Source organism: Rhizobium rosettiformans (assembly GCF_016806065.1).
Taxonomy (GTDB): Bacteria; Pseudomonadota; Alphaproteobacteria; order Rhizobiales; family Rhizobiaceae; genus Allorhizobium.
The window spans coordinates 57,672-115,342 of the sequence record NZ_CP032406.1; the positions used below are offsets into that span (position 1 = coordinate 57,672).

General features: G+C 58.6%; 50 protein-coding genes and 2 pseudogenes (2 of these 52 cut by a window edge). 21 read left to right on the forward strand and 31 right to left on the reverse strand.

The features are described 5' to 3' along the window. On the forward strand, positions 1 to 24 hold the 3' portion of the coding sequence (locus tag D4A92_RS21855; protein WP_246754148.1) for a MipA/OmpV family protein. Its footprint begins 837 nt before the window's first position; the window shows 24 of its 861 coding nt (coding positions 838–861); its start codon lies beyond the left edge, outside the window; it ends in the stop codon at positions 22 to 24. Positions 25 to 227: 203 nt separating this feature from the next. Here the strand turns inward: D4A92_RS21855 and D4A92_RS21860 are convergent, their stop codons facing one another. After that, positions 228 to 1,115: a LysR family transcriptional regulator gene (locus D4A92_RS21860; RefSeq protein WP_203020584.1), complete on the reverse strand. Its 888-nt coding sequence runs from the start codon at positions 1,113 to 1,115 to the stop codon at positions 228 to 230. 156 nt (positions 1,116 to 1,271) lie between these two features. On the opposite strand from D4A92_RS21860, the gene D4A92_RS21865 reads away from it, so the two are divergent. Beyond that, positions 1,272 to 2,168, forward strand: coding sequence for a DMT family transporter (locus tag D4A92_RS21865; protein ID WP_203020586.1), 897 nt, complete (start codon positions 1,272 to 1,274; stop codon positions 2,166 to 2,168). 154 nt (positions 2,169 to 2,322) lie between these two features. Here the strand turns inward: D4A92_RS21865 and D4A92_RS21870 are convergent, their stop codons facing one another. After that, a complete protein-coding gene (locus D4A92_RS21870; RefSeq protein WP_203020588.1) occupies positions 2,323 to 2,940 on the reverse strand; it encodes a methyltransferase family protein in 618 nt (205 codons plus the stop codon). Between the two features lie 430 nt (positions 2,941 to 3,370). Between D4A92_RS21870 and D4A92_RS21875 the strand changes: the two genes are divergently transcribed. After that, positions 3,371 to 4,294 (forward strand): hypothetical protein, encoded by a 924-nt coding sequence (locus tag D4A92_RS21875; RefSeq protein WP_203020589.1) that lies wholly within the window; start codon positions 3,371 to 3,373, stop codon positions 4,292 to 4,294. A gap of 152 nt (positions 4,295 to 4,446) precedes the next feature. Beyond that, positions 4,447 to 5,409 (forward strand): NAD(P)/FAD-dependent oxidoreductase, encoded by a 963-nt coding sequence (locus D4A92_RS21880; RefSeq protein WP_203020591.1) that lies wholly within the window; start codon positions 4,447 to 4,449, stop codon positions 5,407 to 5,409. Positions 5,410 to 5,494: 85 nt separating this feature from the next. Here D4A92_RS21880 and D4A92_RS21885 read toward each other — a convergent pair whose 3' ends face one another. From D4A92_RS21885 to D4A92_RS21925, 9 genes and pseudogenes are all read right to left on the reverse strand, one after another. Beyond that, positions 5,495 to 6,820 carry an ATP-binding protein gene (locus tag D4A92_RS21885; protein ID WP_203020593.1) on the reverse strand — a complete coding sequence of 442 codons (1,326 nt, stop codon included), beginning with the start codon at positions 6,818 to 6,820 and terminating at the stop codon, positions 5,495 to 5,497. Between the two features lie 64 nt (positions 6,821 to 6,884). Continuing rightward, a complete protein-coding gene (locus tag D4A92_RS21890; RefSeq protein ID WP_203020595.1) occupies positions 6,885 to 7,607 on the reverse strand; it encodes a response regulator transcription factor in 723 nt (240 codons plus the stop codon). Between the two features lie 162 nt (positions 7,608 to 7,769). After that, positions 7,770 to 10,832, reverse strand: coding sequence for an efflux RND transporter permease subunit (locus tag D4A92_RS21895; RefSeq protein WP_203020597.1), 3,063 nt, complete (start codon positions 10,830 to 10,832; stop codon positions 7,770 to 7,772). Then, on the reverse strand, positions 10,829 to 12,082 hold the full coding sequence (locus D4A92_RS21900) for an efflux RND transporter periplasmic adaptor subunit (RefSeq protein ID WP_203020599.1): 1,254 nt from the start codon (positions 12,080 to 12,082) through the stop codon (positions 10,829 to 10,831). The genes D4A92_RS21895 and D4A92_RS21900 overlap by 4 nt, the downstream gene beginning before the upstream one ends. Positions 12,083 to 12,801: 719 nt before the next feature. Further along, on the reverse strand, positions 12,802 to 13,029 hold the full coding sequence (locus D4A92_RS21905) for a hypothetical protein (RefSeq protein WP_203020601.1): 228 nt from the start codon (positions 13,027 to 13,029) through the stop codon (positions 12,802 to 12,804). Positions 13,030 to 13,065: 36 nt separating this feature from the next. Further along, positions 13,066 to 13,593 (reverse strand): annotated as a pseudogene (locus tag D4A92_RS21910) (RES family NAD+ phosphorylase). Continuing rightward, positions 13,590 to 13,979, reverse strand: a complete 390-nt coding sequence (locus D4A92_RS21915) for a hypothetical protein (RefSeq protein ID WP_203020603.1) — start codon at positions 13,977 to 13,979, stop codon at positions 13,590 to 13,592. Before D4A92_RS21915 ends, D4A92_RS21910 begins: the two are co-directional and overlap by 4 nt. Before the next feature lie 160 nt (positions 13,980 to 14,139). Continuing rightward, positions 14,140 to 14,559: a hypothetical protein gene (locus D4A92_RS21920; protein WP_203020606.1), complete on the reverse strand. Its 420-nt coding sequence runs from the start codon at positions 14,557 to 14,559 to the stop codon at positions 14,140 to 14,142. A gap of 207 nt (positions 14,560 to 14,766) precedes the next feature. Continuing rightward, positions 14,767 to 15,634: pseudogene (locus D4A92_RS21925) on the reverse strand (LysR family transcriptional regulator). Positions 15,635 to 15,712: 78 nt separating this feature from the next. Here D4A92_RS21925 and D4A92_RS21930 point away from each other — a divergent pair. Beyond that, entirely contained in the window at positions 15,713 to 16,051 is a 339-nt protein-coding gene (locus D4A92_RS21930) for a helix-turn-helix domain-containing protein (protein ID WP_203020608.1), read from the forward strand. Positions 16,052 to 16,226: 175 nt separating this feature from the next. Here D4A92_RS21930 and D4A92_RS21935 read toward each other — a convergent pair whose 3' ends face one another. After that, positions 16,227 to 17,111: a LysR family transcriptional regulator gene (locus D4A92_RS21935; RefSeq protein WP_203020610.1), complete on the reverse strand. Its 885-nt coding sequence runs from the start codon at positions 17,109 to 17,111 to the stop codon at positions 16,227 to 16,229. An 85-nt stretch (positions 17,112 to 17,196) separates the two neighbouring features. Between D4A92_RS21935 and D4A92_RS21940 the strand changes: the two genes are divergently transcribed. Next, a complete protein-coding gene (locus D4A92_RS21940; RefSeq protein ID WP_203020612.1) occupies positions 17,197 to 17,907 on the forward strand; it encodes a CoA transferase subunit A in 711 nt (236 codons plus the stop codon). Continuing rightward, complete coding sequence (locus tag D4A92_RS21945) at positions 17,907 to 18,542, forward strand: 3-oxoacid CoA-transferase subunit B (RefSeq protein WP_203020613.1); 636 nt, start codon at positions 17,907 to 17,909, stop codon at positions 18,540 to 18,542. Before D4A92_RS21940 ends, D4A92_RS21945 begins: the two co-directional genes overlap by 1 nt. Positions 18,543 to 18,795: 253 nt before the next feature. Here D4A92_RS21945 and D4A92_RS21950 read toward each other — a convergent pair whose 3' ends face one another. The 14 genes from D4A92_RS21950 to D4A92_RS22015 form a co-directional block, all read right to left on the reverse strand. Beyond that, positions 18,796 to 20,067 carry an MFS transporter gene (locus D4A92_RS21950; protein ID WP_203020615.1) on the reverse strand — a complete coding sequence of 424 codons (1,272 nt, stop codon included), beginning with the start codon at positions 20,065 to 20,067 and terminating at the stop codon, positions 18,796 to 18,798. A gap of 68 nt (positions 20,068 to 20,135) precedes the next feature. Further along, positions 20,136 to 20,936 carry an FAD binding domain-containing protein gene (locus D4A92_RS21955; protein WP_203020617.1) on the reverse strand — a complete coding sequence of 267 codons (801 nt, stop codon included), beginning with the start codon at positions 20,934 to 20,936 and terminating at the stop codon, positions 20,136 to 20,138. A 16-nt stretch (positions 20,937 to 20,952) separates the two neighbouring features. Continuing rightward, a complete protein-coding gene (locus tag D4A92_RS21960; RefSeq protein ID WP_203020618.1) occupies positions 20,953 to 21,441 on the reverse strand; it encodes a (2Fe-2S)-binding protein in 489 nt (162 codons plus the stop codon). Positions 21,442 to 21,466: 25 nt separating this feature from the next. Beyond that, on the reverse strand, positions 21,467 to 21,907 hold the full coding sequence (locus tag D4A92_RS21965) for a CoxG family protein (protein ID WP_203020620.1): 441 nt from the start codon (positions 21,905 to 21,907) through the stop codon (positions 21,467 to 21,469). Beyond that, positions 21,904 to 24,255: a xanthine dehydrogenase family protein molybdopterin-binding subunit gene (locus D4A92_RS21970; protein WP_203020622.1), complete on the reverse strand. Its 2,352-nt coding sequence runs from the start codon at positions 24,253 to 24,255 to the stop codon at positions 21,904 to 21,906. Before D4A92_RS21970 ends, D4A92_RS21965 begins: the two co-directional genes overlap by 4 nt. Positions 24,256 to 24,299: 44 nt before the next feature. Next, positions 24,300 to 25,076, reverse strand: coding sequence for an alpha/beta fold hydrolase (locus D4A92_RS21975; protein WP_203020624.1), 777 nt, complete (start codon positions 25,074 to 25,076; stop codon positions 24,300 to 24,302). 4 nt (positions 25,077 to 25,080) lie between these two features. Continuing rightward, on the reverse strand, positions 25,081 to 26,205 hold the full coding sequence (locus D4A92_RS21980; protein WP_203020626.1) for an FAD-dependent monooxygenase: 1,125 nt from the start codon (positions 26,203 to 26,205) through the stop codon (positions 25,081 to 25,083). Further along, positions 26,198 to 27,052 (reverse strand): 2,3-dihydroxyphenylpropionate 1,2-dioxygenase, encoded by an 855-nt coding sequence (locus tag D4A92_RS21985; RefSeq protein WP_203020628.1) that lies wholly within the window; start codon positions 27,050 to 27,052, stop codon positions 26,198 to 26,200. Before D4A92_RS21985 ends, D4A92_RS21980 begins: the two co-directional genes overlap by 8 nt. Next, positions 27,040 to 27,351, reverse strand: coding sequence for a subunit of meta cleavage enzyme (locus D4A92_RS21990; RefSeq protein ID WP_064694962.1), 312 nt, complete (start codon positions 27,349 to 27,351; stop codon positions 27,040 to 27,042). The genes D4A92_RS21985 and D4A92_RS21990 overlap by 13 nt, the downstream gene beginning before the upstream one ends. A gap of 16 nt (positions 27,352 to 27,367) precedes the next feature. Further along, a complete protein-coding gene (locus D4A92_RS21995) occupies positions 27,368 to 28,501 on the reverse strand; it encodes an alpha/beta hydrolase family protein (protein WP_246754149.1) in 1,134 nt (377 codons plus the stop codon). Between the two features lie 31 nt (positions 28,502 to 28,532). After that, positions 28,533 to 29,381, reverse strand: a complete 849-nt coding sequence (locus tag D4A92_RS22000; protein ID WP_203020632.1) for a 3-keto-5-aminohexanoate cleavage protein — start codon at positions 29,379 to 29,381, stop codon at positions 28,533 to 28,535. A 180-nt stretch (positions 29,382 to 29,561) separates the two neighbouring features. Then, positions 29,562 to 30,200 carry a TetR/AcrR family transcriptional regulator gene (locus tag D4A92_RS22005; RefSeq protein WP_246754150.1) on the reverse strand — a complete coding sequence of 213 codons (639 nt, stop codon included), beginning with the start codon at positions 30,198 to 30,200 and terminating at the stop codon, positions 29,562 to 29,564. Positions 30,201 to 30,451: 251 nt separating this feature from the next. Beyond that, a complete protein-coding gene (locus D4A92_RS22010) occupies positions 30,452 to 31,912 on the reverse strand; it encodes an amidohydrolase family protein (protein ID WP_203020635.1) in 1,461 nt (486 codons plus the stop codon). Between the two features lie 78 nt (positions 31,913 to 31,990). Beyond that, complete coding sequence (locus D4A92_RS22015) at positions 31,991 to 32,932, reverse strand: LysR family transcriptional regulator (RefSeq protein ID WP_246754151.1); 942 nt, start codon at positions 32,930 to 32,932, stop codon at positions 31,991 to 31,993. Between the two features lie 799 nt (positions 32,933 to 33,731). Here D4A92_RS22015 and D4A92_RS22020 point away from each other — a divergent pair. Genes D4A92_RS22020 through D4A92_RS22030 form a run of 3 tightly spaced genes read left to right on the forward strand, consistent with a single transcriptional unit; the run spans position 33,732 to position 37,696 of the window. After that, complete coding sequence (locus D4A92_RS22020; protein WP_203020638.1) at positions 33,732 to 35,678, forward strand: tripartite tricarboxylate transporter permease; 1,947 nt, start codon at positions 33,732 to 33,734, stop codon at positions 35,676 to 35,678. A gap of 13 nt (positions 35,679 to 35,691) precedes the next feature. Then, positions 35,692 to 36,765 (forward strand): hypothetical protein, encoded by a 1,074-nt coding sequence (locus D4A92_RS22025; protein WP_203020640.1) that lies wholly within the window; start codon positions 35,692 to 35,694, stop codon positions 36,763 to 36,765. Positions 36,766 to 36,820: 55 nt separating this feature from the next. Beyond that, positions 36,821 to 37,696 (forward strand): alpha/beta hydrolase, encoded by an 876-nt coding sequence (locus D4A92_RS22030; RefSeq protein ID WP_203020642.1) that lies wholly within the window; start codon positions 36,821 to 36,823, stop codon positions 37,694 to 37,696. On the opposite strand, the gene D4A92_RS22035 is transcribed toward D4A92_RS22030, so the two are convergent. Then, complete coding sequence (locus tag D4A92_RS22035) at positions 37,675 to 38,715, reverse strand: LysR substrate-binding domain-containing protein (protein ID WP_203020644.1); 1,041 nt, start codon at positions 38,713 to 38,715, stop codon at positions 37,675 to 37,677. The genes D4A92_RS22030 and D4A92_RS22035 overlap by 22 nt on opposite strands. Before the next feature lie 270 nt (positions 38,716 to 38,985). Here D4A92_RS22035 and D4A92_RS25345 point away from each other — a divergent pair, with 270 nt between their 5' ends. Then, positions 38,986 to 39,111: a hypothetical protein gene (locus tag D4A92_RS25345; protein ID WP_432445039.1), complete on the forward strand. Its 126-nt coding sequence runs from the start codon at positions 38,986 to 38,988 to the stop codon at positions 39,109 to 39,111. Between the two features lie 702 nt (positions 39,112 to 39,813). On the opposite strand, the gene D4A92_RS22045 is transcribed toward D4A92_RS25345, so the two are convergent. Together D4A92_RS22045 and D4A92_RS22050 are read right to left on the reverse strand one after the other, a co-directional pair. Beyond that, positions 39,814 to 41,187 (reverse strand): sensor histidine kinase, encoded by a 1,374-nt coding sequence (locus tag D4A92_RS22045; RefSeq protein ID WP_203020646.1) that lies wholly within the window; start codon positions 41,185 to 41,187, stop codon positions 39,814 to 39,816. After that, complete coding sequence (locus D4A92_RS22050; RefSeq protein WP_203020648.1) at positions 41,184 to 41,855, reverse strand: response regulator transcription factor; 672 nt, start codon at positions 41,853 to 41,855, stop codon at positions 41,184 to 41,186. Before D4A92_RS22050 ends, D4A92_RS22045 begins: the two co-directional genes overlap by 4 nt. Positions 41,856 to 41,998: 143 nt before the next feature. On the opposite strand from D4A92_RS22050, the gene D4A92_RS22055 reads away from it, so the two are divergent. From D4A92_RS22055 to D4A92_RS22100, 10 genes are all read left to right on the forward strand, one after another. Further along, positions 41,999 to 43,102, forward strand: coding sequence for a tripartite tricarboxylate transporter substrate-binding protein (locus D4A92_RS22055; protein ID WP_203020650.1), 1,104 nt, complete (start codon positions 41,999 to 42,001; stop codon positions 43,100 to 43,102). Positions 43,103 to 43,201: 99 nt separating this feature from the next. Continuing rightward, complete coding sequence (locus D4A92_RS22060; RefSeq protein WP_425959054.1) at positions 43,202 to 45,196, forward strand: tripartite tricarboxylate transporter permease; 1,995 nt, start codon at positions 43,202 to 43,204, stop codon at positions 45,194 to 45,196. Positions 45,197 to 45,272: 76 nt separating this feature from the next. Beyond that, entirely contained in the window at positions 45,273 to 46,346 is a 1,074-nt protein-coding gene (locus D4A92_RS22065; protein WP_203020652.1) for a 4-oxalomesaconate tautomerase, read from the forward strand. Positions 46,347 to 46,982: 636 nt separating this feature from the next. Continuing rightward, positions 46,983 to 47,441: a sigma-70 family RNA polymerase sigma factor gene (locus D4A92_RS22070; protein ID WP_246754152.1), complete on the forward strand. Its 459-nt coding sequence runs from the start codon at positions 46,983 to 46,985 to the stop codon at positions 47,439 to 47,441. 91 nt (positions 47,442 to 47,532) lie between these two features. Then, entirely contained in the window at positions 47,533 to 48,495 is a 963-nt protein-coding gene (locus tag D4A92_RS22075) for a FecR family protein (protein WP_203020656.1), read from the forward strand. A 138-nt stretch (positions 48,496 to 48,633) separates the two neighbouring features. Next, a complete protein-coding gene (locus D4A92_RS22080; protein WP_203020658.1) occupies positions 48,634 to 51,120 on the forward strand; it encodes a TonB-dependent siderophore receptor in 2,487 nt (828 codons plus the stop codon). Positions 51,121 to 51,128: 8 nt separating this feature from the next. Beyond that, entirely contained in the window at positions 51,129 to 52,007 is an 879-nt protein-coding gene (locus D4A92_RS22085) for an ABC transporter substrate-binding protein (protein WP_246754153.1), read from the forward strand. Then, the gene (gene fhuB, locus D4A92_RS22090; protein ID WP_203020662.1) at positions 52,004 to 53,956 is read left to right on the forward strand and encodes a Fe(3+)-hydroxamate ABC transporter permease FhuB; all 1,953 of its coding nucleotides are present in this window, start codon (positions 52,004 to 52,006) and stop codon (positions 53,954 to 53,956) included. Before D4A92_RS22085 ends, fhuB begins: the two co-directional genes overlap by 4 nt. Further along, positions 53,953 to 54,633, forward strand: coding sequence for a siderophore-iron reductase FhuF (gene fhuF / locus D4A92_RS22095; protein WP_203020664.1), 681 nt, complete (start codon positions 53,953 to 53,955; stop codon positions 54,631 to 54,633). The genes fhuB and fhuF overlap by 4 nt, the downstream gene beginning before the upstream one ends. Then, positions 54,630 to 55,418 carry an ATP-binding cassette domain-containing protein gene (locus tag D4A92_RS22100; RefSeq protein ID WP_203020666.1) on the forward strand — a complete coding sequence of 263 codons (789 nt, stop codon included), beginning with the start codon at positions 54,630 to 54,632 and terminating at the stop codon, positions 55,416 to 55,418. The genes fhuF and D4A92_RS22100 overlap by 4 nt, the downstream gene beginning before the upstream one ends. Positions 55,419 to 55,514: 96 nt before the next feature. Here the strand turns inward: D4A92_RS22100 and D4A92_RS22105 are convergent, their stop codons facing one another. Beyond that, positions 55,515 to 56,696: a Fic family protein gene (locus tag D4A92_RS22105; protein ID WP_203020668.1), complete on the reverse strand. Its 1,182-nt coding sequence runs from the start codon at positions 56,694 to 56,696 to the stop codon at positions 55,515 to 55,517. A gap of 486 nt (positions 56,697 to 57,182) precedes the next feature. Then, positions 57,183 to 57,671, reverse strand: partial view of an ATP-binding protein gene (locus D4A92_RS22110; RefSeq protein WP_203020670.1) — the 3' end only. The gene runs 735 nt beyond the window's last position; only the last 489 of its 1,224 coding nucleotides appear in the window; the start codon falls outside the window, past its right edge — the gene reads right to left on this strand; it ends in the stop codon at positions 57,183 to 57,185.

Below are 57,671 nucleotides of genomic sequence, written 5' to 3' on the forward strand. Positions count from 1 at the left end.
CTCTTTGTGGGCTACAAGTTCTAAGTCTGCCCAACTCTAAACAGGAGCCGGGTTGCCTGCCCGGCTTCAATTCCTTGCGACAGCCGTCGCCTTCATTGGCGGGACGGCCGTCTGTGGCAAACCGATACTGCGGTCAGCATTTGCCTCGTATCCGGATCGAACGGCGCATCTCACGGCACGGTCTCAGGTCGCAGGCGGCACGGCTCCACCTTCGGAGCCTGCTCAGGTCAGCCAGTTAGGGCCAAGCCACCCTGCCGATCGATTTCCCTCCTGATCTCGACGATAAGACTATCGAGAGCCGGATTTCGCGACCTGCGTGCCCGGCGGATAACATAGGCCAGCGACGGCGGCGCGGGTAGTCGATCGGCGACAAGCTGCATGTAGCCATGGACGTGACGGGCGCTCAGCAATGCCACCCCCATTCCAGCGTTGACGGCCGACACGATGCCTGCAGCGCTCGAACATTCAAATACCGTTTCGAGAAGCGCCTCATCCCGGCCGATGTCAAATGCCCATTGTCGGTAGAAGCACTCGCCATCGAACGAAAGAAAGGGAACCGGTGCATCCGGCCGGATCGTCAGCTCCGGATGTTTCACCCAGTGAAGGGTCTCCCTGTAAAGGATGACGTCTGATGGTCGAACTTCATGGTCGAAGATCTGCACCATAGCGGCGTCCAACTCACCGCGTTCCAGCATGCCGCGAAGGTTCATGCTCATATCCACCTTTGTCCGGACGGAGACGTTCGGGTGGAGGCGCCCGAAACGGCCAAGGATACGCGCAAGGTCGCTACAGGCCGTGTCTTCGGTCAGACCCAGCAGAAGTCTTCCGGCGAGCGGCGTCTTTGACAGGCTCAGCAACGCCTCATCGTGAAGTGCAAGGATTCGGCCTGCATAGTCCAGGAGTTCCTGGCCAGCGGGGGTGAACATGGAAGCGCCCGCCTTGCGGCCCAGCAACACACAGTCAAGGCTCAGCTCCAGGCGCCGGATCTTATGACTGACCGCGGATTGCGAAAGGCCCAAGGCAGACGCTGCCTTGGTGACACCCCCATGGTGCTTGATCGCGCACAAGGCCCTTAGCGCATCAATTTCGAGGCGGCGACTGTTCAACGCGATCATTGTCCCATCCATATTGGCTGTGGTCCGTCTCAATACCACAGGCGATAGCGATCATGACAGTGGTCGAGATATTGTCATGCAGCCATCGATATTTGTCATGAGCTTCCGTGCCGTCTTGCCGCTAGCGATGATGGCGGTTCACCTGATCGAGGCCCCATGACAGATCCTGCCAGAAGCGCCACGACCGCGCGACACCACCCAATGCTATGGCCAGTGCTTGCCACGCTTTTGATCATCGGATGGAGCTCTGGCTTCGTCGGCATCCGCTATGCCAGTCAGGAGGCGAGCGTGATGCTTTTACTCTTCTGGCGCACTTTGATTTCAGGAATCATCCTTCTGCCTTTCGCCCTGGCTATCGGGCCGAGGATCCAGCTCGATGCGCTGAAAGGTCAGGCGCTTTTCGGCATCATGTCGGTCTTCCTTTACCTTGGAGGCTTCGCGCTTGCCATCGAGCAGAAGGTGCCAACCGGGTTGGTGGCCCTGATTGCCGACCTTCTTCCGCTCGCCATTGCTGCCCTTTCACACCCGGTACTCGGCGAACGGTTGAGCGCGCGGCAATGGCAGGGCACGGCGATTGCAGTTGCCGGCGTATTGATCGTGTCCTTGGACAGTCTGAGCTTCGGAACCGCCCCGGCTTGGGCTTATGGGCTGACGATCGCGTCCATGATCATCTTCGCAGGCGCCTCCGTTGTCTACAGAAGACGCAAGACACCGCATATGCCCGTCCACCAGAGCCTTTGCATACACATGCTGACGGGTTCCGTGCTCTTTGGCCTTTGCGCTTGGACGCAAGGCAGTCTTGTCCCTCCGATCAGCTCAAAATTCGCCATCGGAATGGCCTGGTTGGTGTTGATCGCGACCTACCTCGCCTACGCGGTCTACTATACCAGTCTGCGGCTCTTTCCCGCCGCCAAGGTCAGCGCCGCGATCTACCTCAGCCCGCCTGTCACCATGCTATGGGCCTGGATACTCTTTTCCGAGCCTTTGACTTTGACGATGCTCACCGGGCTGGCATTGACATTGATTGGCGTATGGATGACGTCCCAGGACTGAGGAATGACCGACGGACACTTCTTTAACGCTCAACCGCAAGACAAGGGTCGCGTGCCGCAGAATCCGGTCGTGTCAAAGGCCAAACTTCTCCAATGCCCTACGGCCAGCCGTAGAACCAGTTGCGCAGGTCCTTTTGCTGCAAGAATGCGGGCCCTCAAAACGGCAAGGTTACGACCACCGGCAATAGACCAGTTTCCTGTCCGACCTTCAGCAATTCAATCCCAATCCAAGCCAGGATGAAGACGCCCCCATCTCTCAAGCTTGCCAATGCCCGTCCAGAGCTTAGCGGCAGAGTATCGCTCTCACGCCAAAGAGAAAAATCTGGCCAGAATCGCGGGACGGCCTGCCTGTATGCATGGAAGCGGTGACCGTAACGGCTGGAGAGATGAGTTTCTTCGCCGCGTATTGCCATCTCAAAGGCGAGATACGCACAAAGGACGAAGGCTGTCATCGAGATCAGGCTGCCGGTTAGGAGGCCAACACCGGTGATACCTGTAAGGCTGAAGACGTAAAGGGGATTGCGGGTGATCGAATACGGACCGTAGGTGACGAGCTCAGAGTTCTTTCGCCCTCCAATGTAAAGCAGCACCCAGGCCCTGCCCGCTATCGCGACGAAGATCGCGGTAATGCCCCAAATCTCGAAGAACGGGCTCAAAAGCGGCAACGGCGGAGGTGCGGCTGTAACTGCCATGACACCGAATCCGATGGCGGCTGCGACGCGGAGAGCATTGATGCGATAGTGCTGAAGGAAGGGAGGTTGAACATCGTTCATGGCGAGACCTAGAGAATGGGAAGGGAATGCTCACCTCCCATTTCCATCGGCAGTTCGGCGTGACGATATGTTGCCCCATGTTACGTCATGCTGAGAAAGATGACGGGCTTGCCGTGCTGAGCGAAATCGCCGCCGCGCGGGTTGAGCATATGTGTACCGCTCCTGGAAGACATAATCAGGAAAATGCGATGGCCAACCGGCCCGTACACTATCGACCTGACACAGTGGACGAACTTAGTCCCCACCCTCAAGCGCCTTCGCGCCGGCCCGTTGGAGAAGTCCTGGCAGATGAAATCGCACGCGGACTTCGGCTGCCTGGGACCTGCTGACTGAAGCCGGGACAACACGCCGCAACACTTCTTCACAAGTCACAACGCCGCTCCAGCCCTGACGAACCTATGAATGAAAGCAGTTCAACCGGAGCCGCGTCATGGTAGCGATCATCTGCATGAAATGGGGAAAGGCGTTCACCGCCCACCACGTCAACACGCTGTTTGCCAGCGTTCTAAGGAATATGGAGGAGCCCTTCACGTTTGTCTGCCTGACAGATGATGACCGCGACCTCGCGAAAGGCATCCTGGCATTGGCCATCCCGGATCTCGGGCTGCCAGAACAAGCATGGAAACGGGGATGCTGGCCCAAGCTCGCGGCGTTTGCGCCGCATCTTTTCCCGCATGAGGATGTCGTCTTATTTCTCGATCTCGACATCATGGTTCTGCGCCCCCTTGCGCCATTCATTGCCGTGGTACGTGCGCGTCAGCACCTTGTCTTGCAAAGAGAATGGAACCCCGCCCTCTGGAGCCTTCTCCCGCAATGGCTCCGACCCGATCGCGGTGGTCAATCTTCCGTCTTCGGCTTTTGCCCATACAATGTTGCCCGGATCTATGAGCAGGTTGTGGCGAATGCCGGGACCATGTCGAGCAACTTCAAGAATGACCAGACCTACTTGTCTGAAACCGTGGCCGATCAAAGCTACTGGCCGAGTGGTTTCTGTGTCAGTTTCAAGCGAAGCTGTGTCAGGCTTTTCCCATTCAATCTCCTGTTCACGAAAGTTCGACTTCCCGGCCAGGCCAAGATTGTTGTCTTTCACGGAACGCCTCGCCCTTGGGAGACGCTTGTCGAACCTGCTAAGCGCTGGGGAACAAAATGGCGCTTCGGGAGAGGTCCAGTTGCTTGGATCGTCAGCTATTTCGCCCAGGCAGACGTCATGTTGAAAGCTCTCGAAACCAGTGGCTCGCAGGTCGTGACTAGGCGTCGATGGAGCGCGGGCAGTCGCGCATCCAGCAGAAGCAATGCGATCATCTATTTGCCGGGACCAGAGGCGAACCCGTCTCCGTGTGACCCAGCTGCATAAGCACTCCTATGTCATAGGGCGCTTAAGCCCGATGGCAAATACCCATCTGCGACCGTGCAGCCCGATAGCTCAAGCAGGTATTGGGCGGCATATTCGCTCGCCCACCGCAGCTGTGGACGACAATCCCGTTGATTCGAGCAATGGAGCTTTCCATGCAGTATGATGCAATCATTGTCGGCGGCAGCTTCGCCGGGCTGACAGCGGCCAAATATCTGGCCCGTGCGCGCAGACACGTCTGCGTCCTGGATCTCGGCGATCCCCGCCATCGCTTTTCAGCACAGCCGACAGGTTCGTCGAGGCGGTACGATGACGATCCACACAGTGTCCTGCAATCCATGTGGGACGAAGTCGCGACCTATCCTACTGTCACGCTGCTTGCTGAAGCGGCCGTCAGCGTCCAGGCCCAACTGGGGGATTTTGTTGTCACGAACTGGTCTGGCGAGCACATTGCCGGAAGACGGTTGCTCCTTGCATTTGGCGTCTCCGACATCTTGCCAGACATACCGGGTCTCTCAGAACGTTGGGGTGTATCGGTTCTTCCATGCCCACACTTTCATGGTTTCGAATACGGTCGGAAACCAGTCGGCGTCTTGAACGCCTCTCCACAGTCTCCTCAACAAGCGATGCTCTTGTCGGAATGGTGCCCGACAACCTTCTACCTCGATGGCGGCGAATGCGACGTGTCGATGAGAGAGACCCTTGAAAGCCTCAAGGTGCGTATTGAAGCGGCGCCGGTAAAACGCTTGGCTGGAGTTGGATGCAACCTTGCGCGCATCTACCTTGCGGACAACCAGATTCAGCCCCTCGACACCCTGTTTCTCACTCCGTGCCACCAACTCAACAGCCCGATTGCCGAAGAACTGGGATGCGCGATCGACACCGGCCCACTCGGTCAGACCATCGCAGTCAACGCCCAGCAGATGACCAGCATTCGCCATGTCTATGCTGCGGGCGATATCTGCAGACAAACCGCAAACATCACCCTTGCCTGCGCAGACGGTATGAAAGCCGCGATGGCGATCCACCACTCGCTAGCATTCGATAGGGATAATATAGAGCAACGTGACCGATCGAACGGCGGGTTCCACGCGGGATACGTTAACCTCCTCCGATAGGAGGCCCCGTCTTTCCTGTGACGATGCACTGTCTGCCTTAAAATTCGGCTCCGGCGAAGGTACTATAACCACCGCCGGTCACGTCTCATTTAAAGGGCAGTTCCAGACGAACACGCAGGCCCTGGGGCAGGCAATCAAGTAGATCAAGACGACCACCATAGGCCTGAACGATCTCTGCCACGATCGACAAACCAAGCCCGAAACCGTTATTGGGTCCAGTTCGAGCCGCATCGGCCTTGAAGAAGGGCTCCAGTATCCTTTGCTTGTCTGTCGCCGAAACGCCCGGACCGTCGTCAGATATGTCGATAGTCACGCCATTGCTACTCTGGCGCAGCTCGACCAGAACCGACTGGCCAAATTTGGTGGCGTTGTCACAGAGGTTTGTGATTGCTCTTGCCATAGCAAGGGGCGGGCAATGGACAATGAGCCGGTTCGGCCCTCGATATTCGACATTGGAGCCGATATCGGCGAATTCGGTGCACACGGTTTTCACGAGGCTGGCCAGATCCGTGCGCTCGGTCGCCTCCCTGCGATGGTTATCACGCAGGTAGTCGAGACTTTCCGTCAATAGCCTATTGAGACGGTCTATATCAGAAAGCATCGCATCGCGGGAACTCCCATCGCTAAGCCTTTCAGCCCGCATCCGCAGCCGTGTGAGGGGAGTTCGCAGGTCATGGCTGATCCCTCTCAACATCCTGGTACGCGATTCAATCATCACGGATATCCGGTTGCGCATGCTATTCAGAGCTCTCGCCACAACGATGATCTCGCGGCTCCCCCGCTCCTCGAAAATCGGGGCCTCGTTGTTGAGGTCGGCGTTTATTGCCGCATGAGAGATACGCCGAAGCGGTAGCATGATGGACCAGATGGCGAACGAGCAGAAGAGGAAGACCAGCGTCAGAATTGCCACGACATAGTAAGTTCCCTGACCGATAAAATCGCTGATGAACAAAATGTCGTTTGTTGCGACGGTCGAGACCAGCATTGAGGCGTCATCAATCTGCGTGGCGACGATCCGCCTGTCTCCGAGAAAGGTGCGCCAACCGTCAAGAGGAACAATCCAATCGTCTGGAGGGAAAAGCCATTCGATGATCCTGTCGGAAAGGTGCTCCTTGGACGATGAAAATGCAAATTGGGCCCCTAAAGAGAGCGGCTCGATTGTAGCGTCCCAGCCTGAACGCTGAGTAGCGGCGATGATAGTCTCGCGCTCGTCTGGCGTGGCGCTTTTCAAGACGATAGCGAAGGCATGTAGCCGATCCGCGAGTTGCTCGATATCCGGCGTTTCGTAGTCGTCCCGGAGCCAGCGTTCAACGATCGGCCCAGCGGTCACGACTATCAGCAGTGCCAGCACCACGATTACAACAATCTGCGCAAAGATCGTCTTAGGCGTGACCAAGAAAGGCAGCTTCATGAGACCTCCATCGAGCGTTGTCGTCGCGCCGGGCCCAAAACACCGCTGCATCCCTTTTTGTGGCTCATACCTCTTCGACCGAGGCCGTGAACGTGTAGCCGCCCAACCGAACGGTCTGCAACAACAATGGCTCGCGGGGGTCGCTCTCGATCTTCTGGCGCAGGCGGCTGATATGGACATCGACGCTGCGCTCTATCGGTCCGGCGAGACCAGAATGGGTCAAGGACAACAACTCCTCGCGGGTGATCACTCGACCCGGATTCCGGCAGAAAGCCAGAAGCAAATCAAACTCCGTGGTAGTTAGTGCGACCCGGGCATTTGTGGGATCATGGAGTTGGCGACGCATTGGATCTATCTGCCAGCCATCAAAGCGCAACCTGCGATGTCCGGTTGTAGACACGAGACCATAAGAGGCGCGTCTGAGTAGGCTGCGCACACGAGCGACAACTTCTCTCGGACTGAACGGTTTGGTGACATAGTCGTCGGCGCCCACTTCGAGACCGACAATCCTGTCGACTTCTTCGCCCAGCGCCGTCAGCAGAATGATCGGTATCGTCTTCTCGGCACGGATTTTTCGGCAGAGCGTCAGGCCATCTTCGCCGGGTAGCATCACATCAAGAATGATGAGGTCAAATGTATTGCTTCGTAGAAGCGACTGCATGACATGACCGTCCTCCGCAATCGTCGGGGTCATGCCATTCTCCCGCATCGTCATTGCAAGGAGCTTGCCGATGTCGGGATCGTCTTCCACGATCAATACCTGAACATTTGCCGCTGATGGCTGCATGTTTTAGTCCCTCTTGCCCTTGCCTAGAGCATGCATTCGGGGCGCGTTCCTCATATTTCGATTTGTTACATTTTGTTGCGAACCTTGCCAGTGAAGAAGGTCGGACCACGCAGGCCCGACCCCTCTCAGCTTGCGTCGCCGGCCACCGGCGACTCTATGCCCTTAAGCTTCCGCCGACTGGAGGAACGGCCTGCAGCTACGGGCAATGCGATCGCCCAAGTTCGAGACGATGAGATGGAGGGAGGGAATGACAATCAGCGACAACAGTGTGGATACGAGCAAACCGCCAATGACCGCAATCGCCATCGGAGAGCGAAACTCTCCGCCATCGCCCACGCCGAAAGCCGACGGCACCATCCCGCCTGCCATTGCCAGCGTCGTCATGATGATAGGTCTCACTCTTTCACTGCAAGCTTCGATGATAGCCTCGAACCTTGGCAGGCCGTGAGCTTCACGCTCAATGGCAAAATCCAGGAGCATGATCGCATTCTTTGTCACGATCCCCATCAGCATCAAGATGCCGATGACAACGGGCAAGGACATGGCATTGCCGCTGACGAGCAGTCCGGCAGCCACGCCACCAATTGAAAGCGGAAGTGATGCAAGGATAGTCCAAGGCGCCAGCAAGCTGCCAAACAACAGGATCAGGACGACCAGGACGAGCATGATCCCCGAGCCCATGGCGACAGCAAAGCTCTCGAAGACACTGCCTTCCGTGTCAGAATCCCCAGTGGCCTGGATGCGCACGCCATCCGGTAGATCCGTCACGCTCCGAAGTTTCAGCAGCCGTTCCATCCCCTGCCCGGACGTCATGCCAGCGGCCATTTCCGCGCCGATTTCCACGAGGCGGCTGCGATCTGAACGTTCGATGGCGGAAACGGTCTCGTCAAAACTGACGTCCACGACCGCCGTCAGCGGTGTGCGCGTTCCATCAGACCGCGCGACTGTCAACAGTTCCAGTCTACGGAGATCATCCCGCGATTTGGCATCAAGTACAGTGCGGATAGGGATCTGTCGGGATCCGTCGAGCATGCTGGGCAAACGGCTGTCGCTATCTCCGACGGTCGACACTCTGATCAGATCGGCAATGTCCGCAGGCGAAAGCCCGAGCATGGCCGACTTGTCGGTCTGGACCTTGAAACGGAGTTCGGGTCGCATCGCTGCATTCTCTGCTGCGGGCGCAATGAAGGTTGGATCCGTTGCCATTTCGTTGACGATGCGGTTCGCTGCCTCCTGTACCTTGCTACCGTCGGTCCCGAGTACGGCAAAGGACATATCACGCCCGCCGCGGCTGTTCAGAAAGCGCAGCTTGGTATCCGCGATCGAGGCGAGACTATTTTCCATATCGGCTTCGATCTCAAAGGATGACCGGGAACGCGCCGACTTGTGCGTGAGATCAATCAGCACAGTGGCAAAGCGAACGTCCTGCTGACCCGACATGCTGGAACCGGCCTGAACGAATACGCCTTCGACCTCCTCAAATTTGCCTATCCGCCGAGAAACTTCATCGGCGACTTCGCGGGTTTCCTTAAGAGCTGAACCCGGAGGCAGCTCGATCGTCAACGTCAGCTGGCCCGTATCCTCTTCCGGCAGGAAGGCAGTTGGAACCGACATCAGCGCCATCATGGCAAGGGCAAAGGATGCTATTGCCGCTCCGACGGTGATCCATCGCCAGCGCAGGCTGAACCGCAACAGGCGTTCGTAGGCGGAGATAAAACGTCCTTTGGGTGCCTCTACCGGAGGACTGCCTGTCATGAAATAGGCCGCCAGGATAGGCGTAATCAGGCGGGCGACGAGCAGAGAGAAGAAGACGGCAATGGCGACGGTCAGGCCGAACTCACGGAAATACAGACCAACGACGCCGCTCATCATTCCGACCGGCGCGAAAACGGCGATGATCGTGGCCGAGATCGCGATGACGGCTAGCCCGATCTCGTCTGATGCGTCCAGAGCAGCTCGATAGGCTGACTTACCCATGTTGCGGTGACGAACGACGTTTTCGATCTCGACGATGGCGTCATCGACCAGAATTCCGGTCACCAACGTGATGGCAAGTAGGCTCAGGATGTTGAGAGAAAACCCGAGAAACTCGAGAGCGAAAAAGGTAGGAATAATGGAAAGTGGCAGCGCAACCGCAGCCACCACAGTCGCGCGCCAATCCCTTAAGAACAGGAAGACGACGATGATGGAAAGGATCGCCCCTTCCACAAGGGTATGCATCGCAGAGCTGTAGTTACCGGCAGTATAAGCGACATTGTCGCTTACGAGACGGAAGCTGACTTTCGCGTGGGCCGAGCCGAGTTCAAGCACTGCATCCGCTACGGTTGCCGCGACGGAAACGTCACTGGCTCCTTGAGTACGATAAACGGAAAAACCGACGACGTCCTTGCCATCCAGCGTCGCAAAGGATCTGGGCTCTGCAATGGTGTCCTGAACCCTGCCCAAGTCGATGAGACGGACAGAGGCGCTAGAGGACAGGGCAATGCGCTGATCTGCCAGGTCCGCGACGGTCCTGGCCGCAGCCATCGTGGTCAGCGCCTGCTCGCGCCCACTGATATCACTTCGACCGCCTGAAGCATCGACCTGCGTTCTGACAAGTGCGTCGTTCACGGTGTTTGCGGACAAGGAAAAGGCGTGAAGCCTGTCGGCATCGAGTTCAATACGGATTTCGCGATCGGCGCCTCCGACACGCTCGATGCGGCCGACCCCCGGTAAACCCTGCAGCTGTCTTGCGACGATGTCATCAACGAACCAAGAGAGTTCAGCGACTGTCATGTCATGGCTGGCGACTGCATAGGTCACCACAGACTGCCCCTCCTCCTCGACCCGTTCGATGACGGGTTCGTCGATTGACGGCGGCAGATCGGAACGAATCTTGGCTAGGGCGTCACGCACATCCACCATCGCCCTGTCGGGCGTCACCTTGCCGACCTCGAACTCGACCGAAGTCACCGAGCGACCTTGGCTGATTGTGGACTTGAGCTCTTTCAATTCCGGCAGGGACGCAACCGCATCCTCGACTAGCCGGGTAACTTCGGTTTCTAATTCAGTCGGTGTCGCCCCGGACTGTTCTATGGTGACCTTGACGAGGGGGGTAATGATGGTCGGGAAATAGGTGACCGGCAGGCGCGAGAAGCTGTAGAGCCCCACGATCGTCAGGATGAAAAACAAGAGGATTGATGGCAATGGCTTGCGGATTGCCCAGGCGGATAAGTTGGCGTTCATCGACGAATTCCCTCACCAGCATCGGCCGGCAGCAGAGCCTCGGATAGCTCGCGCTGCGTAGTGACCTCAGCAGAAGCAAGGTCGGGGATAGGGATGACGCGGTCCCGATCCCTGAGAAAACCGCCAGCCTTTAAGACGACGATCTCGCCATCTCCGACACCCTCGAGGATTTCCACCAGGTTGTCGCGCTGCGCGCCCACTTTGACATTTCTCACCGAAACAAGATCATTGTTGACCACGTAGACGCTGTTGACGCCTTCCGCGCTTTTGACCGCCGTTCCCGGCAACAGAATATTGGACCGTTCGGCCGTATCGACCTCGCCGCGGGCATATGCGCCTGGGATGAGTGGGACAGCACCATCAAGTTCGATCCGGATAGAACCGCTCCTCGTCTTCGGATCCAGCTGGGCAGCGCTCAATCGCACAGTTCCGGATACAGGGGTTTCAAAACCGGGCACTGCGATCTTGGCAGTCATGCCTTCCTTAAGGCGAACGAAACTGGCATCGGTCACCTCCGCGACGAACTCGATCACGCCATCGCGCGCGATAGTGAATAGGGGCTCGCCCGAACTGGACGTCAGGGCCCCGATTGTGGCGCTACGTTCGAGAAGAGAACCGGCAGCCGGCGCCCGTACGGTGCATCGCTCCAGCGTCAATTCGATTTCGCGGCGTTCGCTGGCAATCAACTGTTCGTCCGCTTCTGCCAGAGCCAGGGACGACCGCGCGAGTTCCAACTCCGCTATTGCGCGATCATAGGCGTTTTGATGCTCTTCCAGTGTTTGATCCGATACGGCCCCCTTGGGCCGAAGGGAACGGCTTCGCTCGAGCCTTTTCAAGGCTTCACGTTCGCTCACCACAGCGATATCGACCTTGCTCCTTTCTGCAGCGATTGCGACTTTCGCGCGCTGCATGCTTACTGTGTTCTTGTCCAGTGCTAACCGGGTCTCCTGGGAGTCAAGTAGCGCCAAGGGTTCTCCAGCCTCTACCCGTTCGCCGACCTCGATGAGGATTTCGGTAATCTCTCGTCCCTCGACAAACGGATGAACCTGGATCTCCTCACGGGCGGCCAGCGTACCGACTAAGGCAATTTGCTCCGTGACAAGCCCTTGGCGGGCAACGACGACCGTCACGGGCATCTGATCCGCCGCTCCCGCCGGAACAAGGCTGAGTATAAGGCCGACACAGCCCGCAAAAGCGGACCTGATGCTGCGCCAAGCTAAATGTCGACCCGGCGACGCTTTCTTCTGCATGGAAAAACCCTCTTCGTTAGCTGCGGAACGGTAGGAGCCGCAGACGATATTGAAGAGCCGATCCTAGATGTCAGGTCGTTCAATGGGGTTTCATCATGTTAATGTATGTTGCAAGACGCGGCTGCAGCCGGGATCGCCTTCCAAAAAAATACCCTCCAACGAGTAAAGCCTCCAGCACCAAGTCAATCGCGCCAAATCCGGCCGCAGCCTCCGCCTTGAAGGGATTCGAACCGGTGACACGTCACCTAGGCCTAGCTAACCCCTTCAATTATTGAAGAATGTGGTTTCGAAAGCTGCGATCCCGCAGTCATAGAATGCATATTTGGATTTGGACCGATTCTGTCCGCCAACCAAGCATGGAACCCGGCGCAACGCGTCCTCCTTACTACCGTCCAGCCCGATCGGCCATAGAGGGTTACGATTGCTCCAGAGCCAACGTCTTTCTTCCTCGGACACCGCTTCAGTCTCTATCGGAACCTCCACCAGGAGGGGACTACGTCGTAATTCCTCAGGTGAGCAATAGTCTGCGTCCGGGACAAAGATCGGTGCCTGCGTTTCTATAGACGCGGGCCACTAAACGAGAGCAATACTGACTCTTCGATCTCGGCTTTTGTACAGCGGCAACCATCGCATGCTTTCCGCCACAGAGTAGCGCGCACCGATCTCCGCCCGCGCGAAATCAATAACATTTGAAAGAACCTCGCGGGGGAGAGCTTCCTTTAGGCGAAGTGGAAAACCTGTTCGTCATCCTCGAACAACTCCCACTGCAGGTTGCGCGCCTGGACCCCGTCCGAGGTGGAATCGATAAACGAACCATGCTGAACGCAAATCATCGCGTGAGAAACGATGCCCCCAGTGCTGAACCGGATCGATTTGCTTATCTTTCTCGGTCGAGCTGTGAAGAGAATATCTCCAGGCTGAACATTGTTGATGCTAATGCGTTTCATTCCCCTCCCCCCAAAGCCGGCCGGCACCTATTGCTTCTAGTGCGGCCAGGACGATTGATCTCGCGGCAATCGATTGTCTGGATCGTGAACATGCACGTCATCATCTGCGATGAGATTGGCAGGAAAAATCACAAGATTGGTTCCGCCAGCGTGCCGTAGTGACGGAAAGAGCAGTCCCCGAAGGCCAGCCGAAATGACCTTGTCGGCGAGCTTTCAGGACGCTGGAACCTTTTTGTCGATTCGAGCGATTTTCCGCCATGCGCAGTCCCATTGAGCCCAGGCAACATGCCAATGAAGCGGATCGAAACCTTCCGACAGATCGGCCACTTCGCTCAGCGTGATCTTGTACGCTGCAAGCGTAGCCGGCGGCGTGATGCTCGCACCCTGTCGATATTCTTCCAGCGCGGTTTGGGGGGCCATGGATAGATAGAGAGCCTCGACGCCGGGTCGATTGAAGCGACCGCCATCAACAGCTGCCCCGGCGCCGCTCGTTGGAAGAAACGCCCATTTCGGGGTCAGGTACCGGTGAAAGACTGCATCCGGGCCAATGCGGGTTATCTTCACCCGCGCGCTCCATTCTCCAGGTCCCGAATATACGCAAGAACAGCCTCTATCTGTCCATCGGCTACAAGCTCGGCGGCCGTGCGATGGCCATAATCGGCAATCGGCTCGTTTCGATACCAGTAGATTGCCTTCGCAAGATCGCCAGTCAGCTCGGCGGCCGCAGAGATCGCCTTGATCATTTCCCGCATCCTGCCCTGCAGGCGTTCGGAGGAGGGATTGCGCAGGGTGTTGCGATGAACACCGGTCAATTCTGCAAGATTCGCGACCTTAACACCGAGCGCCTTCGACAGGCGAGACGGCGAGATATAAGGTGTCCGCGGTTCCTGAAGGCTATCAACAAAGCCAGAAACAACTGCGTAGGAATGTGCTGTCTGAGCATGTGCCATATCTAATCTCCGCTCAATCTCGTGCACAATATATGCACATTTTGGCGCACATCAATCATGACCCGTGAGAAATCGCGCCCTTCGCCTTCTCAAAAACGCTTTGAAAGCTCAAAACCCTGTCGTCTACGCGCAAGCCCCGATTCATTCGTCGATGAGCGTTTCAGTAATAGCCGGTATAGTCAGCACCAAGATCGAAAGCGCTGGCCAGTTCTTCGAGTACGACGAGAACGATGGAAAGCAGCATTTTCGTACGCTCCGGGCTATCGAAGCCGTCGCTGCTGCTTTTCCCGCCATGAAAGAGGTTGTTGCGGACAGTCTGGCAATAGCCGATGACCTGCCCAAGCTCAGAAGTGCCGGCGGGAAAACCGACCGATTTGAATGCCAGCGCGCCATCTGCGCCGATCATCTGCTTTTTCGGGTTAGCTGCGATCAAAGCCGCGGCGGCTTCGCTGCTTTTATAATCCCCGTCCCAACGCTCCCGATCCGTCTTGAGTGGCCGTTCCCGCACGTGTGGCAAACCATCGCCCAAGACCCCGCCCGGATCAAAGCCGCGCGCCCGCGCGAGATCCGGGGCAGACAATGAAGAACATCGGAGCTTTCAGCATCGCGGCGACCGCAGGGCGCGAAAGCGGCAATTCTCGTCACGTCAGGGCCGGGAAAAGCGAAGCCGCAGGAGCCTGAGCGGAGCGACCCGCAAGGGTCAGGCGGGGACGACTTCGCCCGGCCATGGCGTTCCGCATGACGGCGGCAATGAGCTCGCTGAGTCCCGTCGCGAATCTCGCCGCCCTCACCTGCCCGGCCGCCCCAGTGTCCTGGCGATGTCGATGATGTCGTCGCGAGCCGCCGTTGGATCATCCTTACTCCATGCGACACCCTGTCACTTTCTTCAACACGACGTCCCTGCCCGGCAGCTCCCCCGTCCACTCCGGGGCAAAGCCAACACCCAGGCCTGAGGATACGAGCGAGATCAGCGAGAAGGTGTCGTCACAGGTATAGGCAACATTGTCATTCAGCCCGTGCTCCGCGAAGGTCTCGGAGAAATAGCGCTCCGTATAGGAGAGGTTCTGCCGCTTGAAGGCGATGATCTTCTCAGCCTTGAGATCCTCGATCGTCACCTCTTGCTTCAGTGCGAGTGGATTATGCCGCGGCACCGCCAGCAGATAGCGCTCATGAGCAATTGAGAAGAAGCGCAGTGATCCGATATTCTCGACAGGCCGGATGAAGCCGAGATTGAGCTTTCCGCATTCCAGCTGACGGATGATGTCGGCCGTCGAGCCATTGGAGACATGCAGTCGGATATCGGGAAACTTCCGACCGATCCGCGCAAGAAACGCCGGCAGCACACCCGTCGTTGCCGGATAGATCGTGCCGATCCTGATCTCCCGCATGGTCCGGCCTCCCGCCGCACGTGCCAACTCCGCCGAGAGATCCAGCTCCCCAAGCATGCGCACACAGCGATCGTAGAACACCTCCCCTGCCCGCGTCAGTTCGACCTTCCGCGTCGAGCGCGTCAAGAGCTGCACCCCAAGCCCCTTCTCCAGCGCCTGGACCTGCGTGCTCAGCGCTGGCTGGGCGATGTTCACCCGCATGGCGGCACGACCGAAGTGCAGCTCCTCGGCCACGGCGACAAAGTAGGAGAGTTGGCGGAGTTCCATGGGGCACGACATTTCGTTCCGTTAACAACCGCCGTATCGCACATAGACCCGTTCGGTTTGTCATGAACAAAATGTGGTATGGAGCCTTTTGCAACGAATCTACGACGCCGCGCCGAGCAACTCGGCATTACAAACGCTGAGGTCGCTCGTCGGGCTGGCTTGAGCGACCGTCGCTACGGCAACTACGTGAGCGGGAGACGGGAGCCCGACCTTTCAACCTTAGTCCGCATCGCTGCGGTGCTGGCAATCACGGTTGACGAGCTTGTGGGTTCGATCTCCGACAATGGGGTCAGAACGTCGGAGGAGATATTCCAAGAGCGGATCGCGTCTGCGCTCCAGGCTCTGCGTGCCGATGACCTTCAGCGTCTCGCAATTATGATCGAGGCGTTGGCTTCAACTCCTCGATCGGGAACCTGAGGAACCATCGCTGACGGATTGGTGCTGGGTGAAACCCCGCCGGATTCCAAGATCATTTGAACACTTATACAGCATTGAACAGCATCAAATTTCCCGTCCGCTTGAGGCTAAACCTCTGATCTTCAACGCTTTCCGAGCATTCTGCGCCATAAGCAAAATTATGGAACTCAAGAATTCAGAACCTGATGTCTCGTGACAGCAGCAACATCTGCTGCACCGCCGGATCATTGTCGCCGGCCCGCACGACGAGATGGAACATGAGGGGCTCGACCCGGTTGTGCGCCAGCACTTCGACCAAAGACCTCTCCTCAAGCTCACGAGTGATCATCGGTTTCGGAAGCAGTGCGAAGCCCTCGCCGACCTTCAGGATATCGATGATCATGCGCACATTACTGCAAAGACCGATCGACGGTGGATGAATAAACGCTCCCTGTAGGGCTGTCTTCATCATGTGGTGAATGGGTGAATGGCTGGGTAGCGACCAGAGCGAAACGGGAGCTTTGCCCTCTACTTCACCCATCCGTTCAGCAACAGAAGGGCTGGCAACCCAGCAAAGCTCGACAGTGCCGATGGGTGTCGCGAGCAAGGCCGGGTGCGCCACAGGTCCAGCAGCAAAAGCAACATCGATCTTTCCGGCAAGAAGCCCCTGGATGAGCTGCGCCGTCAGCTGAATATCGATCTCGAACGTAAGCTCGGGCCAACGGTTCTTCATCGTTGCGACAAGCTGGGGAAGGCAGATCACCGCAGCGATTTCTCCTGCACCGATCCGCATGACCCCGCTCAGGTGATCGAAGCCCGCAGCCCTGAGCAGCGCGCCCTGCAACTGTTCCCAGATCGGCAGATATTCGCGCAGCAAGAGGCGGCCGGCGGGTGTCAGTGTCATCAGACGGCCATTGCGCTGAAACAGCGTCGCGCCGAGACGCGTTTCGAGCTCCGATATCCTGGCGGAAATCGTCGGTTGCGTCGTGTTCAACTGCTTCGCCGCGGCCGCAAATGTGCCAAGCCGGCCGATCCAGACGAGCGTTTCCAGATGATAGAGGGAGATGCGATTGATAGACATTGTTTATGAATAACGAAAGAAAGAAACGATTGGAATCGATTGGTTTGTTGATGTCCTCTGACTTGAGGGATGTTCGGAGGGTTTCATGGCAAACAAGGTATATCCAAGCGCTGCTGCAGCGCTGGAAGGATTGCTGTTCGACGGAATGACCATATGCGCCGGCGGGTTCGGCCTCTGTGGCATTCCGGAGCGGTTGATTGATGCGCTGCTCGCCTCAGGTGTGACCGGGCTGACGGTCGCCTCGAACAATGCGGGCATCGACAATGAAGGACTTGGCAAACTCCTTCGCGCCCGCCAGATTAAGAAGATGATTTCCAGCTATGTCGGAGAGAACAAGGAATTCGAAAGACAGTTCCTGTCGGGAGAGCTTGAAGTCGAATTCTGCCCGCAGGGCACACTCGCCGAGCGATGCCGTGCCGGAGGCGCGGGCATTCCCGGATTCTACACGAAAACCGGAGTGGGCACGGCAGTGGCCGTCGGCAAGGAAACAAAGATTTTCGACGGCCAGGAATATCTGCTTGAAAGGGCAATCGTCGCCGATCTCTCGATCATCAAGGGATGGAAGGCCGACACGGCCGGCAACCTGGTTTTCAGAAAAACGGCCCGCAATTTCAACCACCCGATGGCAACCGCCGGAAAGATTTGCGTCGCGGAGGTGGAAGAAATCGTTCCCGTCGGAACGCTTGATCCCGACCAGATCCATCTGCCGGGGATCTATGTGAAGCGGCTGATCGATGGCAAGCCTTACAACAAGAAGATCGAACAATTGACTGTGCGCCGCAGGGAGGATGCGTAATGGCTTGGACCCGGGACCAAATGGCGGCGCGCGCTGCCCTCTCGCTTCGTGACGGTTACTACGTCAACCTCGGCATCGGCATACCCACACTTGTGGCCAATCATATCCCTCCGGGCATCGAGGTCACGCTTCAGTCGGAAAACGGAATGCTCGGGATCGGGCCCTTCCCTTACGAGGGTGAAGAAGATCCCGACCGGATCAATGCCGGAAAGCAGACGATCAGCGAGCTTCCGACAAGCTCCTATTTCTCAAGCGCAGACAGCTTTGCAATGATCAGGGGCGGACATATTGACCTTACCGTACTCGGTGCGCTGGAGGTTAGCGAGAGCGGCGATATCGCCAATTGGATGGTGCCCGGCAAGATGATCAAGGGCATGGGCGGCGCAATGGATCTTGTCGCAGGCGTCAAGAAGATCATCGTTCTGATGGAGCACAACGCCAAAGACGGATCGCCGAAGTTCGTTCCATCCTGCTCTCTGCCGCTGACGGGACGCAATGTCGTCGACATGATCATCACCGATATCGCGATCTTCGAACGGCCCGCAGCAGGCGCTCAGTTCAAGCTGACCGCCATGGCGGATGGCGTATCTGCGGACGAAATCGCCGCCCGCACCACCGCTGCTTATCTAATCTGAGCCCGCAGCGTTCCGCACCTTGTTAAAGAAACGCATGCAGCCATAATAAGACCCGGCGGCATGCGTTTCCGTTCGATCCGCTCATCGACAGGACGCGGCAGCCATACGGGACACAATCGAATCCGGGCCACGGGACCATGGCACCTGTTGGATGAAGCATCGACGACACGAGTGGCGCACAATCGTTGACTTTGATCGAACCGGTGTGGGCCGTACCCGGTGGAAATCTCCGTCGGGCACGGCCCAGCAAGCGCTATTGCTCCACTGGACGCTGTCCAGCCGACCTTTCTCTTAGCAACACGAACAGCCCCCCGCTGATCAGCAATGCAATGGCATAGGCGGTGAGACCCGGGCCATAGCTCTCCAGATGCGCGCGGCTGAGGGGAAGAATCGTTGCACCAATGGCCGCGCCCAGCTGGAAGACAGCGAAGATGGTGCCGTAGATGCGCCCAAACGCGACCAAGCCGAAATTGCGCTTGATAATGTAGCTCAAAACATCGAACTCCGCCCCATAGACCAGGCCGATCAGGATAGCGGAGACAAAGACCAGACCACCTGCCGGTCCAGACGCATAGATAAAGCACGCAGCCGCACCGCCGATGCAGACGGCGCTCATCAGGCGCTTTGCCGGCAGGTAATCCAGAAGAACGCCGGTGAGGAAGCGACCGAGCAAGACCGCGAGCCCAAAGACGGATTGCACGAAGGCGGCGTTTTGCGGTGTCAGGCCGCCATCGATCAAAAGTGAGATCTGGTTGGCAACGAGCCCGGTATTGACGAAGCCGAGAAGGAAGAATGCCAGCGCCAGAACGATGAATTCGCGGGTTTTGGCCAGCGTCTTGAAAGAAGCCGCATCACCCGCCCCAGCCGTCTGTTGGCTGCCCGAAGCCGTGGCGGCAGATGCCTCGCGCAGAAACAGCGCATTTATGGGAAGCACCACGAGCGCCACGATGACACCCAGGCTGACATAGGCCCATTGCACCGAACCGTTGAGGATAGCAAAGGTGATCAGCGGTGGAAGCAGAGCCGCACCCAGGCCAATGCCACCATTGGCGATGCCTATAGCCAAGCCGAGCCGCCGTTCAAACCAGGTGCTGACCACCCGCAGATAGGAGACCGGCCACAAACCGATGCCCAGCAGCGGCAAGACTGCATACATGATGTAGAAGCCGGTGATACTGCCGGAGAGAAAATACATGCTACCCAAGCCAAGCGCGAACATAACGCTTGATGCCAGAACGATGGGCCGGGTGCCGAAGCGATCGATCAGATAGCCCTGAATGGGTGAAATCACCATGATCATCAGAGACACGATCGTTGCGGCGAAGAGAATGGATGGTTTCGACCATCCAAACGTGCGTGACAATGGTTCGACGAAGACCCCGAACAAAAACAGCAGAATGGTGCTGGGGCCGAACACCAGCCCGACCGTGGCCGCCGTTGTGGCGCCGATAGCCTGACGGCTTGTATCTTTTAACAGGTTAGCCCCTCCACTCCCCGGCACAGCTGCAATTGCATTGTTGGTCATATTGTCTCCCTCCCGATGACAAATGATGGACTGGCAAATGGGCCGGCCAGTCCTGCGGCCTAGCTTCATCAGCTTCTCAGGTGAACTGCCGCCCTGTGCGCCAAAACCCGAATGAGATTTTCGCGGTAGGCGCGCGAACCGAAGCGATCCTCGAATATGACGAGATCATCAAAGCCAAGGCTGGCGAACTCTTCCACCGGCGCACCGGCGTTCAGCAATCGCTCCATATCTGCGCAGCGAAACGCCCCCTGACCTGATGCCCCGGTGATCCCTGTCCGATATGAGCCCCCGGTGCGAGCGATGAATACGCCCGCCATGGCATAGCCGGATGCCGGATGAGGAAACTTTTCGTAACGCGCCGCGTCTGGCGCCTCAAAGCTGATAGCGGTCACCAGTTCATGCTCGTCCAGCGCCGTTTCAAACATGCCGCAGAGAAAATCAGCCACCGCGATGGAGCGGGTTTCGGTTTGAATGCTCGCATCAAGTGACAGCAGTGCCGCCGGGTAGTCGGCTGCCGGGTCATTGTTGGCGACCGACCCACCGATCGTGCCGCGATTGCGCACATGCCGGTCGCCGATCTGGCGGGCGAGATCGCAGATAGCTGGGCAGATGGCCCGCAGCGCGGCGTCTTCGGCAATCCGGGCATGGGTGACGGCGGCACCGATGCGCACCCTGCGCCCCTCGATGCTGATATCGCGCATGCCGGGAAGACCCGTGACGTCGAGAAGGTCGGATGGCACGGTGAGACCGAGCTTCATCGACGGCAGAAGGGTCATGCCGCCGGAGATGTATTTCGCATCGCCTGAGCTTTGCAGAACGGTCCGGCGCTCCGCATCCGAAACGAGGCGGTGATAGGTGAACGGTCTCATTCTCTTTCTCCGTTCGTCATTGTGCCACCTGCGCGGGCGCGCTCAGGCAACCTGCGGCATCCAGAATGGCGGTGATGATGTTCTGGTAACCCGTGCAGCGACAGAGATTGCCCTTGAGCGTATGCGCCACCGTCTCGCGCGTCAGCTGGCCGCCTTCACGCTCGATCAGATCGATCGCGGTAATCACGAGGCCGGCGGTGCAATAGCCGCATTGCAGGGCATGATGCCGGTGGAATGCATCCTGGACCGCATGAAGGGTCGCTCCGCTCGACACGCCCTCTATCGTCGTCACGGCTGTATCATGCGCCTGCACGGCGAGCATGGTGCAGGACTTCACCGTGGCGCCGTCGACGGATACCACGCAGGCTCCGCACTGCGTGGTATCGCAGCCGACGTGAGTGCCCGTCAGCCCGAGGTCTTCCCGCAGGAAGGAAACGAGCAGCTGGTGATCTTCGACGGACCGTCGAACGCGCTTGCCATTGATGGACAATTCGATGTCAGACATGGATTTCCTCCTCCCGAGGTCGCTCTCACGCCGCCGCTGCGATGTCGGAAATGCGATCGAAGAATTGCTGGGAAAGCTTGCGGGATGTGGATTCGATCAGCCGCCCACCGAGCTGCGCGAGCTTGCCGCCGACACTGGCATCGACCGCGTAATGGACCACTGTGCCGTCTTCCTGCTCCTGCAAACGAACATTAGCGCCGCCTTTGGCAAAGCCCGCTATTCCGCCATTCCCTTCGCCGGCAATCCGATAGCTTTCCGGTGCCTGCACATCGAGAAGCTGCACGCGGCCGCTGAACTTTGCCTTGACCGGACCGATGGAAACCGTGACCGTTGCCGTATAGCCGTCATCGACGGCCTCGAGCGTCTGACAACCGGGAATGGCCTGGCGCAGAACCTCGGGATCATTGATAAGCGCCCAAACTTGCGCACGCGGACGCGGCACGAAGAAACTTCCCTCGAGATTCATGATTGTTTTCCTTTCATTTCATCGCGTTGGCTGGCAGCCGAATGGATCGCATCCCAAAGACGGCCAGCGGTCACGGGCATCTGGAGATCGGTGACACCGAGAGGGCGCACGGCATCGAGAATGGCATTGACGACCGCGGCAGGCGTTCCGATGGTGCCGGATTCGCCGATGCCCTTGACACCCAACACGTTCGACGCGCTGGGAATTTCGACGAGTTTGGACTGGATGAACGGCATGTGCTCGGCCCGTGGCAGGCAGTAGTCCATCAGCGAGCCCGTGGTAAGCTGCCCACTCTCGTCATAAATCATTTCCTCGCACAGCGCCTGACCGATGCCTTGCGCGCAGCCGCCATGGATTTGCCCCTCACAAATCATCGGGTTGAGCGCTCGCCCCACATCATCGACACATATGAAGCGATCGATGTGGATCTCCCCCGTCTCTGGCGTCACCTCGACTTCGCACACCTGGCAGCCGTTCGGAAAATTCGGTTGCGCGCCGGGCTTGCCCGCCGAGGTTCCCTCCCCGTAGAGGCCCAGCGAAAAGCGCATGACGGGACCGGCCGGCAGGTAGAAGAACCGCGCGACATCCTTGAGTGAGATGGTCTGGTTGGAGTTGCGCGTGCGAAACAGCCCGTCGGCGAATTCGATGTCGCTTTCCTCCGCTTTCAGGAGGACGGCGGCCATTTTCGAGGCTCTGAGAATGAGATCGTCCGCCGCCTTGCGCAGTGCGGTGCCGCCCAGCATCGAACTGCGGGCCGCAAAAGTACCGCGTCCGATCAGCACCTTGTCGGTGTCGCCCTGGACATAGCGAATGTCTTTCACGTCGATGGACAGCCATTCTGACACCAGCTGACAGAAAACGGTGGCGTGCCCCTGCCCGTGCGAATGGGTGCCGGCAATGATTGTCAGCGTACCGGAGGGGTCGAAGCGGATCTCCATCCGCTCGTTCATGACGCCCGCCACCTCGATGTAAGACGTGATCGATCGCCCTCGCAGGCGGCCGGCTTTTTCGCTTGCGGCGCGGCGAGCGGCAAATCCGTCCCAATCGGCAAGCTGCGCGCACTCCTGGGCCAGGCGTGGAAAATCCCCGCTGTCATAGGTTAGGCCAGCCCCGTTGACATAGGGCATCCGCTCTGGAGACACGTAGTTGCGCGTCCGGATTTCACGCGGATCGAGCCCCAGCGTCGACGCCGCCTCGTCCATCAGCCTTTCGATCACGAAGGCCGCCTCGGGCCGACCCGCGCCACGGTAGACAGAGAGCGGCGCGATATTGGTGAAGACGGCGTTGGTCTCCAGATCGACGACGGGAATGACGTAGGTACCCGGCAGGAGTTGCATGGAAAAGAAGAGCGGCGGCGTGGCAGTGCCCCAGAAATAGGCGCCGAGATTGTGATAGGCGCGAACCCGAAGTCCCAGGATATGGCCAGCCTCATCTAGCGCCATCTCGGCATGCGCCGTCTGGCCCCGTCCTTGCGTATCCGTCAGCATGGCTTCGCTGCGGGTCGCGATCCATTTGACCGGCCGCCCCACTCGCCGCGATGCCCACAGAACCAGTCCATCTTCCGGATGCATATGCGCCTTAAGCCCGAAGCCGCCGCCGACATCGGGTGAGATGACCCGCAAGGACGATTCCGGAACATGGAGGACGATCGATGCAAGGATACGGCGAAAACCGTGCGGATCCTGCGAACTGGTATGCAGCGTATAATGGTCCTCGCCCGCATCGTAATCACCGATACAGCCGCGTGGCTCCAGCGAAAACGGTGCCACGCGAGGGCTGGCGAAGCGGCGGCTGACGACGGTATGGGCCGCGTCGAACGCCTTTGCCGTCTGCTCGACATCGCCGAATTTCAGTGTCACCGAGCGGTTGCCCGTTGGGCAATCCTCCCACAGAACCGGCGCATCGGGCTCCAGCGCCGCCTCCGCATCGACCACCGCAGGGCGTTCGGCATAATCGACCAGCACCGCATCGGCGGCAGAGCGGGCCTGATCCGCCGTTTCGGCGATCACCATGGCAATGCGCTCGCCGACGAAGCGAACCCGGTCTTTCACCAGCAAGGGGCGCATGGTCGCATGGCCCGGCGGCCCACCCCAGAGTTCGGGCATGAAGAAGGGCGGGACGCTGCCGAGCCCGTCTGCCTCCACGTCGTCCCCGGTCAGTACCGCCAGCACGCCGGGCATAGCCTCTGCCGCGCTCGTATCGATGGAGACGATATCGGCATGCGCATGCGGCGACAGCACCATCGCTGCATGGCATTGGCGCGGCAGCGCGATGTCATTGACATACCGCCCCTGCCCTGTCAAAAAGCGTCGGTCCTCTATCCGCAATGCGGGTTTTGCGATGGTCATGGTTTCCTCCCTCTCCTGCCTGCCCGGATGCTTACTTTTTTGAATCAAGGCTCCCGGATCGACTGTGCGAGAATGGCGTTGACGGCCTGCGCCCGCTCGAAAAGCGGAATGTGGGCGCCTCCTTCGATGATGGTGAAGCGGGAACCGGCAATGGCATCCGCCAGCGCTTTGCCCGCAGCAGGCGGCGTGGCTTCATCCAGTTCGCCCACGGCGACCGAAACCGGCATGGTCAGGCGCGTGGCGTCCTGGCGGCAATCGGCCACGGCGAGCGCATCGCAACCGGCGGCGTAGCCTTCCGACGACATGCGGGCGAGCATGGTGGCAAGGCCCCGGCCATGCGGTGTGTCGACGGCTGCCGGCGTGATCCACCGCGCCAGAACGCCGCTGGCGATAGACGCCAGTCCATCGGCGCGGATCTTGGCCGCCCGGTCCTTCCACATTTGTGGGGCGAGACTGACGATGCTGCTATCGAACACGGTCAATGTCCTCGCACGCTCTGCCAAAGTGGCCGCCACGGACTGCGCAACCATACCGCCGATGGAAATACCGGCCAGATGAAAGCCCTGCACGCCGAGCTTAGACAACAGACCGACAACATCTGCCGCAAGCACCTCGACGGTGACGGGTGTGCGGGACAGATCGCTGAGCCCGTGGCCGCGAAAATCCGGACAGATGACGTAATGTGTTTCGCTGAAAGCGTACGCCTGCTCCTGCCAGACATCATGCGATGTGCCGAGCGAATGAAGCAGAACCAACGCTGGGTCGCGCGGGTTGCCGTGCAGGGCGACATGAAGATTGTGATCGTTGACGCTAACGAACATAAGCTCAAAACTCCTCATTAAGCGCGGCAAGCGCCTTTTCAACCACCGCCGTCTGCGCTTCCGGGGCCGCTCGTTCACGCTCCAGGCGGCTGATTTCCAGAGAGGAATCGACGACCAGTTTGCAGCGCGCGTAGCGGCGCTGCATGAAGCTTTGAAGCGCGGTGGGAACATGTGGCTGCCGGGCTATTTCCTCGCCCAGCACCAGACCGTCCTCGATGCCCATTCCGGCACCGGATGCCAGCTGCGGGGTTGTGGCGTGGGCGGCGTCACCGATCAGGACGGTATTTCCACGCAACCAGGTCTCACCGGCCAGAACCGTCTCCAGCGGGCGACAGATGATGTTGGAACGCGCATCCAGACCGTCCGCCACCTCGCGCAGAATGCCGCCATAGCTCTGCAGCAGGTCTCGAAGCACCACATACTGATCCGCCTCGTTGCGCCACACCGGCTCTGACTGGGCCTCCAGGTAGAACATGTACATCTGATCCGGCGCGACCGGATTGAGGCCGACCTTCGCAGGCCCGCCGAGAAAGAAAGTGCGCCGCACGATGGAGGGATGGCGCTCCATCATCAGCCGCCAACACATTTGCCCCGCATAACGGGGCAAGGGCGCAGTCTCGAACATTTGCTGGCGGGTTCGCGAATAGATGCCATCGGCCCCCACCACCAGATCGTAGGTCGCAGAGGCACCGTTGCTCAACCGCACAGCGGCAAGATCGCCTTGCCACTCGATTGCTTCCACCGTGACGCCAAGCATGACCTTGGGGTTCAAGGCCAGCAGACGCTCCGACATGATGCGATGAAGTGTCGGCCGCAGGATGCCGCCGGCAGTCGGAATGTCGCCGAGGGCATCGTTGCGCGTATCGATGCTGAACAATGGCTTGCCGTCGACAGAGCAGATGTCGATCCCATCGGCAGTGTAGCCATGTTCAAGCACCGCATCGAGAATGCCGAGCCGGCCCATGGCCCGAAGCGTGGGACCGGTAATGGTGATGCCCGCCCCGTAGACCCGCCATTGCGGGTCCTGGTCGCAGAGATCAACGGTAAGGCCTGCCTCGCAAAGTGCAATGCCCGCCGACATGCCCGCAATACCGCCGCCGATGATGAGCGCCTTGCGTTTCTCAGCCATGGTTGCCCGTCGCGGCTGCGAGTTCGCTCTGGCCGAAATGACCGATACCGATGCCGGTGTACCAATCATTCACGGCGCGATAGTAGGCACGCCGGAAGGGAAGACCGCCAGCGGCACCCATGGCCGCCATCCACATGCGGATCTCTTCGGCACCGTTGCCCGCCGTATGGACCTGCTCGGTCGCATATTTGACCACGGCATCCGGATCGCCTGCTTCGAGAAGCTGGAGCAGGGTTTCATCAAATTCGCGGTTGACCATGCCCATGCGCGGGGTAGCGATGTCATGGCTGATACCGCCGGTTGCCAGAATCGCCACGCGCTCGACGCCATCATAGCGGCGGATGGCATCGCCCAGGAATTTGCCGAACTGGTAGCAACGGCGCATGGTGGGCATGGGCGGCTGCACGCAATTGAAGAGGATCGGTACAATCGGCAGATCCGGGTCCAGCCCCGCAAGTTCGAGCGGGGTGAGCGAGCCGTGATCCAGCACCATTTCCATGGAGAAAGAAGGATCGAAATCCGCCTGCAGGGCCTCCTGCAGGAGATAGGCACCAAAGGCCTGATTTCCGGCAAACACCCGCCGCTTGGCCTTCAACCAATGTTCGATCGGGCTCTCATAGCTTTCACCCACGCCGATGCACAGAGCCGGGAAGTTATTCAGGAAGAAGTTGTGCAGATGGTCGTTGGAAAGAACAACCAGTGCATCCGGCTTGCCGGATTCGAAATCGCGGCCCATGGCCTCATAGGCACCGAAGATTTCGGTGCGCAGATCCGCCGGAATACGATCCGGGAAATTCAGCATGACGGGTGTGTGGCTCGCCGTATAGATTCCGGTCAGTTCAGCCATTTGTCGTCTCCTTCTTTCATCAGGCTGCGCAGAGCCGCGAGCGATACGTCTTCGGGGATGCGCACACCGATGCAGTGGGCACGCAGCAGATAAGGGTTGACCCCCGCCTCGTAGAGACCGGCCACGTCGTTGCCGCTGATCATGGCAGCCATGTCCGGGGTGAGCTTGAACCGCGCCAGATAGGCATCCTTGTCCGCATTGTATGCGGCCAGATCATCCGGCTTGTGGTGGAGTTCATAGAGAACCTTATCCAGCAGATAGGCCTCCGTGGTTGGCATCATCAGCCGCCAGTTGCTCATGGCAGTCTCCCTCCCATCATTTCAGGTAATTGCCGACCCACGAAACGATCGTGGGAACCGTGTGCGGGCCAAAGCCCATATGGCCGCCTGGGAACAGGCGGACAGATTTCGGGCTGCCGTGCTCCAGCAGCAGGTGGATGTCGGCAATCGGGCACTGCTTGTCCTCCTTGCCATTCACCAGCAGAAGCGGAGCGCAAGGCTGCGAAAGAAGGCCCTGATCCAGCAGCGAAAGAACCCGGAAGCCTTCCACATATTCGGCATCGTTCCTCGCCCCCAGCATGCGGCTGCGAGTTTCGACCAGTTCCATCAGGTAACTGTCAGGATAACGGGACGCTTCCACCCATTCCGGTTGGAACATGTAATGCACGCCGCCGCCCCAGTTGACCGCGCAACGCAGCTTTTCCGGCATGAGATGCGCGAGCTTGGTGGCCCAGTGCCCGCCGAAAGACCGCCCGATCAGCGCAATACGGCTTCCATCGAGATCTGCCGCCTGCATGACCCAATCGATGACCGGCGCGAACTGGATTTCACCATTGGAACGCGCCTTGATCGGCGACTGGCCGGTCCCGACGTTATCCATGGCAATGGTGGCAATACCAGCCGCGACGAGCTGGCTGGAAAGCTCGGTCATCTCCTCCTTCCAGGCATCCACACCACCCCACATGATGACGACAGGTGGCTTTTCGACACCGGCTGGCTTGCGCAGATAAAACCGGATCTCGTTGGAAAGCGCGTCCGGCGCATCGAAGGGAAGGCTGACCGGCTGGATCGGCGGATCGGCAAGCGCGCCAAATTTGGCGTAGGCTTCAAGCTCCAGACGGTAGCTTTCTTCTTTGTCCGGATGGTTCGGGCATGGAAAGCGTCCAAGGAAATAGAAGCCATAAGCTTGATAATAGGCATCTCTTGCGGCAGCCGTATCGCCGGAGGAAAGGAAAGCGTCTGCCTTCGCGTTAAAGGCATTTCCGGTGGCGATCCATGCCTTTGCCCAGCGCGCCCCATCCAGGCCTTCCAGTGTATCCATGGTTTGCAGCGTGGCTTGCGGATCCGTCAGCCCCAGTGGATGGATGCGCTTGGCAAGACGATCGCGCATCCACGCCTTTGCGTTTTCCAGTGATCGTGGTCCTGTCAATTCACCAGTCGGTGCCGACATCAGCATTCTCCATGATTGTGTGTGGTCGCAGTCACCAGATTGTCTCCAGCGCCGCACGCTGCATTTCAGCTGTTTCAAGATTGCGGCCCAACAGGCGCAGGCTTTCCCGCACAGGAGCAATCAGCGCCGCATTGTTTGCCGCCACGGTGCCATTGGGCAGAAGAAGGTTGTTTTCAAAGCCGAGGCGAACATTGCCACCCAAAAGCGCGGCGCTGACCGCACAGGCGGCCTCATCCTGTCCGAATGCGCACATGCTCCAATGGGCAAAGCTGTGTGATGCTTTGAGGAATTCTTGAATGTCGGCCGGGCTGGATTGCTGGTGCTTGGTGTAACGCCCCAGCACGAAGAGCACCGGAATGTCCTGCGCGGGGATCAGCCCGCGCCGCAGCATGTCTTCCAACCGCTTAAGGTCTGCCCGGTCGTAGAGAATGATTTGCGGCAAGATGCGCTCGCGCCGCATCCATTCGAGCAAGTGCGCAAAATCGCGTTCATGCGCGGCATCCGGCACGATTTCGCGCAAAGCAATGGAACAGGCTTCGGGATGCAGCGTGCGCACCAGCGCCACCTGCTCGGCAGGCGTGAAAAGACCCAGCGCCTCTGTCGTCACTTGAATGATCAGACGATCCGACACTCTTGCGCGAATGGCGGCAATGGCGGCGTGGTAGCGCCCTACATCCAGACAATGACGCCCCGCATCATCGCGCACGTGAATGTGGATCATACTTGCGCCTGCCTCAAGGCATTCCGCAGCACATTCCGCAAGCTCGGCAGGCGAGAGCGGCAGGGCCGGATGATCGGCTTTCGGCCGACGTCCGCCATTGGGCGCAACAGCGATCGCGGCGCCACGGCCATTGCTGGCCGCCGCATTCAACGTGTCCATTTATAGCCTCCCGAGTAGGACACGCTCCTGATGTCCCGCTACCGGAACATGGCGTCCCGGCATCACCTCAATTCCCGACCTCCATCGAAAAATTGAGCATGATCAAAAATTACATAACGTAATTCCGTTGTCAATTTGATCATGCTCACTTTTTTGAGAATGACGGATTGACTGTCGGATTTATGCGGGAAGCGCCAGTGCAGAGGGCTGGGGAGAAAGGCCTTTCAACACGATTTCAATCTGCCGCCGCAGCCGATCCGTGCCCCCTTCGAGATCCAGCCGGTCCTCCGACAGCCAGATGCGCAGATCGACCTGGTAGATGGCAAACACGGTCTGGGCGATCAACTCCGGCTCTTCCGTAGACGTGATGATGCCCTTTTCCAGCGCTTCACGAATGAGATCGATCAGCAGATGACGCAGGGCGTGACGTGTGCGGTTAAACCGTTCCGCCTGCTTGCCGGACTGGTAGAAATACATCTCACGCAGCGCCGCTCGCGACAGCACCGGATTTTCTGCAAAATACTGGTAGTGCCGTCGCAGGATGATCAACAGGTTGCGTAACAGTGAGTATTCCGGGCGGATCGTAGCACGAGCATCCGCCACACAGGCTTCAAGCCCGTCGTTGACGATCAGGAACAGAAGGTCGCGTTTCGTTTCTGCATAAACGAACACCGTTCCCATGCCGACACCGGCCTTTGCGGCGATCTCACGGGTTGTCGAATCGTCGAATCCTTTGGATAAAAACAAGTCAATGGCGGCTTTCTTGATACGGAGAAGCTTATCTTCCTTGTTTTTTTCACGCAGGCTCTCGCGTTTCATGAACCCTCCAAATCGCTTCATCGCAGGCGGAGCATCTCGGCACAAGTATGCGACCGGCAACGCAATGATCAAGGGGCCTGCAGGAGTGGTCGGGGAGGCTTCGCCTTAACCGAGTCTGAGACACGGTACTATCTTTTCCTGAATTACACGCACTGATGGATCAAGCGATTTCCTGCCATTTCGAAACAGCATGATCGGGAAGGTGTCGGGGCGTGCGGCGATCAAGTCTTTACGATGAAGAAGAAAGTGGTTCAGAGAGTGTTATCAACCGTCGGCAAGTTGGCCCGCTTGCGAATGGCTTCCTGAGCCCGCGCTGCCTTTTCAACGACGGCATGGACATCGACGCCGGTCAGCTTGCCCCCGCGTTTCCGGATTATTCCATCGATAATGACGGTGTCGACATTGGCGGGAACCGCATGCTGGACGATCTGGAACGCCGGATTGGTGTTGGCGGCGGGCAACATGTTGGGCTCATCGGTACGCACGAGAATGACGTCCGCTCTCTTGCCCGGCGTCAGAGAGCCGATCTGATCCGAAAGCCCCAACACATGAGCGCCGCTCAAGGTGCCAACACGAATGGCATCTCGATAGCTGAAGGCCCATTGTAGTCCCTTCTTGGCGATCCCCAGGAGGTCACCGGTCAGATTGTTTGCCTCAACCTGCTGGATACGGCCGGAATTCACCAGAGTTCTGAGATTGGCAAACGGATCGGCAGGCGACTGGCACGTCACATCGATGCTGCAGCTGATATTGTCCAGGTCCACGCCGCCCTGAAGCAAGGCGTAGACCGGCGGCAGTCCTGCGCCGATCATCGGATCAGTTGCAGGGCAAAGCGCGACCCCCAACTTCTTACCGGCGATGAGGGCAACAGCTTCCGGTGCGATACCTGGACCATGTGTAAAGATGAACTCCGGCCCGATGAGATCCGGAAACGCCATGAAGCTTCCATGATCGGTGATCGGCCGTAGGCCAAGTTGACGAGCCACCTGAACCTGCGGTTTGAAATGCTCGCCTGCACCGTCCAGTGTCATGCCGAGTCCAAGCCGGCCCTTTCCGTTGGCAGCAATCCAGTCCAGTGCGCGTTGAAGATCGGCAACGGGGGTCGGCACATTGCGAATGACACCGGAATAGCTCAGTTTTGCGCGAATACCGGTTTCCACGAGTGCGGATAGCTCGGCTTCGACGTCATCATAGTTCCGCAGGCCATGCGCCCAGTTGTGACAGGTCGTAAACCCTGCATTGATGGCTTCCAACGCGGCATATTGAACGGCCGTGTGATGGTCTTCCACGCTGTAATGCGGAAGCAAGTCGTGGCGGTTGAAGTAATCCGTCGCGTCGTTGACAAGACCGCGCCAGATGCCATCCCACATGTGCCAATGGGTATCCACGAACCCAGGCATAACAATCATGTCGGTCGCATCAATAACCTCTGCGGCTGGTACATCGATCCGCTCGGCAACGGCAACGATTTCGCCGTCCTTGATATGAACGTCGCCTTTGACCAAATCCTTCATGGCAGGATCGACAGGCAGGACATATCCACCCCGGATCACGATCTCGCGGCCCGATTGGACCGTGCCGACAACTCCTTCCGCCGCGGCCTGTTTAGGCAGAGCCGCTGCGACAAACGGGCTGAGGAGACCGGCGCCCAAAGCTGCCAGGCTATGCCGACGCGTCATATTCAATTTAGGCATGTTGCAGTTTTCGCACATGGCTGCTCTCTCCCCGCGATGCTGTGTGGTCCTGTGGGGCAGAGGGGTAGCAGCAGGCAGCGCCAGTGCTCAAATCGTTTACAGCGCGAGGCGGTATAAGCCGGACTTATACTGCCTCTCTTCGGCCTCAAGATGCTGCCTGATGGTGGTGCGCAGCCAGTTGAGCCCTTGATCGGCATTGGCGCGCGAATGCCATTGCATGACGAGCCGGGCGGGCGGAATGAGAAAGGGGGGATCAATCAGCTTCAGATCTGCAGAAGACATGTACAACTCGGCTGTTTTTCCCGGGAATGTGGCAAGACGCTCCGTGCCCGACAGAAAAAACGGCACAAGGGAAAAGTTATCCAGCTTCACGGATATCCGCCGCGTGAAGCCGTGGGCGGAAAACAAACGCTCGGGCAGATACGGCCGTTGAGAAGCGCCGACAAAAACCTCCACGTGATCTGCTTCAGCGTATTGCTCCAGGGTCAGGACGTCCGGCGCGAAGGTTTTGCGGCAGGCAATGACGCGATGATCCTCTTCGAGGAGCAGTTCTTTGGGATGGTTCGGTGAACAATGAACCTCTGGAGCGATGATCAAATCGACACGGCCGGCGTCCAGCCGCTCCAACAAGTCTCCGTGCGGCGTCGCAACGTCCAGGCAGAGATTGGGCGCGAGTTGAGAAATGTGCTGGAGCGCCTTTGCCAGAAATCCCGCAACGACGGTATCTGCGGCCAAAAGGCTGAAACTCCTGCTATCGACGCTCGGGTCAAACGACGGCTGAGTGATGATCGTCCGATCAATGGTCCGGAGCATCTCGGAAACCGGGATCGCCAGCGTTTGGGCCAAAGGTGAAAGAACGGATTTGCCGCTGCGGGTAATCAGCAAGGGGTCGCCGAAATACGCTCTGAGCCGCGCCAGCGAAGAGCTCATCGCCGGCTGGGTAACATGAACGGCACTGGCTGCCCGTGAAACGTTCTGTGTCCTCAGTAACGCATCCAGAGCCACCAACAGATTGAGATCAAGCCCACGATATCTCATTCCTCAAGGCCCCGGATAACACGAATGGGCAAGCAATGCCGCGAAACTGCAACGCTTGGAGTATGGCAAATTAATCGTCTCAGCGCTTTCCGCAACTAGGTGGCCCAATGTCAAACTCGTTGTTGGGGCGTTCAAGCAAAAGTGGAATCGTGTCCTACAGCGTTCTCTAATCGCGGTTGTCAAGCTAGTCGCAGTGGGCATCGCAGGTCAGGCTCATGGTTCTCTTCGAGGTCGGCACTTTGACCGCCTCATCATGGCGTTGGATAGGCTCAGTCGACCAATGTGGTGTGACAAGATGATTAGCCCTCGGCGCGAGCGACGCTTTGTTCGTATGCCACGCCAGAGCGCTGGTCACAAACAAGAGCCCGTTCGGCCATTTCGTGCGGAATCAGCCCCCTTACCTGCACAATTTGTTGGTGCCGGGGCGAGTTGGTTGGAGACCACCCTGCTTTGAGTCCGCAGACCGGAAGGCGACATTGTGGAAGACAAGAAGCTGGATGGACTTGGCTGAGAGCTCCGCATGCTAGCCATGCCCATTCTACATCAGTGACCGAGTGTGGCCCGCCTCTTGATTTTTGCATGCCAGGCGACAGACCGTTCATGTACTTGTGAAGGAGTTCCCGCCTCGCCCAATGGCTATCCTCTTGCGAAGCTGGCCTTTGGCAAGACTGCTTGAGGCTCAACTCGCGCCCGATAGGTTTAGATTTTCTATAACTAGAGTTAGATCATTTCACTTTTTGTGAATGAAAAATCGCGCCAATGTTGGGTGCGCGCCTGATTGGCGAGCATGGGAGGAAACATGTTAGAAGCTTTCCAAACGCTGGTGGGAACATCGGCGCTGTTTTACTTATTCTTCGGAGCATTGCTCGGCCTGTTCGTCGGGATTTTGCCTGCCCTTGGCGGCGCGGCAGGAATGTCGCTACTCATCCCGTTCCTGTATGGCATGGAACCGGCCGCTGCCATGGCTATGGCGATTGGAATGCTGGCGACCGTCAGCACCGGCGACACCATTAGCTCTGTACTCCTGGGTGTCCCAGGTTCGGCCTCCTCGCAAGCAACAGTCCTTGACGGTTTTCCAATGGCGAAAAACGGGCAAGGCGCGCGTGCACTGGCGGCCGGCTTTCTAAGCTCGGTCATCGGCGGCCTGTTTGGTGCCTTTGTCCTGACCTTGACGCTGCAGGGTGCGAAACAGGTCATTCTCTGGTTCGGCATGCCGGAGATACTAATGATGATCCTATTTGGCGTAGCTAGCGTGGCCGCACTGTCGGGTAAAAGCCTCGCAAAAGGCATTTCGATTTGCGCCTTCGGCATGCTCGCGGCTTCTATCGGGTTCGCGCCTGCAAGCGGCGAACAGCGCCTTGATCTCGGCCTGTTCTATTTGAGCGAAGGGCTACCCCTGCTCGCCTGTGTGATCGGGGTCTTCGTCATCCCGGAAATTGTGGACCTCATTCAGCAAAACCGTTCTATATCCGATCGCCCGAGCCTTGGAAGCGGTATGCGCCAAGGCGTCGTCGATGTTCTTCGCAACAAGTGGATCGTATTCCGTTCCGCTATTGTCGGCTGCCTGGTCGGCGCCATGCCCGGCGTGGGTGGCTCCGTGGTGGACTGGATTGTCTATGGCCAAACCGTACGCTCAGCGCGTGACAAGTCGATGTTTGGCAAAGGTGATGTGCGGGGCGTGATCGGGGTTGAAAGCTCGAATAATGCCGTACTGGGGGGTGCATTGGTGCCCACTCTGCTTTTCGGCGTCCCGGGGTCCGGATCGACAGCCCTGCTGCTTTCCGCGCTGATCCTGATCGGCATTCAACCCGGCCCGGGCATGTTGACGCAAGACATCAACTTGACCTACCTGATGATATGGAGCCTAGCGCTCGCGAATATCATAGGTGCCGGTAGCTGCTTTCTTTTCGCGCGCCACCTCGCAAAGCTGACGCTCATCCCGTTCGCATGGATCGCGCCATTTCTGATCGTAGCCATCACCTTTGCGACGCTGCAGATCAATCGCGATCCGCGTGACCTGTTTCTTATTCTCGTCTTCGGCGCCATTGGCATCGCTATGCGGCGCTTCGGTTTCTCGCGCCCAGCGTTTCTGATCGGCTTCGTTTTACAGCAAAACCTCGAAAAGTCGCTGTATCAGACAGCGCAATTGTATAGCCTGAGTGAGTTCCTTTTCCGACCGATCGTTCTCGTTTTGCTCGCTGTTATCTTGGCGGTTTTGGCTTCGTCGGTCTGGCAGCAACTTCAGAAGCAGCCCGAAGACCGCGAGGAAATTGAAGCAATAGCTAAAACGAGGCCGGTCCAGTTCATCCTTCCCATACTGCTTTCGGTCTGCTTCGCCAGCGCGCTCGCCATGGTGAATGACCTGCAACCGCTGGGTCGTCTGTTTCCACAGGTTGCGGCGGGCCTTGGCCTGGTCTCGGCTCTCATATTGCTCTGGCAGCTCGCGGTCGGGACACCTTCCGCGCTGGAAGACCAGCGGGTGACAGGTCCCCGCTACTCTATTTCGTTTCTTCATACGATCGCCTGGATCGTGGCCGCCGTGCTGCTGATTGCCTGCTTTGGGTTCTTTGCAGGTGCATCGCTATTTCTAGGCGCTTTCCTTGCCTTCGAAGCGCGCGCCAAACCGCTGGCGATCGCAGCCGGGGTTGTTGGCATCATGGGCGTCTATCTGTTCCTGACCTTCCAGGCCGGGACTTATCTTCCGGATGGTTGGATTCTGAGCCTAAACCCCTGGGACCATTTCTGATGAGGAGGAAACTATGAACTTTAAATCGATAATCACAGCCACAGCTATCGCGGTTTCGTTGGCCCTGCCTGCTGCGGCCCAGGAGCTGGCCATCGGTCGGATCAATGTTACGGTTCCCTTTGGCGAAGGGGGCGGCAGCGATACTCTGGTCCGGGCAGTAGCGCCGTATCTTACGAAAGCATTGGAGAACGAACCAACCGTACTCATCCGTAACGAGCCGGGCGGTGGCGGCATACCTTCAACCAATCGCTTCGCTAAACGCGCGAAGTCCGACGGATCGGACATCCTGGCACTGTCATCTTCGATCTTTCTGGCTAAGACACTTAAATCGCCTCAGATCGATTTCCAGTTCGACGAATTCGTTCCTGTGTTCATCGCGCCAATGGCACCAATCTTCTACGTTTCTCCAACGACAGGTGCCCAAGCAACGGGCGACGTGGAAGGCATGAGAGGCGCCCAATTGGTGTTCGGCGGAGGGCGTCAGGATTCTGCTGATATAATGACGGTCCTTCAATTTGATCTGCTCGGCTTCGACATTAAATCGGTGTGGGGCTTGGAGCGCGGCGGAGGCCGTATCGGCTTCGAGCGCGGCGAATTCAATGTCGATCATCAGACCACCGCCGCCTATGTGCGAAGCGTGCAGCCGCTCGTAGACGAAGGAATAGCGATAACCTTCATGACGACTGGAATCATCGATCCGTCCGGCAAAATCGTACGAGATCCAAACTTCCCCGACGTCCCGACCTTCCTTGAACTCTACCAGAAGGTCCATGACAAGCCGCTCTCGGGTCCTGCATACGAAGCCTATCTCGGTTTGATGGGCGCGACGATAACGACGGGCAAATCCATTGTGCTCCCGTCTTCCGCCACTCGTGAGGTAGTTAAGGCGTATAGCGAGGCCTTTTCTCAGGTTGCGGGAGATCCGGCTTTCCGCGATGCGACAAAGGAATCTTTGGGCGGCTACCAGCTCTATACCGGCGAAGATGCACAGGCGCTCTGGGGCACGGTCACTGATCTCTCGCCAGACGCTTATGCTTGGCTCACCAACTGGTACGAAACAAAGGTCGGCTTCAAGTTGCCCCGTTGATCAAACTAGGGTCCGGGCAGCGACCGGGCCCACTTCAGAGAGAGCAGACGAACTGATGATGCAACCCTCCTTAAAACCGCAGCACAAAGGCACTGATATCCCACTGCCGGCGGTCCCCCCAGGCGTGTGTGTAATCCGCGACGTGAGTTTTGGTCCGCACGAGCGTCAATCCTACGACGTATATCTGCCGGAGAATGCACCACGTCCAATGCCGGTCGTGGTGTTTTTGCACCCAGGGGCATGGTCACGGCGAGACAAGCGGGCGGTTCGGACAATGTTCGTCTTGGAACATGGTTTCGCGCTCGTGAGCATCGGCTATCGCCTTGCGCAACATGCCCGTTTTCCCGCCCAGATTAATGACGTGAATGATGGTTTGCGTCATCTAATTGCTCATGCGGATCGCTACGGGATCGACTGCGACCGCCTAGTTATGGCCGGCACATCTGCAGGGGCGCATCTGGCAGCGCTTGCGGTTCTCGCTCGTGAGAACGAGCCGTTTCGGCCCGTCAGTCATTTTGCGCCTCGTGGGGTGGTTGCGGTCTACGGAGCCTATGACATGGCAAGACTTCTGCGCGACGAATGCAAGGTCGATATCGACCAGACGAGTCCAGAAAGCCCGCTCGGGCTAATGTTTGGAGAGTCTCCAGCTGGACGCCCCGACCTGCTGCGCGAGATCAGCCCGCGTACTTTCGTGGCGCCGGAGGCTCCGCCGTTCTTGATCATGCACGGTCACGACGACCGTGTCCTGCCTTGGACCCAAAGTGCAGAGATGGCGACTGCGCTCATGGAACAAGGTGTTGACGTCACATTGCGGGTCATACCGAAGGTTGGGCATGGCGCTGAGGCGTTTCGGACGCCCCCTGTATCGGATCAGATCGTCGCATTCATTCAGAATGTCACAGCTACGCCTCAGCTTGTTTCAGCTAGGTAGGACTCCGTTCTCTCACGCAGCAGAGCTGCCTCGGACATTAACCAAGTCCGAAACGCCATGGGGGCTCCGCGGTGCGCACGCGACGTCGGTAGCACTATTGAGATTGGCTCGTTCGCCTCGATAACTTCCGGAAAGGGACGAACGAGCCGGCCCGCAAGCAAATCGTTTAACACCAGTTCGACCTGGGCAATTGCCAATCCGTTGCCAGCCATTGCTGCCTCGTAGACGAGTGTCGAATTCGAAAAGACGAGCAATGGCGTTTGGTCATTCGCCGCCCGACCAGTTCTCTCAAGCCATCGAGGCCAGTCAGCCATACGGTTGCGGGAAGCGATCAGCGGAACTCGCGCCAAATCGAGTGTCGGCCCCAGCTGAACAGCCACTGACGGGGTGCAGACTGGACAAAGATGAGGGGTGAAAAGTGGGATCAACTTGTGCCCTGCGGGTTCGACAGTCCGCACACTTAGCGCCATATCGAGGTCAGGCCTATCAGTGTCTAATGTATCGATTCCGGTCTCGAACTCTACAGCGATTCCAGGATACTGCTGATAAAATGCGTCCAGCCGCGGTATCAGCCAACGATTTGCCCAAGTCTGGAACACTCTGAACTTTATTGCCTTTAGCTCTCTGCCGACGACCTGTTCCAAGGCGACTTCAATTCTGCGAAATGCATCACCGAGCGATTGTGCGATTTGTATCGCCGCTTCCGTCGGCTCTGATCGATTTCCGTGGCGCCGGAAAAGGGAAACTCCCAGATTTTCTTCGAGCCGGCGGATCTGCTGACTGACTGCCCCCGGCGTCACGTTCAGCTCCCGTGCTGCCGCTTCGAATGTCTTGAGGCGGACAATCGCCTCAAGATGACGCAATGCCTGGAGGTGCAATCGAGACAGGATGCTTGGTTCGTGTGCCATAGGTTTGCCGAAAGAACTCAACACAGATTGCGCAGTAGCGATAGCGTAGCGGACAAAACCCATATCTGAGAAGATTTCTGGTTTGAATAGCAGAGACGCCGCCAACTCCAATTAATACTGTTGAGATCACCTCCTGCCAGCAGCTTTCCCTCCCATTGCTGGCTTTTGGTTTGCAGTGGGAGCAGCACGCTTAATTGGCAAAGGTGATTTCTCCTGAGCATCTCATCGAACTTGCTTCCGCCAACCGAGTTTGGTTCGCGCGAACTGGTGATTTTTGAACGGACCTCTGTGGCATCGTAGTACCGGCTATACCAAAGCCGGTATCCGAATCCGCTTGGCTACGGCTTCGGCTCGAGCCGTTTCAGTGATCCTGAAATTGCCCTGACACCTCCTGATCGTTTCGGCGTCGTTTATTTCGGCAGCAGCATCAAGGTCTGCTTCGCCGAAGCGATCTTGCGCGAGCGTGCTATCGGATCAAGGGGCAACTTCCCAATCGGCATGGGGTAGCTTCTGGAGGTGGCCTGCGCCTCTGTAGCGACCATTGAACCTGTTCGGCTCGTGGACCTGCGCTCTGACGGTATGCTGCGGATGCGTGTTCCAACTGATGTTGCCCGCGCCGCTTCGCACGACCTCGGGCAACAATGGTCAAGAGCACTCTGGCTTCACGACGAGAAACCCGCTGGCATCATTACATTCTCGCCTGAATGGCGAGACCATGTCGCCTGTTCGATCGCGCGCTTACAAAACTAAGGGTAACGGCTGCTGGACCCCTCCGGAATTTTCGAAATGAAGTGGCGCAAATCTTGAGTGACTTCGCGATAGCGATCGTTTGACATACCGTGCGCTTCAACGTCGTCGGATCGACGTAAGCCTGGGTGGCTACCGATTCACTATTTTTCGGTCCTGAAGGCCCTGCGACCTGCACTTTTGACCCCCAAATCCATTCATTTAGGACGTGTGCGGCGTAATGTTAAATTATCGAACCTAAACTTCATTGTAGTTGCCGTTTATTCCTTCATCTCGCCCGCAACGAAAAGTGTTACGGCACTCAACCCGTCTCGGCGCACGGTAGACGCGAGACGCCGTAGTGACTGCTGACGGCAGCTGGCGCGCGGAGATAGCAGAAGGAGCCCCTCATCGCACGGGGTCGAACCAATGGCACCTACTCGAAATGCGGCGTGGCGATAGTGGAACAGGTTCACCCGTCACCTATTGCTGATTTAGCGGCAAACGGATCTCGAAACGTGCACCTTTTGGAGAAGGAACGCATCGGGCATTTCCTCCATGAGCTTCGGCGATATCGGCAACAATGGAAAGCCCCAGGCCGCAACCATCGCCGAAGTCGAGATCGGCTCGAAAGAAGCGATCAAAAACCCTCTCCCGAAGCTCTTCATTGATCCCGGGTCCGTCGTCCTCGACGACGATGGCAACCTCTTCCTCGGAGAAGGACAGCATGACAGCCAGCTCGCCGCCTTCGCGCAAACCGTAGCGCAATGCGTTGTCCAGGAGATTGGCCATCATCTCTTCGATCATGACGGGATCGCACAAAACAGGCTTCGGCGCCCCCTCAACTGCAAAGCCAACGGCAATGTCATTGAGAAGCTGGACCTCTGCGAAGGAGCGGATCCTGGCCGACATGAGCGCGACGAGATCGGCATGTTCGAACAAAGCGCGCAAACTACGACCGCGCACGCGCTCCAAGGAAAGCAATTGATTGGTGAGCCGTCCTGTCGCACGGGCTGACTGCGCGATGGACGCAACGCGCTCACGAAGTGTTTCCTCGTTCGGGGACGACACGGCAGCTTCCGCCTGCGTAACTATTGATGCAATCGGATTGCGAAGCTGATGAGCCGCATCAGAGATGAACGCTGACCTGATTTCAAACGCTTTCGCCAAGCGTTCGAACAGGGAGTTGGTCGTCTGGACAAGCGGGCGGAGTTCGACCGGGATCCATCGGCGGATCGGTTTTAGATCATCAGGCGTCCTTAGGCTGATTGCATTTTGAAGGTCGAGAAGAGGCTTGAGGCCCAATTTGATCCCGAACCACAGAATCAAGGCGGCTGACAGGATGATGGTCGTCAGCAGCGCAATACTCTGAAACAGAAGATCACGGCTCAAGGCGGCGCGCTGGGAGACGGTCTGCCAGACTTCAACCGTCATCCACCCCTGCAACCTCGGCTGGTTAAGGAATTCCCGAAGAACGACCGATCGCACCTCCCGCCCGAGATAGGTGCTATCAAAGAAATACGGTTTGCCGCTTTGAATGTCAGAACCATCCGGCACATCCGGCGGATCGGAATAGCCGGTCACGAACCCGCCGCCAGGCCCCGTGATGCGATAATAAACCGGATCACCTAACGCGGTCGTCAATTCTTCCAAAAGCTGTTCGGTCAGAATGTCGCCCTCGGAAATCGCCACATCGCGCGAGATTGTTAAGGCGACAGCCAGAAGGGTATTGTCGTAAAGGCTTTGAGAAAGCCGCTGCGCCTCCTCAAAGCGCGCGTAAGACGCAATGCCCGAAATCACGATCAAAGGCAGAATAAGGAGCAGGAACAGCCTTGAGCGAAGCGAAAGCCTCCTCATGTCGACCCTGCATTCAGCATGTAGCCAAGGCCGCGAGCCGTTTTGATTTCCACTTGCGTCCCGTCGAGTTTCCGGCGCAGCCTTGAGACCAAGAGCTCGATCGCATTGGCCTCCACTTCCGCGCCCGCTCCATAAAGCGACGAGAAGATCCGCTCTCTATCCATGAGCTTGCCCTTGTGGTCGAGCAAAAGCTCGAAAAGTGCGAGTTCACGTCGGGGCAGATCAATTCGCCTGTCCTTGTGCATGATGACCCGCTGCTGACGATCGTAGACGAGGTCGCCGATCTGCTCCTGCTCCGGCAAGAGCTGCGGCCTTCGGCGCGTCAGCGCTCTGAGGCGCGCCATAAGCTCTGCCATTTCGAACGGCTTCACCAGATAGTCGTCGGCGCCAGCATCGAGGCCCACCACCCGATCGGACGTCTTGCCCATGGCCGTCAGCATCAGCACCGGCGTGGTGTCCCCACGGCCGCGCATGCGCTTGGTCAGCTCAATGCCGGTCAGGCCTGGCAGATTGATGTCGATGATCGCGACATCGGCCGTCTCGGTTCGCAGGAAATTGTCTGCGGCAAGACCGTCATCGAGATGATCGACCCCATGGCCCTGATCACGCAGGGCATCCTCGATACCCTTTGCCAGGCTCTTGTTGTCTTCAACCAGAATGATCCGCACGGCGGTAGAATTCCTTTACGGACAGCTTATCGACAGCAAAACTCAGTATGAGAGCTAGAAGCAGATTTGGCGAGGAGAAATCAAGTCTGCGCAAGCTTGGAGGAAACCGGCACATCTGAGGGCCGGATTGGGAGGATTATACCATGCTGAATAACTCTTTGAGCCGCCGCACCACTTTGGGCCTGATGGCAGGGCTATTGGCAGCCGGCCTTGCAGGACCTGCTGCTGCGGAGGTCAATTTCGCAGGCAAGACGATCGAGTTCATCATTCCATTCTCGGCCGGCGGCGGATCCGACACCTGGGGCCGCTTCAATGCGCAACTGCTCGGCAAGTACCTGCCTGGCAATCCGGTTGTTGTCGTCGTCAATGAGCCGGGTGGCGGTTCGACGAAGGGAAGCAACCTGTTTGCGGCTCGCGCCAAGCCCGATGGCTTGATGATCCTCGGGACATCGGCTTCGACGCAATTCCCCTATCTGCTCGGGGATCCGCGCGTCCGCTACGATTACAAGGACTGGAAGATCGCGATGGCGGGCCCGACAGGCGGCGTTGTCTACACAACACCGTCTCTCGGCCTGAAAAGCGTCGACGACATTGCCATGCTCAAGGGCAAGGATCTCGTCTATGCAAGCCAAGGCGCAACCTCGCTCGATCTGGTTCCGCTTCTTGGCTTCAAGGCGATGGATCTCAACGTGCAACACGTCTTCGGCTTCAAGGGTCGCGGCGATGGCCGCCTCTCCTTCGAGCGCGGAGAAGTCAACATCGATTTCCAGACCTCGTCTGCCTACATCAAGAATGTCCAGCCATTGGTCGAGGCCGGGCAGGCAGTTCCTCTCTTCAGCCTCGGCGTGCTCGACGAAGCGGGCAATGTGGTTCGCGACCCGACCTTCCCCGACCTGCCAACCTATCCAGAAGCCTATGAAAAGCTGACGGGCGAGAAGCCCAGCGGCCCGGCTTACGATGCCTATATGGCCTTTTATGTCGCGGGTTTCCCGGCGCAGAAGATGGTGTTCCTGCCAAAGGATACGCCCGATGACATCATCGCCGCCTACCAGAAGGCCTTCGAAGACATGAAGGCGGACCCTGCCTACAAGGAAAGTGCCGACGCCGTTCTCGGCACCTATGAACAGGTCACGGGCAACCTTGCCCAGGCCCTCTTCGAAAAGGCGACCGCTTTGTCGCCGGAGCTGCGCCAGCAGGTCGCGACCATGCTTGCCACTGATTACGGCGTAAAGCTCGGTCAGGAATGACCCTGACCCGGCGGGTTTTCTAGCAAAACCCGCCACCCCCTGCCCCATCACAAGTCTTTTCAATGCCGCCTTTCAGGTGGCAAACGCGGAGCCACGGCCGTGATCGATACCCTATTCACAGCGCTCGCCGAATTGCTGAGCTTTCAGCACCTCGCCTATATGGTCCTGGGCATATTTGTCGGCCTGGTCATCGGCGTGCTCCCGGCACTCGGCGGCATCGCTGGCCTGTCACTCCTGATCCCGTTCATCTACGGTATGGACCAGGTCTCGGCACTAGCCATGCTGATCGGCCTGGTCGCGATCATGCCGACAGGCGATACATTTTCATCCATCCTCCTGGGCATCCCCGGCGGCTCGTCCAGCCAGGCAACCGTGCTCGACGGCTTTCCCCTGGCGAAGAAGGGCGAAGCTGCAAGAGCCCTTTCCACCGCCTTCTTCTCATCCATGTTCGGCGGCGTCTTCGGTGCCATCGTGCTCACCGGTTTCGTCTTCATTGCGCGCCCGGTCATTCTTGCGTTCGGATCGGCAGAGCTCTTCATGCTGGCTGTTCTGGGTCTGTCGATGGTCGCAGTGCTTTCCGGCCGCAGCCTGGTCAAGGGGTTGGCATCCTGCACGCTTGGACTGGTCATCGGCACGATCGGTGCGGCACCGGCGACCGGTGAATTCCGTCTCGTCTTCGACGTCACCTATCTCTACGACGGGCTCCCCCTGGTCGTGGTCGGGATGGGCGTTTTCGCCATCCCTGAGATCATCGATCTGATGCGCGCCAATTCGGCCATCGCCGGCAACATGCCGCTCGGCAAGGGCTGGACCCAAGGCATCCGGGACTGGGCGGCAAACTGGTTTCTGTCGCTGCGTTGTGCTGCGGTCGGCTGCATCGTCGGCGTGATCCCGGGCCTTGGCGGCTCCGTCGTCGACTGGATTGCTTACGGCCACGCCGTGCAGACCACCAAGGACAGTTCCAACTTCGGCAAGGGCGACATCCGCGGCGTGATCGCGCCTGAAAGCGCAAACAATGCGATGACCGGTGGAGCCATGCTGCCGACCGTCCTCTTCGGCATTCCCGGATCAGGGGCCATGGCGGTCTTCCTCGGTTGCATGGTGCTGATCGGGATTGAGCCCGGTCCGTCCATGGTCACCACCGATCTCCACCTGACCTACACGATGATCTGGTCGCTGGCGCTCGCCAATATCATTGGTGCCGGTGCCTGTGTGATGCTCGCAAAGCCGATTGCCGGCCTCACCAAGGTCCCCTTCCAGTACATGGCCCCCTTCATGATGGTCATGATCAGCTTCGCCGCTTTCCAATCGACCCGGTCGGTGCAGGATCTCGTGGCCCTGCTGGCATTGGGGGTCGTCGGCGTCCTGATGAAGCGCTTCGGCTGGTCGCGTCCGGCTCTTCTGATCGGCTTCGTGCTCGCACCACAGGCAGAGACGTTCTTCTACCAGACGCTTCAGTTCAATGGCTGGTCGTTCCTTGCGCGACCCGGCGTGATCATCATCGGCCTCCTCACGCTGGCATCCATCTACTTCGGGCTTCGCAACCGCGTGGACGAGCATGGCGAGATCGTCGACCCGTCCGACAAGGTTCCGGATGTACCGCAGTTTCGCGCCCATCTTCCGCAGATTGCGTTCGCCATTCTGATCCTCGGCATCATGGGCATGGCGTTGATGGACTCGCTGCAACGAGACTTCCTGGGCCAGGTGTTTCCGCTTTCGGTCTCGATCATCGGCCTGGTGATGCTCGGAATCCTGATCTGGCAACTCGGCTTCGCAGAGACCGGGCACCACTCGCATTTCGATACCGAACTGCCGGGCGAGGAGAGCAGCCGGATTGCTGTTCACGGAGTGTGGGCAGGCCTCGTCTGGATCGCCGCACTTGTCGGACTGGTTGCACTGGTCGGCTTCGTCCTTGGCGTGGTGATATTCTTCCTTGCCTTCATGCGCATGCGGGTGCGGGCTTCCTGGGTGCAAAGCCTTCACCTGACGGCCTGGGCCGTCGGCGGCTGCATCCTCGCGGCCTGGGCGCTGTCTCTCAACTTCCCCAGCGGTGTGCTCCAAGACTTCGCAGACTTCCCCTGGCCGCTCCGGTGAGGCCATCGCCAGTCGGCTCGGGGAGACCCGAGCCGACCTGTTTCCCTGAATTTCGTTCTATCGATGGAGACCAGTTATGGCGCAGACTGCCATTCCCTTCCTGTTCATGCGCGGCGGCACATCCCGCGGCCCCTATTTCCGTCGCGAAGATCTGCCAAGCGAACTCGGCGACCTGGAGCGCGTTCTGGTGGCCGCTCTTGGCTCCGGCCATCCGCTGAATATCGACGGCATCGGAGGCGGCACGGCGGTTACGACCAAGGTGGCCATGCTCTCGAAGTCGAAGGAACCGGGTTGTGATGTCGATTACTTCTTCGCGCAAGTGAGCGTCGCGGACCGGAAAGTCGATTTCAAGCCGACTTGCGGCAATATCCTGTCGGGTGTCGGCCCGGCGGCCATCGAACTCGGCATCGTGCCGACAACCGGTGACGTGACGCGCGTACGCATCCATTCGGTCAATACGGGCGCAAAGGTGGAAGCGATCGTCCAGACTCCGGGCGGCGTCGTCGCCTATGAGGGCGATGCCGCAATCGACGGCGTGCCGGGAACAGCCGCTCCCATCTATCTGAATTTTATGGACGTGGTGGGATCAACGACGGGTGCTCTGCTGCCGACCGGCAATCTGACCGACGAGATCGACGGCGTGACCGTCACCTGCATGGACGTTGCCATGCCCATCGTCATCGCACGGGCCGAGGCCTTCGGGCTTTCGGGCTATGAGACCGTGGAAGAACTGGACGCGAACCGCGCATTTTATGAGCAAATGGAGCCAATAAGGCGCAAGGCGGGCTTGCTGATGGGAATGGGCGAGGTTGAGAATTCTGTCGTACCCAAATTCGCCATCCTCGCTCCCCCGCGCCGAGGAGGGACAATAACTGCGCGGTACTTCATGCCATTCAACTGCCATCCTACCATGGCCGTCACGGGCGCGCAGTGCCTCGCCTCCTGCGTTCTCACACCTGGTACGGTCGCTACAGGCCTCGCCACTCATCCTGCTGGCAATCCGGCGCTGGTACTACTTGAACATCCAAGCGGCGTTATCGATGTCACCGTTGACTATGAAGACAACACGGCAGGCTTTGTCCTGAAGTCGGCAGGCTTGTTGAGAACTGCAAGGCTGCTCGCCAGAGGCGATGTGCTTGTGCCGAACTGAGCGTCTGCGGTCCTAAACCTATTTGATTGGACGGCTCGCCCTGGGCCGTCCAGAAGTTGTTGTTCTTCCCAGAGTAGGCGCGAGGGCCCAGGGAGCCGATGGCTCTTGGAACTGGGGGTATAGCGCACGCCTCAGCGACTCGAGCGAGACCGCTGGTGTCTCTCGCCTTGATGGGATATGAATCGTCGGCGCAGTCATGTCGACGAGTCCGTCAAATTGATCACTGCACTATTACAAGCGGATGTGGATCACTTTCATAGTTTAGCACTAAATCCGATAGCGTCTGAGAACGCCTGACCGCACCAATGTCCACGATATCGCTCAGCGGCCTGATGCGACCCATATGGGTAGCTGCCCCAGTTTCATCCAATTGGCGCCGGGTCCGGACTTGCATGCTTTGGGCATAAGAGAATAACATGAGTATGATCGACATGTTTTTCCCGCAGCATCTGGCAAGAGTTCGCCCCCGTGAATCCATCGACAATTTCGCTTCCGAAACGATCTAAACTAGGATCACACCTGGATGCGTAGCCACGATTGTGACGCTTCTCAACTCTGTCGAAATGCATCGTTGCGAAAGGCAGGCAGCAATTGAGTTGGGACATCAACAATCTGTTTCGTCGTCATGCTGCGGGCATGGCACGCTCGCTTCAGCGCAGCGGGTTCAGTCCCGATGTCGCGGCCGATCTGACGCAAGATGCCTTCGTGCGCGTGATAGCAAAGCCTCCCGGGCAAGCCGCAGAGAACCACAATCCCGGCGCCTATCTTTACCGAGCGGCCCGAAATCTTGGGATCAATCACAAGCGGCGCGAAGCGCTGATCCAGACGGTGCCGCTTGATGACGAGGAGGCGATCAACGTTGCCGATCCGGCCCCGTCCCCGGAGAGAATCGTCTATTCTCGTCAATGCCTCGTGCAAACGCACCAAGCCCTGTCCGAACTGCCGGAACGGACCAGACAGGCCTTCGAGATGCACCGGCTTGGCGAAAGGACGATCGCCGAGGTGGCGGAAGAACTCGGCATATCGACCACAAGGGCCTGGTCCCTGATCCGCGACGCCTATCGTCATCTGGTCCTGCGCGTGGATGTGCTCTGAATTCTCGGCCAAAGGGCGGAAAATTCGCAATGCTCGTTTGTATCGAGTATCAGAGGCGGCTGAGACTGCCACGCCCTGCGGAAGAGATCAGATGACCGAGACGATATCCGATCAGCAAAGATTGCTGGATGAAGCGATCGATCTGATGATCCGGCAGCAAAATGATCCCGACAATCCCGTATCAGACGAGTTGATACGGGCGTGGCGTGCGCGTAGCCGACGGCATGAGGACATCTGGGCTCGTGTCTCCCGGGTTCACGGTGCATCGGGAGCGCTTCTGAGCGAGAAGCGGCGCATCGAACGCAGCGAGAGCCTGGGGCTGACGCGCCGCAATTTCATGGTTGGAGGCCTAACAATTCTGGGGCTTGGATCGGCAGCCTATTCCTTCGCACCAGGCATGCTGCTGGAGGCCCGTGCAGACCACATGAGCCCGAAGGGGGAGATCCGCCGGATCACGTTGCCCGACGGCAGCATTGCGACCCTCGGCCCCGAAAGCGCCATCGCCGTAAACTTTGAGACAGAGCGGCGCGAGATCGAACTCCTGGCCGGCATGTGCTTTTTCGAGGTGGCCAAGGAACTGAACCGACCGTTCTCGGTCGTCTGCAAGGATTTGCGCGCAACGGCTCTCGGAACCGCCTTCGACGTCTCGAACGACAATGACAGCGTGACGGTTACCGTCGATCATGGCCTCGTGGATGTGCACGCCTCGAATGCGCTGCTTCAGGCCGGCGTCCAGCTTGGAGACGGACAATGGCTCACGATGGATGCGGACTCGGGTCGGATCGATCGTGGCCGACGGGAAGGCGGTCAGATCGCGGCATGGCGCGACAACTTGATCATCGCGGAGGAGGAAACGGTAAACGCGCTTGTCGCTCGCATCGGCCGCTGGCTACCGGGACGCATCGTCATGGCTGATCCGTCCGTCGGAGCCCTACGCGTCAGCGGTATTTTCGACCTCACCGATCCTCTTCGCACGCTCGAAGCAGTGGTTCATCCGACAGGCGCCCGCGTCCGCCGGGTCACCTCCTTCGTCACGGTGATTTCGCCTCTGTGAGCCCGATCAGAAAAAACATGAGCAAAAGAGTGAAAAATTCCGGAGCCCGACTGTAACAGTCTCAGGGACAGAAGACGGATGATGCTTAGCACGGCCTGTCCCTGCACACGCGTTGCAGAGTTGGAGAGGTTAGAGGCTATGGGGCACGGTTTTAATCGTAGAGTTTTCAATGGCAAGGTGAGAGCGCTGGCGGCCGCGCTTCTGGTGTCGACCGCGGTCGGCGCAGGCCTGACCGCCCCAGTCGATCAGGCCTTTGCGCAAAGCCGCGCGCAGACGTCCTTTTCCGTTCCAGCCGGCCCACTGCACCGCGCCCTGACCATCTTCGGTCGGCAGGCCGGCTTGCAGGTCACCTATCTGTCAGCCGCGGCGACGGGCAAGACGTCCCCCGGATTTTCCGGCTCGGCACCGCGCGAACAGGCGCTTGCCGAAATCCTTGCCGGCTCCGGCCTCACCTATTCCTTTCCGAATGTCGGCACGGTCGCGATTTCGGCACCGGCGCCAGGCGTCGGCAATCTAGCCAGTGACGGCTCGACGCAGTTGAACACGATCGAGGTCCAAGGAGAAAACGCCTGGGGGCCGGTCGATGGCATCGTGGCAACCCAAAGTGCGACCGGGACGAAGACCGGCACACCGCTAAAGAACACGCCGCAGGCCGTCAACGTCGTCACCCGAGACCAGATGGAAGCGCAGGGTGCCGCAACCGTAACCCAGGTCCTGCGCTATACGCCGGGCGTCGTGGCGCAGTATTCGGATACCGATGTCAGGCATGACTGGTTGACCGTTCGCGGTTTCGTGCCGGGCCGATACCGCGATGGATTGCGGCTTCCCTTCGGTGCGCGCGGATACTCCCAGCCGAAGATCGAGCCCTATGGTCTGGAGCGTACCGAGATCCTGAAGGGCCCGGCTTCCGTGCTTTACGGTCAGGGCTTGCCCGGCGGCATGCTCAACATGGTGAGCAAGCGTCCTCGCGATGAGGAAATCAGGGAAGTCGAACTGCAGTATGGCACTCACGATCGCTTCCAGGCAGCTTTCGATGTCGGCGGAAAGCTCGATGAAGAAGGAACGTTGCTCTATCGCATGGTCGGCGTCGGCCGGCTGAGCGATACGCAGTACGACTATGTCGAGGAGCGTAAGGGCTATATCGCGCCTTCCTTCACCTTCCAGCCGTATGGCGGAACGTCGCTGACCATTCTGGGCGAATACCAGAACATCGATTCTCCCGGTGGCGGTGGCGCCCCGGCGCTGCCGGCGAATGGTACACTCTACACGGATGTCTATGCCGAACTGCCGCGCGACGCCTTCCTCGGGGAACCTGGCTATGATCGCTTCCGGAACGAGCAGGCTTTCGTCGGCTACGAGTTCGCCCATGAATTCGACGAGATGTGGACCTTCAAACAGAACCTGCGTTACGGATATGTCGACACCGACACCCAGCGCGTGCAGGCCTATTGCGCCTCGGCTGCCTCGTGCCACCCTTCATCCCTCTTGCGCTATGCCTGGGCCTTCCCGGAAAGCTCGCGTCTCTTCACCGTCGACAATCAGGCAATCGCCCGCTTCTCGACCGGGGACGCGTCCCATACCGCAATCTTCGGCCTGGACTATTCCTTTGAGGACAGCCGCTTCGAGGAATCGGCCCTGTCGGTGATCACCACACCCTTCAACGTTTACGACCCGGTTTACGGTGCAACAAGCATCACGAGACCGGCAACGGCACTTCGCATCGATCAGGATCGTTCGCAGGCAGGCCTTTACGCGCAAGACCAGATCGAATGGGGCAAGGCGGTCTTTTCGCTTGGCGGCCGGTATGACTGGGCCAGCACGGAAACGCGCAACCGGACCAGCAGCGCGGATACGACCGTCGACCAGAACGATGGCAAGTTCACCTGGCGAACCGGACTCGTCTACAATTTCGACAACGGCTTCTCTCCGTATGCGAGCTATTCGACCTCGTTCAATCCGGCGAGCGGCACCAGCAGGCTCGGCGTACCGTTCGACCCCACTACGGGCGAGCAGTTCGAGGTCGGCATGAGATACCAGCCTGAAGGCATGAACAGCTTCATCTCCGTGTCGGCCTACCAGTTGACGCAGCAGAATGTGCTGACGCCGGACCCGGTGAACACCAGCTACCGTGTGCAGACAGGCGAGGTGCGCATGCGCGGTCTCGAGCTTGAAGGCAAGGCCGAACTCAATGATGCTTTCTCGGTCATTGCCTCCTACGCCTATACCGACAGCGAAATCACCCGCGACAATCCGAATGCCTCCGCCGTCAGCAACCAGGGCAAACGCCTTGCATTCGTGCCGGAACACCAGGCGGCTCTTTGGCTGGATTATAGCGTCCAGTCCGATAGCGCCTGGGGCGGTCTGAGCTTCGGCGGCGGCGCGCGTTATGTCGGCCAGACCTACGGCGACAATGCCAATGTCTATGATGTGCCCGGCTACACCCTGTTCGATGCGGCCCTCCGATACGATTTCGGCAAGGCGGATCCCAAGATGGAGGGGCTCAAGGCCTCTCTCAACGTCAGCAACCTCTTCGACAAGAAGTATGTCTCCTCCTGCATCGGCACCACCGGTTGCTATTGGGGCGAAGGGCGCACGGTCTACGGAACGCTGAAATACAGCTGGTGACGGTCTCCGTGAAACGCAGTTCCAATCAAGCCTTGTCGCGGCGGAGCTTTTCCGCCGCGATCCTGGCCCTTGTGACCATACCGAAGTATGCCTTCGCAGATGCGACCAAGCCTCGGATTGCCGTGCTCGACTGGGCCTGGGCCGAAACCCTGCTAGCGCTTGGTTCTCGCCCCTATGCGATTGCGGAGGCCGAACTCTACAGGGAACGCGTGGTCACGCCTGAAATGCCAAGCGACGTGATCGACCTTGGCTTGCGCTCATGGCCCAACATGGAGCTGCTCAAATCCCTTCAACCGGATCTGATCCTCACCCAAGCTGGTTATGGCGTGCAGGCGGCATCGCTTGAGCCGATCGCGCCGACACTGGCCTTGCCGCTTTTCACAGCTGAGCGCCGCCCGCTGCAACTTGCTGAAGCCGGCCTCGATGCTATCGCCGCGCAATTGCAGCGCGAGCAGCAAGCCCTCCAATACAAGGCCTTGTTCGAGCAGACACTGTCAGAAATCCGAACCAGTCTGCATTCCTATGACGGAAGCCCTCTGCTGATCGTCAAATTCGCTGACGAGCGCATCCTCGACATATACGGCCCTGGCAGTCTGTTTCATGACGTACTGGGCAAACTCGGCCTTGAAAACGCCTGGACCGAGACTGGCAATCAATGGGGTTTCTCGACGTCGGGGCTGGATACGATTGCACGAAACCCGGAGGCAAGGCTCGTCATCATCGAGCCGGGCCCACCCGAGAAACTTGTTGGAAGCGATTTGTGGAGAGCAATTCCATCCGTAAAGGCAAACCGGGTTGTGACCATCCCGCCGACTTGGGTCTTCGGCGCGCTGCCGTCTGCGATGCGCTTTGCGACCATCCTCGGAAAGGCGCTGCAACCGGCATGAGGCACCGACCCTTCCTTCTGTTCATATTGCTGCTTTTGTCTGCACTGGCGCTGACCATTCTGGGCTACAGCAGCCATGTTCCCCTGTCCCGCATCATAGCGGCGATCCTCGATCCTGCGCCGGACAGCTTTGGCGAAACCTATCTGCACTACGCCCTTCTTCCCCGCATTTTTGTGGCGCTGTTTGCTGGAGCTGCCCTGTCCTTGGCAGGTGTGGTCTTCCAGCAGGTTCTGAAGAACCCGCTCGCCGAACCCAGCACGCTGGGACTTCTGTCCGGCGCTCAGCTTGCCATCACGCTCGCGGCACTCGCCGCACCGGGCATGGCGGTTTGGTCCATCGAGTTAGCCGCGATCACCGGAGCCCTAGCGACGCTGGGGCTTGTCATGCTGCTCGCGTTGAAAGGAGGTTTTTCCCCGGTCACCATGCTCCTCGCCGGCATGATCGTCAGTTTCTTTGCAGGCACTGCATCGGTCGTCCTTGCGCTCTTCAATCATGAATATCTGCGCTCTGTTTTCATCTGGGCCAGCGGCTCGCTCGTTCAGAACGACTTTTCCAATGCCGTGGCACTGGCCTGGCGTTTGGCCGTCTGCATCCCGATGCTTGTGCTTCTCGCCCGACCGCTGGCGATTGCCGGGCTCGACGATGCAAGCGGCCGCAGTCTCGGCGTACCCATCCGGACACTGAGGCTGGCCGCCTTGTTTCTCGCATCGGTTCTCGCCGCCTTCGTCGTGGCAAGGGTCGGCGTCATCGCCTTCATCGGGCTTGCGGCGCCGCACCTGGCGAGATTTGCAGGCGCCCGAACCTTCTCGGAGCGCTTGTTGTGGTCGCCGCTTCTGGGCGGAGCACTGCTGCTTCTTGCCGATGGTACTGTCCTAGTCATGGCGCGCTATATCGCCGAGGTGCCCACCGGCACGGCCACCGCATTTTTTGGTGCCTTCCTGCTGCTTGTGCTTTTGAAGAACATGCCCGTGGCGGCGCTTCAGGCCGAAGCCCGCACGCAAGCCTATATTCCGCGCCATCGGCCATACTTCGCCTTGCTCATTGCGATAGCTCTGATGGGCGTAATCGCCGTCTTTTCCCTGACCGAGCAGTTGTTCGTCGACAACCTTCCATCGGCGGAACTGTTTTCGGGTCGATGGCCGCGCGTTCTGGCAGCGGCCTCGGCCGGCGGCATGCTGGCGCTTGCCGGCACGATCATGCAGTCGGTCACGGCTAATCCGCTGGCAAGCCCCGAAGGTCTCGGAGTAAGCTCGGGGGCCGCTCTCGGCATTGTCGCGACCCTTCTGCTGGCCGGCACCTTCTCTCCGCTGATCATGTTGCTGGGCGGCATTGGCGGGGCGCTCGCGACATTTCTGGTGATGATGGCCATCACAGCCAAATCCGCCCACGCGCCGGGACCGGTCCTGCTCGCGGGCGCCGCCATCGGCACCTTTGCCGCCACGCTGATCACGCTCGTGCTCGCAAGCGGTGATCCGCGTGCGGTCTACGTGCTGGCCTGGTCGATGGGGCCGACCTACCGCGCAACCGCAATCACCGGCTTAGCGGGACTGGCCGTGTTTTTGGTGGCTCTCGCCATGCTTCCGCTTTTTCGGCGCTGGCTGCAAATCCTGCCGCTCGGAGACCAGGCGGCGCGCGAACTGGGGCTTGCCCCAGGACGGTCCCGGACCGCGCTCCTGTCGCTTGCTGCCGTCCTGACAGCCAGCGCGACCTTGATCGTCGGCCCCTTGAGCTTCGTCGGACTGATCGCGCCCCATACCGCGGCGATGATCACGCCTCCAAAACCGCTGAACCGAGCCTTGTGCGCGGCCTCCATCGGAGCAGCCTTGATGACGGCGGCTGACTGGCTCGGTCGCAGCATTCACTTCCCCTACGAGATCCCGGCGGGCGTCCTGGCAGCCTTTGTTGGTGGCCCTTACTTCCTCTGGCTTCTTTACCGGAGACACCCATGAGCGGGATCAGCAGTCCGCAGGATCTGCTCCAAGGATTGAGCGGTCCGCTGGCACCGATCAGGGACAGACTGTCCTGTGGTCCGGAAATTCGCAGGATCGTGCCGTCCGTAGACGTTCTGGAAGCCGACACCTTTGCGGTCATCATCCAAAGCTATGCCCGCCGCTTCGGCGTCGAACCCGACCGTCATCTGGTTTCCCTTTGGTCGCAGAAATATCTGGCGACGGTGATCATCCCCGTCATGGCGCTGTCGATGATCGGAGGAAGAGCCGTGAAAGCAGACATCGAGACCATAGCAATTGTCGTCGATGAAGACGGCGAACCTGTCGCAATGCGTCTCCCATCTTCTTTCACCGCCGAGGACGCAGGCCAGGCAGCCGCCCTGCTCGTCTCGACCCACCTGACCGCGCTCGTCGATGCCCTGGCACATTGGAGTGGATTGTCGAGGAAAGTCTTCTGGGGCAACGCAGCGCATTATCTCGAGTGGATTGTCCGGCAGCTTCCCGGGGGAAACCCTGGCTTTGCCCTGCCCGCCCCGATGACGGATGCCATCCGCTACGTCGAGGAGAACGGGCTGCGCGTGCGCCGCCGGAAAGTCTGCTGCCTGAGGGATCGGGTTCGGGGCATCGAGGATTGCGGCAGTCTCTGCCCAGATCGAGTAAAGAGGATCAAACCTTGAACAGACAGAGATCGACCTTCTCTCTTTCCAACGTCGCCTTCAACGTGGCCGAGCGGCCCATTCTTGCACCACTGACGCTCGAGATCCCGATGAATGGCCAGGTTCTCGGACTGATCGGACACAACGGCTCCGGCAAATCGACGCTTCTGAAGCTGCTGGCGCGTCAACAAGCGCCCAGCAGCGGTATCATCACTCTGGACGGTCGGCCCCTCGACACCTGGAGCGACCGGCCGTTGGCGCGCAAGGTCGCCTATCTGGCGCAGCATTTACCCTCGGCGGCGGGAATGACCGTCCGCGAACTTGTATCGCTTGGACGATATCCCTGGCACGGGGCCCTCGGTCGGTTCGGCGAGATGGACAGGCAAAAGACCGACGAGGCGATGGCATTGACCGGTGTCACGCCCCTCGCCGACCGCCTCGTCGACACCCTTTCCGGCGGCGAACGACAACGCGCCTGGCTCGCCATGCTGGTGGCTCAGGATACAGAATGCCTGTTGCTCGACGAACCAATCTCGGCCCTCGACATCGCTCATCAGATAGAGGTTCTTTCTCTGGTGCGGAAACTGTCTCATGAAAAAGGCCTCGGCATGATCATCGTCCTGCATGACGTGAACATGGCGGCGCGGTTCTGTGACGCCATAATCGCTCTTCATTCCGGCCAGTTGATCATGCAAGGGGCGCCAGAGTTGGTCATGACGCCGGAAACACTGCAGCGCATCTATGGTTTGCCGATGGACGTCATGCAGCATGAACCAACCGGAAAACCTCTAGCGATTGCCAGATAAAGCGGGCGCATTAAATCGCTGAAGCGGGTTGCGTACAAATGGTGGAGGAATGGATCACGCTCTTGATGAAAATCAAACCTCCGCACCATCTATTTGTCATGAATTGAGAGGCAAAGGATCGGTGCCTTCGCTTAGAATTGCGAGATATCGTCGATAGCTGAACACGCGGCCACGCTTACGGCCGGTAACCTCTTCAACGATGCCCAATCGCTCTAGATCGGCGAGTGCGGCGTTGACCGTTGGTGCCGACAGCCCCGTTACCTGAACAATCTGGTTCGCCGTGTGAAAAGGATTCTGCTGGAAAAGCTCGTGAATACGAAGGGCCGACCCCGCTCTATCGCTCTCCATCGTGATCCGCTCGCGATCTTCTTTGAAAAGGTCGATGATCTGGGTCGCAGCCTCAAACGCTTGATTGGCAGTATCGGCAACGCCGGCCAGGAAAAAGTCCAGCCAAGCTTCCCAATTTCCATGCTCACGGACCTCCTGCAATAACCGATAATATTCTCTCCGATGGGACTTTAGATAGAGGCTGAGGTAGAGCAGCGGCTTTCGCAAAACCGCGTTTATGCAAAGATACAGGGTTACAAGCAGACGGCCGATGCGACCATTGCCATCGAGAAACGGATGGATCGTTTCAAACTGCACATGCAGCAGGCCAGCTTTGATTAGCGCCGGTAGACGCGATTGGTCGTCATGCATGAAGCGCTCGAACGCATCCAGGCAACCGGCCATTTCAGTGACGGGCGGCGGTACAAAGAGTGCGTTACCGGGCCGCGTCCCACCTATCCAATTCTGCGAGCGGCGAAACTCTCCAGGATCCTTGGTGCCTCCTCGTCCACTCTGCAGGAGCCTGGCGTGCATCTCACGGATCAGACGCAACGACATGGGCAGCGTTTCCAGCCGCTCCAAACCATACATCATGGCGTTAACATAGTTGGATACTTCACGGATATCGTCCACCGGCTGCCCGGCTTGAGCTTCGGTCTCAAACCGCAAGAGATCAGAAAGCGTGGACTGTGTGCCTTCAATCTGCGAGGAAAGAACAGCTTCCTTTCTCACATACATATACAGAAACAGCTCCTGTCTCGGCAGCAGCATTGTGATACCATCCAGACGTCCCAGCGCGCGCTCAGCCAAGCTGAGGCGCTCTAACAACGAAAGCACATCAATGGCCGGTTCGGGCGGCAATGGTGGGGGCACGAACGCACGCACCGTTTCACTGGCGGCGACCGTCTCGACGAAACGACCCAGGCGGCTTTCGGATTGGGAATCAGACATACCCAAATATCAGCCGCGCCCGTTATTTAAGCAAGGCGCATTTCATTTAATTAATCGACAGACTTAGATAAGCTCGCTTAATTAACGCGCTGACAGTGAACCCGCCTGCGAACTAAATCACCGCTTCCGTCTCTCGCCTCCGCAAAGGAACGCCGCTGACGTGCCGCGTTGAGCGGCGGCTTCAGAAGCCGTGAATTAAGCTGGTGAATGTCCGGATTGAAGGCGCAAAGCGGATCCAGTCCTTCAAGAGGCTCACGCAAGAATCTGGGACGGCCCTGCAACATGCAGGGCCGCCCCTTATATCATGCACTAATGCCCAGCCTTGTCTTTTGCTGCTCCTCTCTTGTCACAAGTACAGAAGGAGAGGGCGCGAAACTACGCCACAATTGCGCACCTTCGCCTTGAGTGGAAATCGAACGAGAGATCAGGTCCTTGTCTCCAAATTCTCACTAATGCTGAGATGTGGAGCGCCAATCGTATTTCCAGCTAATGCCACAACGCCGAGATTGGCACAGCGGACAAACGCTCGCCGAATGGGATCACTTTGTCATGGTCATACAAGACCATACCTGAAACAAATTGTTCCCCCGTTGTTTCAGCCAGAATTCGGAGCCCAGAAAAATCAGAACTCGTAACGGATGCTGCAGCTTTGATCTCGATACCGACAATCCTTCCCCGCCTATCCTCTATAACAATATCGACTTCGTTCTGCTGCTTGTCACGAAAATGCGAAAACTCAAATCGGGTATCCGCGGCACTGGCGAGTTTCAGAATCTCTCCGAATACGAAAGTTTCCAGCAACGCACCAAACTGCCCCCTGTCATGGCGGAGTCTATCAAGAGAGAGGTCGCGCAGAGATGCGAGAAGGCCAGAATCGAAGAAATGGATTTTGGGGGTCTTAGTCAGGCGTTTTAGCTTGTTGGAAAACCAGGGCTGAACTGTTCGGACAAGGAAAAGGCTCTCGAATATGCCGAC

What these genes read in the sequence shown, in the direction of transcription:
- D4A92_RS21940 (WP_203020612.1), top strand. Translation starts at nt 17,197, where the DNA reads ATGGCAAACAAGGTATATCCAAGCGCTGCTGCAGCGCTGGAAGGATTG.
- D4A92_RS21945 (WP_203020613.1), top strand. Translation starts at nt 17,907, where the DNA reads ATGGCTTGGACCCGGGACCAAATGGCGGCGCGCGCTGCCCTCTCGCTT.
- D4A92_RS22000 (WP_203020632.1), bottom strand. Translation starts at nt 29,381, where the DNA reads ATGGACACGTTGAATGCGGCGGCCAGCAATGGCCGTGGCGCCGCGATC.
- D4A92_RS21875 (WP_203020589.1), top strand. Translation starts at nt 3,371, where the DNA reads ATGGTAGCGATCATCTGCATGAAATGGGGAAAGGCGTTCACCGCCCAC.
- D4A92_RS22045 (WP_203020646.1), bottom strand. Translation starts at nt 41,187, where the DNA reads ATGAGGAGGCTTTCGCTTCGCTCAAGGCTGTTCCTGCTCCTTATTCTG.
- D4A92_RS21950 (WP_203020615.1), bottom strand. Translation starts at nt 20,067, where the DNA reads ATGACCAACAATGCAATTGCAGCTGTGCCGGGGAGTGGAGGGGCTAAC.
- fhuF (WP_203020664.1), top strand. Translation starts at nt 53,953, where the DNA reads ATGAGCGGGATCAGCAGTCCGCAGGATCTGCTCCAAGGATTGAGCGGT.
- D4A92_RS22030 (WP_203020642.1), top strand. Translation starts at nt 36,821, where the DNA reads ATGATGCAACCCTCCTTAAAACCGCAGCACAAAGGCACTGATATCCCA.
- D4A92_RS21900 (WP_203020599.1), bottom strand. Translation starts at nt 12,082, where the DNA reads ATGCAGAAGAAAGCGTCGCCGGGTCGACATTTAGCTTGGCGCAGCATC.
- D4A92_RS22005 (WP_246754150.1), bottom strand. Translation starts at nt 30,200, where the DNA reads ATGAAACGCGAGAGCCTGCGTGAAAAAAACAAGGAAGATAAGCTTCTC.
- D4A92_RS22070 (WP_246754152.1), top strand. Translation starts at nt 46,983, where the DNA reads ATGGCACGCTCGCTTCAGCGCAGCGGGTTCAGTCCCGATGTCGCGGCC.
- D4A92_RS21990 (WP_064694962.1), bottom strand. Translation starts at nt 27,351, where the DNA reads ATGAGCAACTGGCGGCTGATGATGCCAACCACGGAGGCCTATCTGCTG.
- D4A92_RS21955 (WP_203020617.1), bottom strand. Translation starts at nt 20,936, where the DNA reads ATGAGACCGTTCACCTATCACCGCCTCGTTTCGGATGCGGAGCGCCGG.
- D4A92_RS22105 (WP_203020668.1), bottom strand. Translation starts at nt 56,696, where the DNA reads ATGTCTGATTCCCAATCCGAAAGCCGCCTGGGTCGTTTCGTCGAGACG.
- D4A92_RS22055 (WP_203020650.1), top strand. Translation starts at nt 41,999, where the DNA reads ATGCTGAATAACTCTTTGAGCCGCCGCACCACTTTGGGCCTGATGGCA.
- D4A92_RS21975 (WP_203020624.1), bottom strand. Translation starts at nt 25,076, where the DNA reads ATGTTCGTTAGCGTCAACGATCACAATCTTCATGTCGCCCTGCACGGC.
- D4A92_RS21895 (WP_203020597.1), bottom strand. Translation starts at nt 10,832, where the DNA reads ATGAACGCCAACTTATCCGCCTGGGCAATCCGCAAGCCATTGCCATCA.
- D4A92_RS21930 (WP_203020608.1), top strand. Translation starts at nt 15,713, where the DNA reads ATGGAGCCTTTTGCAACGAATCTACGACGCCGCGCCGAGCAACTCGGC.
- D4A92_RS21880 (WP_203020591.1), top strand. Translation starts at nt 4,447, where the DNA reads ATGCAGTATGATGCAATCATTGTCGGCGGCAGCTTCGCCGGGCTGACA.
- D4A92_RS21980 (WP_203020626.1), bottom strand. Translation starts at nt 26,205, where the DNA reads ATGGCTGAGAAACGCAAGGCGCTCATCATCGGCGGCGGTATTGCGGGC.
- D4A92_RS22010 (WP_203020635.1), bottom strand. Translation starts at nt 31,912, where the DNA reads ATGTGCGAAAACTGCAACATGCCTAAATTGAATATGACGCGTCGGCAT.
- D4A92_RS21935 (WP_203020610.1), bottom strand. Translation starts at nt 17,111, where the DNA reads ATGTCTATCAATCGCATCTCCCTCTATCATCTGGAAACGCTCGTCTGG.
- D4A92_RS22025 (WP_203020640.1), top strand. Translation starts at nt 35,692, where the DNA reads ATGAACTTTAAATCGATAATCACAGCCACAGCTATCGCGGTTTCGTTG.
- D4A92_RS21965 (WP_203020620.1), bottom strand. Translation starts at nt 21,907, where the DNA reads ATGAATCTCGAGGGAAGTTTCTTCGTGCCGCGTCCGCGTGCGCAAGTT.
- D4A92_RS22075 (WP_203020656.1), top strand. Translation starts at nt 47,533, where the DNA reads ATGACCGAGACGATATCCGATCAGCAAAGATTGCTGGATGAAGCGATC.
- D4A92_RS21865 (WP_203020586.1), top strand. Translation starts at nt 1,272, where the DNA reads ATGACAGATCCTGCCAGAAGCGCCACGACCGCGCGACACCACCCAATG.
- D4A92_RS21885 (WP_203020593.1), bottom strand. Translation starts at nt 6,820, where the DNA reads ATGAAGCTGCCTTTCTTGGTCACGCCTAAGACGATCTTTGCGCAGATT.
- D4A92_RS21860 (WP_203020584.1), bottom strand. Translation starts at nt 1,115, where the DNA reads ATGATCGCGTTGAACAGTCGCCGCCTCGAAATTGATGCGCTAAGGGCC.
- D4A92_RS22080 (WP_203020658.1), top strand. Translation starts at nt 48,634, where the DNA reads ATGGGGCACGGTTTTAATCGTAGAGTTTTCAATGGCAAGGTGAGAGCG.
- D4A92_RS21970 (WP_203020622.1), bottom strand. Translation starts at nt 24,255, where the DNA reads ATGACCATCGCAAAACCCGCATTGCGGATAGAGGACCGACGCTTTTTG.
- D4A92_RS21960 (WP_203020618.1), bottom strand. Translation starts at nt 21,441, where the DNA reads ATGTCTGACATCGAATTGTCCATCAATGGCAAGCGCGTTCGACGGTCC.
- D4A92_RS21905 (WP_203020601.1), bottom strand. Translation starts at nt 13,029, where the DNA reads ATGAAACGCATTAGCATCAACAATGTTCAGCCTGGAGATATTCTCTTC.
- D4A92_RS21985 (WP_203020628.1), bottom strand. Translation starts at nt 27,052, where the DNA reads ATGGCTGAACTGACCGGAATCTATACGGCGAGCCACACACCCGTCATG.
- fhuB (WP_203020662.1), top strand. Translation starts at nt 52,004, where the DNA reads ATGAGGCACCGACCCTTCCTTCTGTTCATATTGCTGCTTTTGTCTGCA.
- D4A92_RS21915 (WP_203020603.1), bottom strand. Translation starts at nt 13,979, where the DNA reads ATGGCACATGCTCAGACAGCACATTCCTACGCAGTTGTTTCTGGCTTT.
- D4A92_RS22020 (WP_203020638.1), top strand. Translation starts at nt 33,732, where the DNA reads ATGTTAGAAGCTTTCCAAACGCTGGTGGGAACATCGGCGCTGTTTTAC.
- D4A92_RS22065 (WP_203020652.1), top strand. Translation starts at nt 45,273, where the DNA reads ATGGCGCAGACTGCCATTCCCTTCCTGTTCATGCGCGGCGGCACATCC.
- D4A92_RS21870 (WP_203020588.1), bottom strand. Translation starts at nt 2,940, where the DNA reads ATGAACGATGTTCAACCTCCCTTCCTTCAGCACTATCGCATCAATGCT.
- D4A92_RS21995 (WP_246754149.1), bottom strand. Translation starts at nt 28,501, where the DNA reads ATGTCGGCACCGACTGGTGAATTGACAGGACCACGATCACTGGAAAAC.
- D4A92_RS21890 (WP_203020595.1), bottom strand. Translation starts at nt 7,607, where the DNA reads ATGCAGCCATCAGCGGCAAATGTTCAGGTATTGATCGTGGAAGACGAT.
- D4A92_RS22015 (WP_246754151.1), bottom strand. Translation starts at nt 32,932, where the DNA reads ATGAGATATCGTGGGCTTGATCTCAATCTGTTGGTGGCTCTGGATGCG.